Origin of the sequence: Streptomyces sp. NPDC041068, assembly GCF_040647455.1 — a bacterium.
Classification (GTDB): domain Bacteria; phylum Actinomycetota; class Actinomycetes; order Streptomycetales; family Streptomycetaceae; genus Streptomyces.
Genome location: NZ_JBEZCG010000005.1, coordinates 57,672 through 113,361 on the forward strand (window position 1 = coordinate 57,672; position 55,690 = coordinate 113,361).

Below are 55,690 nucleotides of genomic sequence, written 5' to 3' on the forward strand. Positions count from 1 at the left end.
CGAGCCCTTGCCGAACTTGTCCGCGAGGGCGTACGCCGCGTCGCAGCCGGAGGGGAGCATCAGCCCGTACAGGAGCTGGCGGACGGTGACCTTGTCGCCGACGATCAGCCGGGCGGAAGAGGCCCAGTTGTTGGCGACGATGTAGTCGCTGTAGGCCTTCTGGACCGTGACCTTGGAGTCCAGGTTGAGGTTCCGCTGACCGAGCACGACGCGCGCCGTCATTATCTTCGTCGTGGAGCCGGTGGACCGGCGGGTGTCGGCGGCCTTGGTGAAGAGGGTCTTGCCGTTGCCGTTGTTCATGACGAACCCGCCCTTGGCGGTGATCGACGGCTTCGGCGGTGCGGCCGCGTGGGCCGGGGTGGTGAGGGCGCCGCCGGCCAGTATCGCGCTCGCGGTGACGATAACGGCCGATGCGCGGCGTACGCCCTTGATGCCGGTTTTCAAGTTCTGTGCTCCAAATACCCCTGGGCTGCGGCGACATGAGGGTGTCGCTCACTCATTAGACGAGTGAGAGGGGTGAATGGATGTGCCGCTGTTCAGGGAAAGTGCCCGGCATGTGGACGGGAATCCCGTCGCATACCTGTTGTATCTATGCTGTGCGCATGCCAGCCACCGCCACGGCCGCCGTCAAGCGGCCCCCCGCCGCCGAGCGCGTGTACGCGCACGTCAAGCAAGCCGTCCTGGAGCGTCGCTACGAGGGCGGCACGCTCCTCACCGAGGGCGAGCTCGCCGAGGCCGTGGGGGTGTCGCGCACCCCGGTGCGCGAGGCGCTCCTGAAGCTGGAGGTCGAGGGGCTGCTGCGGCTCTACCCGAAGAAGGGCGCCCTCGTACTGCCCGTCTCGGCGCAGGAGATCGCGGATGTCGTCGAGACGCGTCTCCTTGTGGAGACGCACGCGGTGCGCAAGGCCGTGCCCGCGCCTGCCGGGCTGATCCAGCGCCTGGAGGAGCTGCTCGAACAGCAGCGGGCCCAGGCCGCCGCGGGGGATCTCGCGGCGGCCGCGGTCACCGACCGGTGCTTCCACGCCGAGATCGTGCGCAGCGGCCGCAACGACATCCTCTCGCGCCTCTACGACCAGCTGCGGGACCGGCAGTTGAGGATGGGCGTCGCCGTCATGCACTCGCACCCCGACCGGATCGCCAAGACGCTCACGGAGCACGAGGAGATCCTCGCCGCGCTCAGGTCGGGCGACGCGGAGGCGGCGGTCGCCGTCGTCACCCGGCACGTCGGCTGGTTCCAGAACCTGGCGCGGGGCGAGGTCCGATGAGCTCCGCCACCGCCCCCGTCGCCCTGCCCGGTGATCCACCCGGCGGCAAGAAGGCCGTCCTCGTCTGGTCCATAGGCGTCGCGGTCTACTTCGTCGCCGTCATCTTCCGCACCTCGCTCGGCGTGGCCGGGCTCGACGCCGCCGACCGGTTCGACGTCAACGCGTCCGCCCTGTCGACCTTCTCCATACTCCAGCTGCTCGTGTACGCGGGCATGCAGATACCCGTCGGCCTGATGGTCGACCGGCTCGGCACCAAGAAGGTGCTGACCATCGGTGTCGTCCTCTTCACGGTCGGACAGCTGGGCTTCGCGTTCTCGCCCTCGTACGGAATGGCGCTCGCGTCCCGTGCCCTGCTCGGCTGCGGCGACGCGCTGACGTTCATCAGCGTCCTGCGGCTCGGCACCCGCTGGTTCCCGGCCCGGCGCGGACCGCTGGTCGCCCAGCTCGCCGGCCTCGTCGGCATGGCGGGCAACCTCGTCTCCACCCTCGTCCTCGCCCGGCTGCTGCACTCCGTCGGCTGGACCGCGGCCTTCGCGGGCAGCGCGCTGTGCGGTGTCGTCGTCCTCGTCCTGACGACACTGTTCCTGAAGGACCACCCCGAGGGGCACGAGCCGGAGCCGGTGGCGCACACCGGATCGGCCTTCGTGCGCAAGCAGATCGCCCTGTCCTGGCGGGAGCCCGGCACCCGGCTCGGCCTGTGGGTGCACTTCACCACGCAGTTCCCCGCGATGGTGTTCCTGCTGCTGTGGGGGCTGCCGTTCCTCGTCGAGGCGCAGGGCCTCTCGCGGGCCACGGCCGGTGAACTGCTCACGCTCGTCGTGCTGTCCAACATGGTCATCGGCCTGGTGTACGGGCAGATCGTGGCCCGGCACCACGCCGCGCGCCTTCCGCTGGCGCTCGGCACCATCGGGACGACGGCCGCGGCCTGGGGCGCCACGCTCGCCTACCCCGGGGACCACGCCCCGATGTGGCTCCTGGTCGTCCTGTGCACCGTGCTCGGCGCCTGCGGCCCCGCGTCCATGATCGGCTTCGACTTCGCGCGGCCCGCCAATCCGCCGGAGCGCCAGGGCACGGCGTCGGGCATCACCAACATGGGCGGCTTCGTCGCCTCCATGACGACGCTGCTCGCGATCGGCGTGCTGCTCGACGCGACCGGTGACAACTACCGGATCGCCTTCTCGGCCGTCTTCGTCCTGGAGTTGCTGGGGCTCAGCCAGATTCTCCGGCTGCGGACCAGGGCGGTGCGTCGGGAGAAGGAGCAGCTGGTGGCCAGCCGCGTCGAGGCCGTGCACGTGCCCGCGTGAGGCTAGGGCGTCACCGCGAACTCCCGCAGGATCGCGTCCGCGAGGTCGTGGTCGCCCTCGACCTTGACGCGGTCCGCCATGGACGCGTACGTCACGCGGCCGCAGGCCAGCTTGAAGTACGTCTCCCAGTCGAGGGCGATGGTGGCGAGCGGGCCCAGTGAGGGCGCGTTGTCGACGGTGCCGTTGCCCTCGGCGTCGACGCGGACCGTGCGCAGGAACTCCACGGGTCCGCTCACGTCGAAGACGACGGCCGAATTCACGGGCGCGCCCGCCTTCTTGGCGACCACCTTCGGGAGCCCGTGCAGGAGCAGGTCCCGGGTGACGTGGGCACCGGGGGAGTCGAGGTGGCCGGGCTTCTTCAGCGTCGTACGCAGGTCCTGCTCGTGCACCCAGACGTCGAACGCCCTCAGGCGCATGGCCAGTTCGAGGGTCTGCTCGGTGCCGAGGGGGCCGCGGATCTTGGTGTCCGGGTCCCGCGACTCGTTCCGCAGCTGGCGGGAGCGGCGGATGATCGTGTACTCCAGCTCGGAGGTCATCTCCGGCGCGGTGTGGTGGCGGCGCACGTCGACCTGCATCTCCATGTACCGCTGGCCCTCGGTCTGTACGTGGTACAGGTCGCGGGGCAGGGTGTGGATGGGGCGGGGGTCGCCCAGCATCTCGCAGTCCAGGCCTATGACATGGGAGACGATGTCCCGCACCGACCAGCCGGGGCAGGGCGTCGCCCAGTTCCACTCTCCCTCGGCGAGTGGCGACACCAGCTCGGATATCGCTTCCACGGAGTGGGTCCAGGCATCGGCGTAGGTTTGCAGGCTGGGATGGAGACTCACGGGACCCCTCGGCGGTCGTACGCGGGCGGTGGGTGTCTTGAGTGGCTAAGTTACGCTGCCCAAAGGCACCCCGGCAGTGCTTTCGTGTGACGATCGTAGGCCCGTGTTGACGGCTCGAATGCCAGGACGGTGGTAGTGTGCGCGCCTCTCTGATCCAGATCGCCGTAGACGAGGGCGAATCGGTCAATTCCCGTAGGTCACGCGTCTCTTCGCTCGTCGGCGAGGCCGCGGAGCGGGAGGGATCCGGCCTCGTTGTGCTCCCCGAACTGTGGACCACGGGCGCCTTCGCGTACGAGTCCTTCGCGAGCGAGGCGGAGCCGCTGGAAGGTCCGACGTACGAGGCCATGTCGAAGGCCGCGAGCGAGGCGGGCGTCTGGCTGCACGCGGGATCGATCCCCGAGCGCGACCCCGAAGGCCCCCTCTACAACACCTCCCTCGTCTTCTCCCCCGACGGTGAACTCGCCGCCGCCTACCGGAAGATCCACCGCTTCGGCTTCGACAAGGGCGAGGCCGTGATGATGGCGGCGGGCTCCGAGCTGGCGACGGTGCGCACGCCCGACACCACGCTCGGCCTCGCGACCTGCTACGACCTGCGCTTCCCCGAGCTCTTCCGCGGGCTCGTCGACGCGGGCGCCGAGATGTTCGTGGTGCCCGCGGGGTGGCCCGCGCGCCGCCGCGAGCACTGGCTGCTGTTCGCCCGCGCGCGGGCGGTCGAGGACCAGGTGTACGTCCTCGCGTGCGGCACCGGTGGCACGCACGCGGACGTCCCGCAGGCCGGGCACAGCGTCGTCGTCGACCCGTGGGGCGAGGTGCTCGCGGAGGCGGGCGACGGCGAGGAGATCCTCACCGTCGACCTCGACCCCACGAGGGTCTCCGCCACCAGGGAGCAGTTCCCGGCGCTGAAGGACCGACTCCTCGGTACGCCCGCGCCGCGTCGCTGACGCGGGCGGCCAGGCGCCCCATGGCCTCTCCCCGTGCCTCTCACTCGCTTGGGCTTCGCCAATCGCGGCAACCCGGCCCCGGTGTTCTGATGATCGAAAAGATGGTCACTGTGTGCATTCAGATGCCTACGTGACGTAATCACTCAGAGATCTGTGGTCAGGGCGTGGTGCGCCCGAGGAGGCACCCAAATGACAGACATCGGACACAGTCGTGGACGGCGGCCGGGGTGGCTGCCACCCCGGCTGACGGCATCGCTCGGCCTGGCCACCACGGTGGCCATGGGCCTGTCCCTCGTCGCGCCGCAGCCGGCCGCTGCGGGCGAGATCGCCAGTGAGTCGTTCACCGGCTCGTCGGTCGACCCCGACAAGTGGCACAGCTCCACCGCCACCGCCGACGACCCGACGGGATACGCCTGTCTGACCGCGGCCACCGGCGCGAAGGGCCCGCTCAAGGCGTGCCCCGACGCGACCGGTGACGCGGCGGGGCAGGGCGCCCTGCGGCTGACGTCGAACAAGAAGGACCAGAGCGGCTTCGCCGTCGCCAAGACGCCGCTGCCCTCCAAGAGCGGCCTGAAGTTCACCATCGACTTCGCGGCGTACGACCCGTCGACCGGCAACGCCGCCGACGGCATCTCCCTCATGCTGCTCGACGGCTCGGCCCCGCTGCCGAAGGCCGCGGGCAAGTACGGCGGCGGCCTCGGCTACGTCGGCATCCAGGGCGGCTACCTCGGTGTCGGCCTCGACGTCTTCGGCAACTTCACCAAGGAGGGCTACGGCGCGGGCGGCGCCAAGGAGCGCAAGCCCAACTCGATCACCGTGCGCGGCGCGACCAGCGTCGACAACCCCATGGTCGCGACCTACCAGTCGGGCCGGAAGCTCGCCGTGAACGAGGCCAAGACCCGCAGCGCGGCGGTCCGCACGGCCAAGGTCGAGCTGTCCACCGCGGGCGTGCTCGCCGTCTCCATCGACTTCCACGACGGCCGCGGCTACAAGGACGTCATCGAGCCGGTCGACCTCGACGAGATCAAGGGCCAGCCCAAGGTCCCGGACACCTTCCGCATCGGCTTCGCCGGTTCCACCGGCTACAGCACCGAGATCCACGAGCTGTGGAACGGCAAGGTCGAGACGCTCGACCCGAACCTGTCGACGACGGTCACCCCCAAGGGCCCGGTCAACGCGGGCGAGGGCGCCGAGTTCGAGATGGTCACCAGCAACGACAAGCTGGCCGGACCCACCACCGGCGAGGTCGTCACCAAGCAGACGTTCCCCGACGGTGTCACCCCGGTCTCCGCCTCCGGCGACGGCTGGGACTGCAAGGTCGAGGGCCAGACGGTCACCTGCAAGCGTCCCGGCAGCGGTCCCGACGCGCTGAAGCCGGGTGACAAGTACCCGCCGGTCACGGTGAAGACGAAGGTCGACGGCGGCGCCAAGGGCGACAAGACCGTCACCACCGAGACCACCACGCCGGGCGGCCCGAAGAAGTCGCCCGAGACCAGCAAGTTCACAGTCACCCCGGCCAAGGGCCCGGACCTGACGGTCACCACCAAGCCGACAGGGCCCGTCGTGGGCGGCCAGAACGCCGGCTACACGATCGACGTCGCGAACAAGCCCGACGCCGGTCCCACCGACGGCGAGGTGAAGGTCGTCCGCACCTTCCCCAAGGGCATCACCCTGGTCAGCGCGAACGGCGACGGCTGGGACTGCAAGATCGACGGTCAGACCGTCACCTGCAAGCGTCCGGGCACCGGCGCCGATGTGCTCAACCCGGGCAAGAACTACCCGACCATCCACATCGGCACCAAGGTCGACGAGGATGCCAAGGGCGAGCTTGAGGGCAAGACCGAGGTGACCACGCCGGGCGAGCAGACCCCGGGCCCGGTCACGGACAAGACGACGGTCACGCCCGCCCCGGTCAAGGACCCGAACCTCACCACGGTCACCAAGCCCGAGGGCGACGTGATCCAGGGCAAGCCGGCCACGTTCACGATCACGACCAGCAACGACAAGACCGCGGGCCCGACGCGGGGCGAGGTCACCGTCGAGCGCACCTTCCCCAAGGGCGTCACCCCGAAGACCGCTTCGGGCGACGGCTGGAAGTGCACGGTCAACGGCCAGACGGTCACGTGTACGCGGCCGGGCACCGGTGCGGACGTGCTGAAGCCCGGTGACTCCTACCCGCCGGTCAAGGTGGTCACGGACGTCGACAAGGGCGCCGAGGGCCAGCTGGAGGGCACGACGGGTGTGACCTCTGAGGGCAACGGGACGAATGGGTCCACGACCACGGACACGTTCGTGGTCAAGACCGACCCCAGTCAGGACATCAGCTGCGGTGGTTGGATCCGTACGCGCTGCTGATCGCAGGGGCTGAACGGTGAAGGCCCCCGGGAGCGTTGCTCCTGGGGGCCTTCACCGTTCTTGGTCGTCTGCGGGTTCGATCGGGTTGCTCGCGCAGTTCCCCGCGCCCCCTCAGCGGCGGCTTCGGCTGTCCAGGATGTCGATCACGTACGCCACGTCCTTGCCCTTGGGTACGCCCACTCCGCCCTTCGTCATCGTGAACGTCGGGTCCTGGGTCTTCGGGACCGTCAGGAGGAGTCGGGTGCCCGACTTGCGGCCCTTCAGGGCCTCGTACCACCCCGGGGGCACCGCGCCCTTCTTGACGACGAAGCCGTTCGGGCCGCTGCGCAGGTACGTCGAGCCGAACGGGGCCTTCTTGCCCCACTCGCGGCCCGACCACTGCACCACCGCCGTGTCGCCCTCGCCGACCTCGCGGCCCTTGCCCGCCACCAGCGTGCGGACGGTCGCCTTGCGGGGTGCGCTCCCCCACGCCGTGATCTGCGGGTCCTTGCCGGGCTCCGCGCGCACCACGGGATCGCCGCTCTTGCCGTCCGCCTGGGCCGAACTGCCCTCCGGGACCTGTTGCTTGGGGCCGTAGCCGCCGATCACGTCGAAGACGAGGACCATGTGGCTGCCGGGCGGGACCTGTGCCGGTGCCATGCCGTGCGGGCCGAAGCCGTGGGTGGCGGGGGCGACCATGAGGACGCGGCTGCCCGCCTTGCGGCCGAGCAGGGCCTGGTCCCAGGTGCGGGCGACGTGTTCGCCGTCCAGGACGGCGGTGGTGGGCTGTTCCAGGCGGTAGGTGTCCAGGAGCGGCTTGTTCTTCTCCCACAGGCGCATGTCGACGTCGGTCACGACGACCTGGCCCTTGCGTGTGACGGGCCCGTCGCCCTCCTTGAGGACCTTCATCCGCGCCTTGTCGGGCGGCGGCAGATCGGGGATGGTCACGGTGGGCTGCTGCCCGAACTCCCCGCTGACCTTGGGGATGTTCTCGGGCTCCGGTGTGGTGCAGCCGACGGCGAGCGCGGCGAGTGCGCCGATGGCGGCCGTGCGGGCGAGCGCGGTGACGTACATGCGCACCAGCGTCACGCGTCACGGCGGGCCGCGGCGGGCACGGCACGGCGCCGTACGCCACCTGGGCGTACGGCGCCGTTCGGGTCCGGCGGAGGAGGTGCCGGATCACCGGAGGACCACCGGAAGGGTCACCAGCAGGAGGTCTTGCCTGCCGCGTCGTACGTGTTCCGCATCGCGCCGAGGACCTTCGTGGGCGGCGCGTAGGGGGCGCAGAACTTGGACTTGCCCGCGGGCTGCGTCGCCTGCTTCGCCGCCGACTTGGTGGTCTTGGGCGCGAACTTGTCGGTGCGCGCGGGGTCGCGGATGACGGCCGCGTGCCCGACGGTCACGTCGGCGACCTCGGTGCCGAGGACGCTGGCGTGGATCGCGTTGACGTAGCCGCTGCTGGCCTTGGGGTCGAACTTGTAGTGCTTGTCCGGGCCCAGGGTCGCGTTGCCCTTCTGGTCCGTGGTCACCTGCTCGTTGGTGGTGGCCAGGGCGATGGGCGGCTTGGAGTAGTCGTCCGGGATGCGGGCGCCGAAGTTCACGGCCCACAGCGGCGGGATGTCGATGATGCGGGCGCCGGCCACCGAGATGTAGCCGCGGGCCGCGCCGCCGGTGAACTGCACCGCCTTGCCGGGCTGGGAGTACGCGGAGACGGTGATGCCCTCGACGTGCACGCCGAACGGCGAGAGCTGGGTGCCGCCCGCCGGGTTCTGGATGTAGGGGACGCCTACGTCGATGGCGGCGCCGCCCGCGTCCGCGTAGACCTCGCCGCGTGCGGGGACGTCGTTGCTGCCCGCCTCGGTCGAGGGGTGGGCGTGCCCGATGGCGCGGGAGTACAGGGCCGAGGCACGGCCGATGCCGACGCCGCCGGGGGCGAGGTCGATCAGCTTCTCGCCGCCCGCGTGCTGCTTGGGAGCCTTGGGCGTGGTCGGGTAGTGCGACTCGAAGAGCGCGGTGTCGACGACGCTCGCGAGCCCCTTCACGCGGGCCACCCAGGCGTCCGCCTGCAGACAGTCGTCGGTCTTGACGACGGTGCCCCAGTCGTCGACGCCGACCGGCGCGAGCGCCGCCTGGGCCGGGAATGCGGTAGCCGTCACCGCGGTCGCGGCGAGCCCTGCGGTGAGCAGGGCGTACCGCTTTGAAGTACGCCATGAGGCCATGGCCAGCCTCTCTTTCCTTCGTGTCTCGCGTAGCTGGTACGGGGACGTAGCTGGTACGGGAGGGGTCGGTGGGGGTCAGGGCTGTGCGTGGTGCGCGTCGACTTGTCTGACCACCGATGGTTACAGCGTCGACACGGAGAGCTACTACCGCATGCCGGGTCGGCCATCCGGGGGGTGCGGACCGGTCAGCCGACGGGCCGGAGAACGGCGGCGTGACCGATCGTCAAGTCCACCGGTTCCGGGCCCAGGAGCGTCAGGTGCAGGGCGTTCACATAGGCGCCGGGGGCGTTCCTGTCCGCGATGTCGCCGCCGGACGCGGTGACGTTGGGGTGGCCCTGGCCGTCGGTGCTGATCTGTTCGTTGACGGTGAGCAGCAGCCGCGGCGGCAGCTTCGGGTCCTTCGGCACGCGTACGCCGGTGTTGGCGGGGCTCGTGCCGTCGAAGGAGTGGATCCGCTTGCCTGCCAGCGAGAGATAGCCGGAGGCGACGGACGAGGAGAGGGCGGACGGCTTGCCGGGCCAGGCTGCCGCGCCCGCCCCGACGTCCCGCAGCAGCACGCCGAACTCGGACAGCTGGGTGGAGTCGGCACCCGGCTTCGCGGGCGCCTTGTAGGCGGGCAGGCCGAACTCCATCTCCTCGACGGAGACGGACGCCGTCACGGCGCGGCGGTCGCTCGGCGCGGCCCCCGCGGAGGTGCGCACCCCTTGGATGTGGTCGAACCACGGGGCGTCGCCGCCCGGTTCGACCGGGCCGTTCAGTGCGGCCTGGTAGTCGTCGGGCACGCCCGGGTAGGCGGGGTGGTGGCTCTCGCCGATGCGGGCGTCGGACGCGGTGTTCCTGCTGAGGGCCCGCATCGCCCAGGCGGTGGACTGCGCGGGCTCGGACGTGTCGAGGACGGTGCCCCAGTTGTGCGTGGACGCGGCCTGGTGCGGGTCGGGGCCCGGGGCGGGGTGGGCGGCGGCGGGCGCCGCGGCGCAGAGCAGGGCGACCGGCAGCGCGAGGCCGATGCGCAGCGGAACGGACGGGAGACGTCGCATGTCAGGGCTGCTCCTTCGGCGAGGTCGGCGCGGTGCCGGAGGGATCGGAGGCGTCGGAAGGGGATTTCGGGGTGGCGTCGGCCGCGGTGCCGGGGAAGAAGGTGTTCCAGAAGCCCGACGCGATGTCGAAGGCGCCGTGGACCATCCACTCGGCGGCGGCCTTGAACGGCTTGACGATCTCCCAAGTGGTGTCGATCTGCTCGCCCTTGGGCTCCCCCTTCTCGTTCAGCTCGATGCCGCCTGGCGGCGGGAACGGCGGGGGTTCGGCGGCGTGCGCCGCGCCGCCGAGCAGCAGGACGGCGCTCAGTCCCGTGGCGGCCGCGAGGGACGCGGTGCGCCCAAGTCGGTGCTGCGGCATGGTGGTTGACCCTTCTCGGGGACCCTTCTCGGGCTTGTGCTGTGCGGCGGGAAGCGGTGCGCGCCCTCGGCCGTCGGCGCCTCCGAGGCGCCGACGGCCGAGGGCGGAGGGGCCGCTTAGGACTTCTTGGCCGTGAAGTCCGGCATCTTCGGCATCTTCACGTCGCCGAAGTCCGGGAGCTTGGGCAGCTTGTCGACCGGCAGCTTGTCCTTGAGCTTGTCGGTGAGCGACGCGTCGCGGAGCACCGCCGCGTGGCCGACCGTCACGTCCGCGACCTCGGTGCCGAGGATCGAGGCGTGGATGGCGTTGACGTAGCCGCTGGTGGCCTTCTCGTCGTACCGGTAGTGCTTGTCCTCGCCGAGCGTCGGACGGCCCTTGTTGTTCGTGGTCACCTGTTCGTTGGTGGTGGCCAGGGCGAACGCCGGCTTGGAGTAGTCGGCGGGGATGCGGGCGCCGAAGTTCACCGCCCACAGCGGCGGGATGTCGATGATCTTCTGGCCCATCGAGGACAGGGTGGCGCGCGCGGCCCCGCCGGTGAAGTGCACCGGCTTGCCCGGGACGCTCATCGCCGAGACGGTGATGCCCTCGACGTGGATGCCGAGCGGCGAGAGCTGGACGCCGCCCGCCGGGTTCTGGATGTAGGGGATGCCCACGTCGATGGCGGCGCCGCCCGCGTCCGCGTATGCCACGCCCGGCGCGGGTACCGCGGTGTCGCTGGAGGTCGTGGCCGGGAACTTGTTGCCCATCGCGCGGGAGTACAGCGCGGAGCCCTTGCCGATGCCGAAGCCGCCCGGGGCGAGGTCGATCAGCTTCTTGCCGCCGGACTGCTCGGCGGGGGCCTTCGGCGTGGTCGGGTAGTGCGACTCGAAGAGCGCCGTGTCGACGACTCCCTGCAGGCCCTGGACGCGGGCCACCCAGGCGTTGGCCTGGAGGCCGTCGGGGGAGGTGTCGAGGACCGTACCCCAGTCGGCGTTGTCCGGTTCGTGGCCGTCGTAGGCCGGTGCGGACACGGCCGTGGTCGTGACGGTCAGGGCCATTGCGATGCCGAGCCCGGCCGCGAAAGCGGCACGTGTGCCCGTGGTGCGCCATGCAGACATAGCCACCCAATTCCTCTCTCACTGACAGCGGCCGACCCTTCGGCCACTCTCGGTAAGCGGAACATCGCCCTACGTAACCTGCATGCGGTGGGGCGCCGACTGGGGGGTCGGTCCTCGCCCCGCGTCCTTCTCAGTCCTCGCCCCGCTCCTTCTCCGCGAGGCGGATCACGCAGACCGCGACGGCGAGCAGCAGGGCGGGGTCGGCGTCCTCGCGCACGACGTGCAGGCCGTAGGTCTCGCGCACGCGGAACCAGCGGCGCGAGATGTCGGCCAGGAGTTCACCGTCGTACTCGATGGCGAACTCGCGGTCGAGGATCTTGCCGCTGACGTCGAGCTCGGTGCCGTCGACCAACTCCACGCGGTAGTGGTTGCGCAGCAGGGAGAGCCGCTTGCGCTTGACCTTGGCCAGCGGCTCGCCCTCGCGCTCGATCACCATCGTGTCGCGCAGGGCGAGCATCTTGGCGCGGATGTCGATGAGGACCCTGCCCTGCATGTCCTTCAGCTCGAAGGTGTCGCGCAGGCGCATGGCCTTGCCGTCGACGAAGAAGACCTTGCGGCCCTGGTCGTCCTCGATCCAGTAGTCGTCGCCGATGCCGAGCATGCGGTCGCGTACGAGAAGTCTCATGGCGCCATGACTACCCCGAACCGCCGCACATCGGACATGCGTGGGAGGTTCAGTAACCCCGGTGCTCCTGGTCGGGTTCGACGACCGTGGTCTGCGCGACCGGCGGCACGGCCCGCCTGCGCCGCGCGATGCTGGTGAAGACGGCCACCCCGATGATGCCCACCGCCATCATGATGAGCCCGGTGACGGTGAGGTTGATGCCTTCCATCTCCCAGTCGGTGGCGAACGTGAGGATGGCGCCTACGGCGATGAGGATGATGCATCCGCCCAGGCCCATGAGGACCGCCTCCCTGCTGTATCGACTGCGAGAGGCCCGGGTACCCGGGCCTCTCGCAGTCACACAACAAAGCGGTACTCAGCCTTCCAGGAACGCCACCAGCGCGTTGGCCAGCATGTGCGGGTCGTCCGCGCCGCACAGCTCGCGCACGCTGTGCATGGAGAGGATCGCGACGCCGATGTCGACGGTCTTGATGCCGTGCCGCGCCGCGGTGATCGGGCCGATCGTCGTGCCGCACGGCATCGCGTTGTTGGAGACGAACGACTGGAAGGGCACGCCCGCCTTCTCGCACGCGGCGGCGAAGACCGCGCGGCCCGAACCGTCCGTGGCGTAGCGGTTGTTGACGTTCACCTTGAGGATTGGGCCGCCGTTGGCGCGGGGGTGGTGCGTCGGGTCGTGGCGCTCGGCGTAGTTGGGGTGGACGGCGTGGCCGGTGTCGGAGGAGAGACAGACGGTCCCCGCGAACGCCCGCGCCTTGTCCTCGTACGAACCCCCGCGCGCGAACACGGACCGTTCGAGCACGCTGCCGAGGAGCGGGCCGTCGGCGCCGGTGTCGGACTGCGAGCCGTTCTCCTCGTGGTCGAAGGCGGCGAGTACGGGGATGTAGGGGAGGTTCTCCTGGGTGGCGACGGCGGCGAGGGCCGCCGTCGCGGAGTGCACGGACAGGAGGTTGTCCATGCGGGGTCCCGCGACGAGTTCGCGGTCGCGGCCGAGGAAGGCGGGCGCCTCGATCGCGTACGTCATGAGGTCCCAGCCGGTGACGTCGCCCTCGCCCAGACCGCTCTCCTCCTCCAGGAAGCGGATGAGGTCGCCCTCGTGGATGTCGTCGCCCAGGCCCCAGATGGGCTGCATGTGCTTCTGCTTGTCGAGCTTGAGCCCGTCGGTGTGCACGGACCGGTCCATGTGGATGGCCAGTTGGGGCACGCGCAGCAGGGGACGGTCGATGTTCACGAGGCGCGAGGTGCCGTCGCGCAGGGAGAGGCGTCCTGCCAGGCCGAGGTCCCTGTCCAGCCAGGAGTTGAGCAGCGGTCCGCCGTAGATCTCGACGGCGACCTGGCGCCAGCCGTGGGCGCCGGCGTCGGGCTGGGGCTTCACGCGGAGGTTCGGGGAGTCGGTGTGCGCGCCGACGATGCGGAAGGGGGTGTGCGGGGTGGCGCCCTCGGGGACGTACCAGGCGACGATCGCGCCGCCCCGCAGCACGTACTTGCCGCCGGTCGTCCCGTCCCAGGCGTCGGTCTCCTCGACCTGCCGGAAACCGGCCTTCTCGAGGCGCTCGGCGGCGCTTGCCACGGCGTGATACGGCGAAGGGCTCGCCGCCAGGAAGGACATGAGGTCTTCGGTGTGGCCGCGGTCGAAGCGGGAATCGGAGGGGGTGCGCGAAGCGCTCGTTGGAAGGGCGGCGGTGGGAGACGGGTGGGCGCTCATGGAGTCAGCCTAGCCAGAGCGGTCGTTCTGTTGTGGGTGTCCTTTGCCACCGCTGAGCGCAGGCCGCCGGACGCACGGCGGCCCGCCCCCGGGGCGGGGGCGGGCCGGTGTCGTGCGATGTGGGGCGTATCGGTTAGAACGCCGCCTCGTCCAGCTCCATCAGGCCCAGGTCCACGCCCTCCGCCAGCTTCCGCTCGTTCGCGACGCCCGGCAGGACGTTCGTGGCGAAGAACTTGGCCGCGGCGATCTTGCCCTCGTAGAAGGCCTTGTCCTTCGCGGAAGCCGTCTCCAGCTTCTCGGCGGCGACCGCGGCACCGCGCAGCAGCAGGTAGCCGACGACGACGTCGCCCGAAGCCATCAGGAGGCGGGTCGTGTTGAGGCCCACCTTGTAGATGGACTTCACGTCCTGCTCGGTGGCCGCGAGGTCGGTCAGCATGACGCCGACGATGGCCTCCAGCTCGACCGCGGCCTTGGCCAGCTCCTCACGGGCACCGGCGAGTGCCTCGCCGCCCGTGCCGACCGCGAGGAACTTCTTGATCTCCTCGGCCAGGCCGTTCAGCGCCGCGCCCTGGTTGCGGACGATCTTCCGGAAGAAGTAGTCCTGGCCCTGGATCGCCGTCGTGCCCTCGTAGAGGGTGTCGATCTTGGCGTCCCGGATGTACTGCTCGATCGGGTACTCCTGCAGGTACCCGGAGCCACCGAACGTCTGGAGCGACTGCGCCAGCTGTTCGTACGACTTCTCCGAGCCGTAGCCCTTCACGATCGGCAGGAGGAGGTCGTTCAGGGCGATCAGCGCCGACGCGTCCTCGCCCGCCGCCTCCTTGATCTGGATGTCGTCCTGGACCGCCGCGGTGTGCAGCACGAGCGCGCGCATGCCCTCCGCGTACGCCTTCTGCGTCATCAACGAGCGCCGCACGTCCGGGTGGTGAGTGATCGTCACCTTCGGCGCGGTCTTGTCCATGAACTGCGCCAGGTCCGGACCCTGCACACGCTCCTTGGCGTACTCGAGGGCGTTCAGGTAGCCCGTCGAGAGCGTCGCGATCGCCTTCGTGCCGACCATCATGCGCGCGAACTCGATGATCATGAACATCTGGCGGATGCCGTCGTGCTTGTCGCCGATCAGCCAGCCCTTGGCGGGGTGCTGGTCGCCGAACGTCATCTCGCACGTGTTGGAGGCCTTGAGGCCCATCTTGTGCTCGACGTTCGTGGCGTAGACGCCGTTGCGCTCGCCCAGTTCGCCGGTCTCCCAGTCGAACTCGTACTTCGGGACGAGGAAGAGCGAGAGGCCCTTCGTGCCGGGGCCGTGGCCCTCGGGGCGGGCGAGGACGTAGTGGAGGATGTTCTCCGACATGTCGTGCTCACCGGACGTGATGAAGCGCTTCACGCCCTCGATGTGCCAGGAGCCGTCCTCCTGCTGCACGGCCTTGGTGCGGCCCGCGCCCACGTCCGAACCGGCGTCCGGCTCGGTCAGGACCATCGTCGAGCCCCACTGCTTCTCGACGGCGATCTGGGCGATCTTCTTCTGCGCCTCGTTGCCCTCCTCGAAGAGGATGCCGGCGAACGCGGGACCGGACGAGTACATCCAGATCGCCGGGTTCGAGCCGAGCAGGAGCTCCGCGTAGGCCCAGATCAGGGAGCGCGGCGAGGTGGTGCCGCCGATCTCCTCGGGCAGGCCAAGACGCCAGTACTCGGAGTCCATGAAGGCCTGGTAGCTCTTCTTGAACGTCTCGGGAATCGGCGCGGTGTTGGTCTCCGGGTCGAAGACCGGCGGGGTGCGGTCGGCGTCCGCGAAGGACTCGGCCAGCTCGTTCTCGGCGAGCCTGCGCAGCTCGTCGAGGATGCTCTTGGCGGTGTCGACGTCCATCTCCGCGAACGGGCCGGTGCCGTACAGCTTGTCGCGGCCGAGCACCTCGAAGAGGTTGAACTCGATGTCGCGGAGATTCGACTTGTAGTGGCCCATGGCGAAGGCTCCGTAAGCAGGAAAGGGATGAGTACCAGCAAGTGGATACGATGATGCTACCCGTCGGTAATAAGAAGCAACCCCTAATAGGTCATCTGTGACTCAGTACTCTTGCGGGCATGTACGGATACGGCCAGCCCATGGATGGCGGCGCCGCCCAGCAGCAGTACGCACCGCCGGGCGCGCAGCCGCCGCCGCAACAGCAGCAGATGCAGGGCATGCCCGGCGGTGGGTACGGCCAGCAGCCCCCGCTCTACCCCGAGCCCTCGCCGCCGTCCCTCGCGGACGCGGTGCGCGCGTTCACCACGGGATCGATGTCCGCGGAGGACTTCCAGCAGGCCTTCGCGACCTCGAAGGTCTACTGCCCGCGCGGTGACAACCCCGGCTTCCTCGCGCTGCACAACACCCAGCAGCCGGTGATCCCGATGTTCACCTCCCTCAAGGAGCTGCGGCGGTACGCGGGCAAGGACTCCAAGTACTTCGTGATCACCGGGGCGGAGGTCATCGACCTGTTGCCGACGGGGTACGGGTTCGTCCTGGACATGGAGGGCGAGCACCGGATGGTGTTCGACGCGAAGGCGGTCGAGCAGATGGTGGACTTCGCGATGCGGCGCATGTACGGCTGACGCGCCCCGTCAGGGGCGCGGGGCTGTGACGTATGCGGCTCCGCCGCGTGGGCGTGACCAGCCACGACGCACCCGCAGGCGAACGAGCGAACGACCCGTACGGCGCACCCCGCTAGCGACTGGTTGCTCTCCGTGACTTGATCGTGACCATGCGTAGTCTTCTTTCGCGTGGTCTCGCCGTGGTCGTCCTAGCTGCCGCCGGTCTCTCCCTGCCGGTCACCGACGTCCACGCCGACACCTTCATCAACGAGACCTTCGCGGGGTCCGAGGTCGACACCACGGAGTGGTACAGCCGTGCCGCGGGGCCCAAGGACCCCGACGGGTGGGCGTGCCTGACCGGGGACCGCGGGGTGGAGGGCCCGCTGAAGGGCTGTCCGAAGCGGGCCTCGAAGGACGAGGCGGGGCGCGGCGCGCTCCGGCTCACCAGCAACGACCACCGGCAGAGCGGCTTCGCGCTGATCAACCGGGCGCTGCCGTCGAGGGCCGGGATCTCGGCGACCTTCGACCAGTACCAGTACGGGGCCACGACCCCCCGCGGCGCCGACGGCATCAGCTTCTTCTTCCTGGACGGCAAGGCCTCGCCCAAGGACGCGGGCCACTACGGCGGCGCGCTCGGCTACTCCGGCATCGAGGGCGGCTACCTCGGCGTCGGCCTCGACCAGTACGGCAACTTCACCAACTCGCCCCAGGCCAGGGGCGAGGGCGGTCCTGGCCGGGTGCCGAACTCCATCGGCGTACGAGGGGCTTTGGCCACGGGCAACGCCTATGTGCAGCACTACCAGTTGCGGCGGCCGCTCGCCGTGGACGGGGAGCGCGCGAGGGCCAGGGCGAAGCGGACCGTGAAGGTCGAGCTGTCGACGGCCCTCCAACTGGCCGTCTCCATCGACTTCCACGACGGCGCCGGCATGAAGCGGGTGCTCGGTCCGCTGGATCTGGCCAAGGTGAAGGGGCAGCCCGCTGTGCCGGAGACGCTGAAGCTCGGCTTCGCGGCGTCGACGGGCGCCTCGACGGGCTTCCACGAGATCACCAACGTGAAGGTGACGACGCTCGATCCCGATCTGTACGTCACCGAGGAGGTGCGCGGCGAGTTCCGCACCGGCGGCACCGGGCAACTCGCCCTGACCGTCGGCAACCGCAGGCTGGCCGCCCCCACGTCGACGGCCACCACGCTCGTGAAGACGCTGCCGCCGGGGCTGACCCCGAAGGTCGTCTCCGCGCCCGGCTGGGACTGTGAGGTCGAGGAGCAGACGGTCACCTGCACCCGGCCGGACGTCATCCAGCCCGGCACGGAGGCCCCGCCCGTCCTGCTCGACGTGAAGGCGGGCCCCGACGCGGTCGGCGAGGCGCCGAGCGACGCCGTGGTGCGCGGCGAGACGGACAACGACCTCAACCCCCGTGACAACCGCGTCCAGTTGCCGATCGACGTCGTCAACGAAGTGAACCTCCGCATCTCCGAACTCGCCGACCCCGACCCCTACGTCCCCGGCGAGCCCCTCTCCTTCGCGGTCACCGTCACGAACGACGGCCCGGGAGTCGCCAAGGGTGCCCAGGTCATCGCTCAACTCCCGCCCCAGCTCCAGGACTTCACGTGGACCTGTACCGCGAAGGAGGGCGGCGTCTGCCCGGCGAAGACCGGCTCGGGCAGGGTCGACCAACGCGTGACGCTGCCGCCCGGCGGCAAGGTCGTCTACGTGCAGCAGGGCAGGGTGCCGTCGTCGGCGACCGGCGCGCTGACCGCGACGTCCACCGTCGAGCCGCCGGACAACGCCTCCGACCCCGGCTGCGACCCCGTCTGCACGGACCACGCGCAGGTGGCGCCGCGTCCGCACACCGCGCTCTCGGTGGACCAGTCGTACCAGCCGAACCCGTACAAGGCCGGTGACCGGTTGACGCTCAAGGTGATCGCGAAGAACGCGGGCCCCTCGGACGCGATCGGCGTGCGGGTCAGGGACACCCTGCCGGAGTGGCTGAAGGGCTTCAGCTGGATCTGCTCGGCCAAGTCGCCGTCCTCGTGCGGCGAGGGACGCGGGGTCGGCGACCTGGACACCACGGCCGACATCGCGGCGGACGGCGAGGTCACGTACACCTTCGTCGGCATCGTGCCGCCGCGCGTCGCCGGGAACGAGGCGATCGTGCATCCGCCGGACAACTCGGTGGAGCTGACCTGCAGGGGCAGCTGCTCGGCGGCGGCCGAGGTGACGGTGGGCGGCAGCCCGGCGCGCTCGTAGATCACTTCCAGCCACCCGCGGAGCCCGGAGGGAATGCCCTCCGGGCTCCGTTCGTTCAAGTGGCAGAAAGTTCTACGTTCAACTAAAGTGAGCGCACAAGGAGGTACCGACCATGCCTGCAGTGACCGTCGAGAACCCGCTGACCCTGCCCCGAGTGGTGGCGCAGGGCGATGCCACGGCGCGTCCCGTGCTCGCCGTGACCACCGCGCCGAGCGGCTTCGAGGGCGAGGGGTTCCCGGTGCGCCGGGCCTTCGCGGGAATCAACTACAAGCACCTCGACCCGTTCATCATGATGGACCAGATGGGAGAGGTGGAGTACGAGGCGGGAGAGCCCAAGGGCACCCCCTGGCACCCGCACCGCGGCTTCGAGACGGTCACGTACCTGATCGACGGCACCTTCATCCACCAGGACTCCAACGGTGGCGGCGGCACCATCCAGAACGGCGACACCCAGTGGATGACGGCGGGCTCGGGCCTGCTGCACATCGAGGCGCCGCCGGAGTCCCTCGTCCAGTCCGGCGGTCTCTTCCACGGCCTCCAGCTGTGGGTGAACCTGCCCGCCAAGGACAAGATGATGGACCCCCGCTACCAGGACATCCGCGGCGGCCAGGTCCAGCTGCTCACCACCCCCGACGGCGGCGCGCTGCTCCGCGTCATCGCCGGTGAGCTGGACGGGCACGAGGGCCCCGGCATCACGCACACGCCGATCACGATGATCCACGCGACCGTGCGGCCCGGCGCCGAGGTGACGCTGCCCTGGCGCGAGGACTTCAACGGCCTCGCGTACGTCCTCGCGGGCCGCGGCACCGTCGGCACCGAGCGCCGCCCCGTGCACATGGGGCAGACCGCGGTCTTCGGCGCCGGGTCCTCGCTGACCGTCCGCGCGGACGAGCGGCAGGACGCGCACGCCCCCGACCTGGAGGTCGTGCTGCTCGGCGGGCAGCCGATCCGGGAGCCGATGGCGCACTACGGCCCGTTTGTGATGAACACCCGGGACGAACTGCAGCAGGCCTTCGAGGACTTCCAGAAGGGCCTGCTCGGCACGGTCCCCGCCGTGCACGGCATGTGAGCACGCCCGGCCATCAGCCTGGCCGTACCTGACGTGCGGGCCGTCTGACGCCGTGTTCGGGTAGGAGGGTGAGCACCCTCCTGCCCGAGCCCGCGCGCCGCCTCGCCGCCTGGTGCGTCGTCGCCCTCCTCGTCACCGGCGTGGCCGCCGTGGGGATCTGGCTCTGCGTCACCTTCAAGACGGCGGTCACGCCGGTCCTGCTGGCGATCCTCGGCACCGCGCTGCTCGGACCGCTGCACCGGCGGCTCGTCGCGATGAAGCTCAACCGGTCGCTTGCGGCCGGACTCACCTGCGTCGCGGTCGTCGCCGTCGTGGGCGGCGCGACGTACATCGTGGTCAGCGCGCTCATCGAGACCGGCGACCAGATCATCGCCTCGCTCCAGCAGGCCGCGAAGTCGCTCAGCGAGCACTTCGGGGCCGCGGGGACCTCGCTCGACGACCTGGCCTCCAACGCCAAGGACATCCTGAGCAAGTACGGCGGGACCGCCGCGTCCGGCGTGATCAGCGGGCTCAGCGTGGTCGGCGAGATGATCGCCATGGCCGTCCTCGCGCTGCTCCTCGTCTTCTTCTTCCTGCGCGACTCCGACAAGGCCGCCGACGTCCTGAAGTCCCTCGCGCCGCGCTCCACGGGCGACACCGTCGAGGCGATGGGCCGCCGTGCCTTCGAGGCCGTCGAGGGCTTCATGCGGGGCACCACGTTCATCGCGCTCATCGACGCGATCTGCATCACCGTCGGGCTGCTGATCCTGCGGGTTCCCGGCGCCTGGGGCCTGGGCGCGCTGGTGTTCGTCGGCGCCTACATCCCGTACCTGGGGGCGTTCCTGTCCGGTGCCGTCGCCATCCTGGTCGCGCTCGCCGACCGGGGCTTCGCCATCGCGCTGTGGGCCCTCGGCGTGGTCCTGGCCGTCCAGGTCCTGGAAGGCCACATCCTCCAGCCGATGATCCAGAGCCGCACGGTGCAGATGCACCCCGCGGTGGTGATGCTGGCGATCACGGCGGGGGCGTCGGTCGCGGGAATCCTCGGCATGCTCCTGGCCGTGCCGCTGACGGCGGCGGCGTTCGGCATCGTCTCGGAGCTGCGGGGCCGCTACGCGAGTCCGTCGTAAAGGTGCGGGTTGTACGTGGCTGGTCGCGCAGTTCCCCGCGCCCCTTCAGGGCGCATCCCCGCCGGAAGTGTTTTCGTACAGCTCGAACCAGATGCTCTTTCCGTCGCCCCGCGGGTCCACGCCCCACGCCCCGGCCAGCAGTTCCATCAGGACCAACCCCCGCCCTGACGAGGCGAGTTCGCCGGGGTGGCGTTTGTGCGGCAGGTCGTCGCTGCCGTCCGCGGCCTCGGCCCGCAGCCGGCGCGCGCCCGGCTCGCCGGTGACCTCGGCGACCATCAGGGCGTCGCCGTCCGTGTGCACCAGGACGTTCGTGAGCATCTCGGAGACCATCAGGACCGCCGAGTCGACCTGGTCGTCGTCCGCCCAGTCGTGCAGCAGGTCCCGCAGGTGGCGGCGGGCCCCCGCGATGCGCTCCGGTTCGGCCTGGGCGATGGTCAGGACGGTGCGGCGGGCGTCCGTGCGCTGCTCGGGGCGGCGCGTCCTGCTCAGCAGCAGCACCGCTATGTCGTCCTCGCGGCGGTCCGCGAGCGGACCCGTGGTGTGGTGCGAGGAGGGCCCGTGCACGGCCTGCACCAAGGAGTCGGCGAGCTGTTCGAGACCGTCGGGATCGCCCTCGCCCGTGTACTCCTCCAGGATCGCCCTGATCCGCGACCAGCCGCTGTCCAGGTCGTGGCCGCCGGTCTCGATCAGGCCGTCGGTGCAGATCAGCATGGTCTCGCCGGACTCCAGGACGAGACGCGTCGTGGGGTAGTCCGCGTCCGGGTCGATGCCGAGCGGCAGACCGCCCGCGACGGGGCGCAGCAGGACCGTTCCGTCGCTCATGCGTATCGCGGGCTCGGGGTGGCCGGCGCGGGCCATCTCCAGGACGCCGGTCACCGGGTCGGCCTCGACGTAGAGGCAGGTCGCGAAGCGCGGGTCGTAGTCGGTGGCCTCGTCCGTGCCGCTGCCGCTCGAGCCGTAGGTGAGGGATTCCGTGATCCCCGACAGGAAGCGGGTGGCGCGCGAGAGCACCGCGTCCGGGCGGTGCCCCTCGGAGGCGTACGCGCGCAGGGCGATCCGCAGCTGCCCCATCAGGCCCGCCGCGCGCACGTCGTGGCCCTGCACGTCGCCGATGGCGAAGGCGATGCGGCCGCTGGGCAGCGGGATCATGTCGTACCAGTCGCCGCCGACCTGCAGGCCCCCGCCGGTCGGCACATAGCGGGCGGCCACGCTCATCCCCGGGATCTGCGGGCCGAGCATCGGCAGCATCGAGCGCTGCAGGCCCTCCGTCAGCTCCCGCTCGGACTCCGCGACCCCGGCCCGCGACAGGGCCTGCGCCAGCATCCGCGCCACCGTCGTCAGGACCGAGCGCTCGTCCGGCGTGAAGGAGACGGGGTAGGCGAAGGCCGCCATCCACGCGCCCATCGTGCGGCCCGCGACGGTCAGCGGCAGGAACGCCCACGACTGCCGCTCGAAGCGCTGCGCCAGTGGCCAGGCCGCCGGATAGCGGCGGCGGTAGTCCTCGGGTGAGGACAGGTACACGGCCCGGCCGGTGCGCACCACCTCGGCGGCGGGGTAGTCGGTGTCCACCGGCATCGCGGAGAAGGGCCCGTCGTCGCCCGGCTGGTGGCCGTGGTGCCCGATGATCGTCAGGCGGTCGCCCGCCACCCCGAAGACCGCGAGCCCGTCCGGCGAGAACCCCGGCATGGAGAGCCCGGCGGCGACCCGAAGGACCTCCTCCGTGGACCGCGCCTCGGCGAGCGCGCGCCCCGCGTCGAGCAGGAACGCCTCCCGGGAGCGGCGCCAGTCGCCGGTGACGGGCGTGCGGGCCGCGGTGCCCGGCGCGGGCTCGGTGACCTCCTGCAGGGTGCCGATCAGCTCGTACGCCTCCGTGGCGCCGTGCAGGACGGGCTTGGAGCGGCTGCGTACGGTGCGCAGGACCCGGCGCCCGGTGTCGTCCATGATCCGCAGCCGGGCCTCGGCGAGGGTGCCCTCGGCGACGGCGAGCTGGACGGTTCCGTAGATCTCGTTCCAGTCGACGGGGTGGAAGCGGGAGCGCACGCCCGCCTCGGACAGGGTCTGGGCGCGTGCGGGCAGGCCGAGCAGCCGGGCGGCCTCGGCGTCGAGGGTGACGGTCCCGGATGCGTTGTCCCAGCGCCACAGTCCGGTCGCGATGGCGGCCAGGACGTCCCGTACGGGAGGCAGGGAGTCATCCCCCACCTGCAGGAAGGGATCGTCGGTGCGCATTGACCCACTTTAGGAAGATGTAAGGCGAAGTCGCCACCGAGCCCCCCGGTCGGAGGGCCACGGGAGAGTGGCCCCGGGGAATATCAGGAAAGCGATCTTCGCCCGGACGGTAGCCTTGGGGAGGTCTGCTCTCTCCCCTATTCGCGAAGACTGGATGAACGACGATGCATCGGTACAGGTCCCACACCTGCGGCGAGCTCCGCGCCTCTGACGTCGGCACCGACGTCCGGCTGAGCGGCTGGCTGCACAATCGCCGAGACCTGGGCGGCATTCTCTTCATCGATCTCCGCGATCACTACGGCATCACGCAGCTGGTGGCCCGCCCCGGCACCAAGGCCGCCGAGGTCCTGGACAAGCTGTCCAAGGAGACCGTCGTCCGCGTCGACGGCAAGGTCGTCTCGCGCGGCGCCGACAACGTCAACGCCGAGCTGCCCACCGGCGAGGTCGAGATCGAGGCCTCGGACGTCGAGGTGCTCGGCGCGGCCGCCCCGCTGCCCTTCACGATCAACGCCGAGGACGGCGTGAACGAGGAGCGCCGCCTGGAGTACCGCTTCCTGGACCTGCGCCGTGAGCGCATGCACCGCAACATCATGCTGCGCAGCGCCGTGATCGCCGCGATCCGCTCGAAGATGGTGGCCCTCGGCTTCAACGAGATGGCGACGCCGATCCTCACCGCGACCTCCCCCGAGGGCGCCCGCGACTTCGTCGTCCCCTCCCGCCTGAACCCCGGCAAGTTCTACGCCCTGCCGCAGGCCCCGCAGCAGTTCAAGCAGCTGCTGATGATCTCGGGCTTCGACCGGTACTTCCAGATCGCGCCGTGCTTCCGCGACGAGGACGCCCGCGCCGACCGCTCGCCGGGCGAGTTCTACCAGCTCGACGTCGAGATGAGCTTCGTCGAGCAGGAAGACGTCTTCCGGCCCATCGAGAAGCTCATGACCGAGCTCTTCACGGAGTTCGGCGGCGGCCGCGAGGTGACGTCCCCCTTCCCGCGCATCCCGTTCCGCGAGTCGATGCTGAAGTACGGCAACGACAAGCCGGACCTGCGCGCCAAGCTGGAGCTCGTCGACATCACCGACGTCTTCGAGGGCTCGGAGTTCAAGGCCTTCGCCGGCAAGCACGTGCGCGCGCTGCCCGTCCCGGACACCGCCTCGCAGTCCCGCAAGTTCTTCGACGGCCTCGGTGACTACGCCGTCGAGCAGGGCGCCAAGGGCCTCGCCTGGATCCGCGTCGGCGAGGACGGCACCTTCGCGGGCCCGATCGCGAAGTTCCTGACCGAGGAGAACGTCAAGGTCCTCACCGAGCGCCTCGGCCTGGAGGCCGGCCACGCCGTGTTCTTCGGCGCGGGCGGGTTCGACGAGGTCTCGAAGATCATGGGCGCGGTCCGCGTCGAGGCCGCCAAGCGTGCGGGCCACTTCGAGGAGGGCGTCTTCCGCTTCTGCTGGATCGTCGACTTCCCGATGTACGAGAAGGACGAGGAGACCGGCAAGATCGACTTCTCCCACAACCCCTTCTCGATGCCGCAGGGCGGCATGAAGGACCTGGAGGAGAAGGACCCGCTCGACATCCTCGCCTGGCAGTACGACATCGTCTGCAACGGCATCGAGCTCTCCTCCGGCGCCATCCGGAACCACGAGCCGGACGTCATGCTGAAGGCCTTCGAGATCGCGGGCTACGACGCGGAGACGGTGGAGCACGAGTTCGCGGGCATGCTGCGCGCCTTCCGCCTCGGCGCCCCGCCGCACGGTGGCATCGCCCCGGGCGTCGACCGCATCGTGATGCTCCTGGCCGACGAGCCGAACATCCGCGAGACGATCGCCTTCCCGCTCAACGGCAACGCCCAGGACCTGATGATGGGTGCGCCGACCGAGCTGGACGAGAGCCGTCTGCGCGAGCTGAACATCGCGCTGCGCAAGCCTGCGGCGCAGTAGCGGTTGACTCAAAGGCCCCGGAACCTTTGGTTCCGGGGCCTTTTGTTTGTTCGTTGTCTGCTGCGGGTGCGTTGTGGCTCGTCGCGCCCACGCGGCGGAGCCGCATATGTCACGGCCCCGCGCCCCCCAACGGGGCTCGCTCTCAAGCTGCGTGTGTCGGCGAGGAGTTGGCCTCGGCCTCGGCCCATTCGGTGACCAAGCGTTCGTACACACGCCGCTCGTCGGGCCTCAGGCGTCCGCCCGCGCGGAGCCAGAGCGCACGGATCTCCTCGTTGACCTCGTCGGCGGTGCGTCGCCGGTCGGGGGAGGGAGTCGTGGCCATGTGGTGAAGCTTACGTACGGGGATGTGAAGGCGCCGTCAATTTACGCGGCCTCTGCGCATGACTTAGCTCACCGTGATCCATTTCCGGCCGTTCTTCGTCGGTCAGTGAGCGGAATCAGCCCTTCTGGAGTCGCGGGGCAACCGTGTCAGCTCTTCGTGAGCCGCACGGCGAGGCCGTCGAGCACGCGCTGGAGGCCGTAGTCGAAGGTCTCGTCGCGGGCCTGCTCCGGGTTCTCGGTGCGCCGCTCCTGCTGCCCGGCGTCGTGGAGGGTCTCCGCGAACTCCCGCTCGGTCCTGCCGCTGCGGGCGATCAGCGACAGGTACGCGGCCTCGCTGGTCGCCATCCCGATGACGTACGAGATGACGGTGGACAGGGCCTGCTCGACCTCGTCGGCGGGGAAGCCGGCCTCGGTGTACACGGCGGCCATCCGCTCGGACATCTTCGTCACGTTCGGGCCGAGGTGGACCAGGCCGACCTGGCCGAGCACGGAGGCGACCCAGGGGTGGCGCAGGATCATCGCGCGCAGGCTGTAGGCGCTGCGGGCGGCCGCGTCGCGCCACTCGGCGGCGCCGGTGGCCGCGGGCACCTCCAGCTCGCCGTAGACCTCGTCGACGACCAGCTCGATCAGCTCGTCCTTGTTGGCGACGTGCCGGTAGAGGGAGGTGGCGCCCGCGTCGAGGCGGGTGCCGAGCTTGCGCATGCTGAGCGATTCGAGGCCGTCCGCGTCGAGGAGCAGCACGGCCTCGGCGACGATCTGCTCCCGGTTCAGCTGCTCGCGCTGCCGGCGCGGGCGGGTCCACACCGAGGCGATCTCGGGCTTCTGGTCGGCGGGCATGGCGGCCTCCTCGTGTGTTTCTTGCGCGTGTTCCTTGCGCGTGTTCCCTGCGGGACCCCACCACCGTAGCGCACGCCGTTCGCATCTTGCGCACGCTGCCCTTGGTGCGTACAGTGTGCGCAACGAGAGAACGAAGTACGCACCGTCGTCGTCGCATCACCTCGGAGGGGACCCCATGTCGGAGAAGAAGACCGCGTTCGACCTCGCGCACTGGCAGACCAGGCTGGACGAGCTGCGCGCCGCCCACCACGTGCCGGGAGCCACGCTCGCGGTCCTGGTCGAGGGCGAGATCCACGAGCTGGCGAGCGGCGTGCTGAACCGCAGGACCGGCGTGGAGGCGACCACGGACTCGGTGTTCCAGTCCGGTTCGATCGCCAAGATCTACACCTCGACGCTGATCATGCGCCTCGCCGACGCCGGTGAACTCGACCTGGACGCGCCGGTGAAGGAGATCCTGCCGGAGTTCGAGACGGCCGACGAGGAGGCCACGCGCACCATCACCACCCGTCAACTCCTCTCCCACACGGGCGGGTTGACGTGCGACTTCACCTACGACGCCGGACGCGGCGACGACTGCCTCGCGCGGTACGTCGAGGCCGCCAGGGGGGTGGCCCTGGACTGCCGTCCCGGCGCCGCCGTCTCCTACAGCAGCCTCGGGTACAACGTCCTCGGCCGGATCATCGAGGTCCTGACGGGACAGACCTGGGACGCGGCCCTCAAGGACCGCCTCTTCGCCCCGCTCGGCCTGGAGCGCTCCATGACGCTGCCCGAGGAGGCGCTGGCGTTCCGCACCGCGATGAGCCACCTCGGCGAGCCGGGCCAGGATCCCGACCCGGCCCCCGCCTGGGACCTGATGCCGCGCTCGGCGGGTCCGTACGGCCGCGTCCTGGTCTCCGCCGGTGACGTGGCGCGCCTGGCCAAGATGCACCTGGACGGCGGCACGGCCCCCGACGGCACCCGGCTGCTGTCCGCCGCGGCCGTCGACGAGATGCAGCGCCGGGTGGCCGACGTGCCCGACAAGTGGTCGGTCAGCGCGGACGGTTGGGGCCTCGGCTGGACGCTCTACGACTGGAACGGCGTCATGGGATACGGCCACGACGGCGCCGCGATCGGGCAGTACGGCTATCTGCGCATCGTGCCGTCGGCGGGCGTCGCCGTCGTGCTCCTCACCAATGGCGGCGGTGCCCGCGAGCTCTACGCGGGGCTCTTCCGCGAACTGCTCGCCGACCTCGCGGACGTCACGATGCCGGACGCCTTCGAGCCGCCCGCGCAGGCGCCGGAGGTGGACTTCTCGAAGTACGTCGGTACGTACGAGCGGGCGGGTGTCGTCATCACCGTCTCCGAGCGCGACGGCAGGCCCCACCTGGTCTACGAGTTCGTGGACGGCATGAAGGACTTCTCGCCGCCGCTGGACGTCGAGCTGTACGCCGTGACGGAGACCGCCTTCGCGGGGACCGGCGCGGGCCCGTCCTTCAGCGAGGGTTACATGCCGGTGGTGTTCGACACGCTGGCCGACGGCACGCAGTACTGCTACATCGGGATGCGGGTGGCGCCGAAGGTCTCCTGACCCGCGGCGCCCGGCGCCCCCGTCACGCGCCCGCGGGCATCTCCCAGGGCTCCTGGGGTAGCGGACTCCCGGTCTCCAGGAGGGACTTGAGGTTGGAGAGGACCGCGGGCCAGCCGGAGCCGACCGCCTCGCGGTCGGCTTCGCTCGCGAGGTTCTCGTGGGTGACGGTGAGCCGGACGATCCCGCCGTGCGGCTGGATGTCGAAGGTGACGCGGGAGGGCTCGTCGTCGGCGGCGTCGGGCTCGGCCCACGTGGTGACGAGCCGCGAGGGCGGCACGCTCTCCACGACGGTGCCGACGACGTCGTCGATCCCTGAACCGTCCACGCGCCGGTGGGCCCAGCCGGAGCCGGCCTTCCACTCCCCGTCCGAGACGTTGCTGTGCCCCCAGTAGGCGGCGGTCAGCTCGGCGTCGGTGAGGGCGTGCCAGACCTTCTCCGGGGTGCTCTCGATGTAGGTGACGTAGACGTACGAGGGCTTGGTGCTCATGGTGGCGTCCTCCGCCTGTCGCTTGATCGCGCTCAGCGCGCGAAGGCGTGGGCGCTCGAACCGGTCGATCCACCGCTCCTGGATCTCGTGGAGCGGCACGGGATTGAGGTAGTGGAGCTTCTCGCGGCCGCGCCGCACGGTGCTGACCAGGTTGGCGGCCTCCAGGATTCCCAGATGCTGGGTGGCCGACTGCCGCGTCATCGCGACGCGCTCGCACAGCTCTCCCAGTGTCTGTCCGTTGCGCTCGCGCAGCAGGTCGAGCAGGTGGCGCCGGGTGCGGTCGGCGAGGGCCTTGAAGACGGTGTCGATGTCGGGGCCCGCGCCGTCCGCGGTCGTATCGAAGCTCACCTCTCCATCATGCAGGCATTTACCTGCATGTCAATCGGAGCGGCCGATCCGAGGGGTCAGGCTCCCTTGCGCATCAGCTCCACCGCCCGCGAGAAGCTGTCCGCCCCGTGCCCGGCCTCCACCACGCGGCGGAAGACGTCGCGCACCGCCGTCGGGAACGCCGCGTCCACGCCCGCGTCCGACGCGGTGTGGACGACGTGGTCCATGCTGGCCAGGCCCATCGAGGTGCGGTCCACGTCGCCCGCGTGGTTGCCCGCGTCGATGCGGGCGGCGTAGAAGTCGACGAAGTGGCCCATGCCCTCGAAGTTCTCGGTGACGTACGGGGCGATCTCCTGGGCCGTGATGCCGTGCGCGCCCGCCACGGCGACGGCCTGCCAGTAGGCGATCATCGCGGGCCAGAAGATGAACATGTTCAGCTGGTACATCAGGGCGGCAAGGCCCTGGTCCTCGCCCCGGTGGTCGGACTTCCCGGTGATGACCTCAAGGGCCTCGCGGTGCTTGTCGTACGCCTCGCGCGGGCCGCTGTAGAACGTCGACATCTCCGGGGTGCCGATCAGCGGCGGCGGGGACAGGACGCCGCCGGTGAGATGGGTGCCGCCGCGCTCCGTGACCCAGCGGGCCCCGGCGCGTGCCTTTTCCGGGGTGTCCGAGCTGAGGTTCACCACGGTGCGGCCCGCGAGGGCGGCCTCGGCCTGCCCGAGGATCGCGTACATCGCGTCGAAGTCGGTGAGGCTGAGGATCACCAACTCATTGGCGGCCAGGGCCTGTTCGACCGACCCGGCGAGGATCGCGCCGCGCTCCACCAGGGCGTCCGCGCGGGAGGGGGTGCGGTTCCAGAGGGTGACGCGGTAGCCCCGGTCGAGGTAGGCGGCGGCCATGGCCCGGCCCATGGGGCCGAGCCCGATGACGGTGACGGACTGTGCCGAGGAAGGCATGTGTGACTCCAGACGGTTACTAGAACGATCGCTCTATCCAGTGCGTGGGGGAAACGTAGCACGCCTCTAGAACGAACGCTCTAACTAATTGCGGGTAGGGTGGCGGCATGGCCGAGAAGACCGCTCCCAGCACCCGCGACCGGATCGTCGTCGTCGCAGCCCGCCTCATCCAGCGACAGGGCTACGTGGGCACCGGCATCAAGCAGATCGCCAAGGAGGCGGAGGCCACGCTCGGCTCCGTGTACCACTTCTTCCCCGGCGGCAAGGAGGCCGTCGCGGTGGCCGCGATCACGTACAGCGCCGAGGAGTTCGCGCAGGTGCTGAGGGAAGGGCTGGCCGGTGACGGCGACCCGGCGGCGGCGATCGAGGCCTGCGCCGTCGAACTCGCCGCCGGGCTGCGGGAGTCCGGCTGGGTCGACGGCTGCCCCGTCACGGCCGCCGCGCTGGAGACGCTCGGCACGGACTCGGAGATCCAGCGGGTGTGCGCGGACGCGCTGCGCGGCTGGGAGGGGATCGTGGCGGAGCGGCTCGTCGCCTCGGGCTTCGCGGCAGAGGACGCGCGGGAGCTGGCGACGACGGTCATCAGCGCGCTGGAGGGCGCCGAGGTCACGGCCCAAGTCGCGCGCAGCGAGGAGCCGTTGAGGTCGGCGGGACGCCAACTGGCGCGGCTTGTGCGGTCGTACGCCTGAGTCGTACGCCTCAGCCGTACGCCCGAGTCATAGGCCTGAGGGCATGGCGAAGGCCCCGGAACCTGGTCGGTTCCGGGGCCTTCACCCACGTACGGAAGAGCTGAGGCTCACGCCTCCTTCTTCGGCTCCTCCAGGCGCGGGAAGAGCACCGCGCCCTTCGTCACCGTGGCACCGGCGGGCAGCTGCCCCCAGGCGCCGGCGTCCTGGACCTTCTGACCGGCGAGCGCGCCCAGCGAGGCCTCGGCGCCGAGGGAGTCCCAGAGCTTCTGGGAGGTCTCCGGCATGATCGGGTTCAGCAGGACCGCGACCGCGCGCAGTGACTCGGCGGCGGTGTAGAGGATGGTCGCGAGCCGCGCCCGTCCCTCGTCGCTGTCGTCCTTGGCCACCTTCCACGGCTCCTGCTCCGTGATGTAGCCGTTGACCTGCTTGACGAAGGCGAAGATCGACAGGATGCCGGACTGGAAGTCCAGCTCCTCGCCGATCGCGCGGTCGGCGTCGGCGACGGCCTTGGCCAGGCCGTCCTGGATCGCCTTCTCGGCGTCGCCCGCGGCCGTGGCCTCGGGCAGCTCGCCGCCGAAGTACTTGCCGACCATGGCGGCCACGCGGGAGGCGAGGTTGCCGTAGTCGTTCGCCAGCTCGCTGGTGTAGCGGGCGGTGAAGTCCTCCCAGGAGAACGAGCCGTCGCTGCCGAACGCGATGGCGCGCAGGAAGTACCAGCGGTACGCGTCCACGCCGAAGTGCGAGGTCAGGTCCTGCGGCTTGATGCCGGTCAGGTTCGACTTCGACATCTTCTCGCCGCCGACCATCAGCCAGCCGTTGGCCGCGACCTTGCCGGGGACCGGCAGGCCCTGCGCCAGCAGCATCGCGGGCCAGATCACCGCGTGGAAGCGGAGGATGTCCTTGCCGACGAGGTGGACGTTGGCGGGGAAGGTCGCGTCGAACTTCTCCTGGTTGGCGCCGTAGCCCACGGCGGTGGCGTAGTTCAGGAGGGCGTCGACCCAGACGTAGATGACGTGCTTGTCGTCCCAGGGGACCTTCACACCCCAGTCGAACGTCGAGCGCGAGATCGACAGGTCCTGCAGGCCCTGCTTGACGAAGTTCACGACCTCGTTGCGCGCGGACTCCGGCTGGATGAAGCCGGGGTTCGCCTCGTAGAGGGCGAGGAGCTTGTCGCCGTACTCGCTGAGCTTGAAGAAGTAGTTCTCCTCCTTGAGGAGCTCCACGGGCTTCTTGTGGATGGGGCAGAGCTTCTGCCCCGCGAACTCGCCGTCCGGGGCGCCTTCGATGAGGTCGCCGGGGAGCTTGTACTCCTCGCAGCCCACGCAGTACGGGCCTTCGTACCCGCCCTTGTAGATCTCGCCCTTGTCGTAGAGATCCTGGACGAACTCCTGCACGCGGTCGGTGTGACGCTTCTCCGTGGTGCGGATGAAGTCGTCGTTCGCGATGTTCAGGTGCTCCCAGAGGGGCTTCCAGGCCTCGGTGACGAGCTTGTCGCACCACTCCTGGGGGGTGACGTCGTTCGCCTCGGCCGTGCGCATGATCTTCTGACCGTGCTCGTCCGTGCCGGTGAGGTACCACACCTTCTCGCCGCGCTGACGGTGCCAGCGCGTGAGCACGTCCCCTGCAACGGTCGTGTAGGCGTGGCCCAGGTGAGGAGCGTCGTTTACGTAGTAGATGGGGGTCGAGACGTAGAACGCCTTCGCGTTCTCGTCCGCTCCCTGCTTCTCGGATCCAGTGGCCGCCATGGTCGAAATCCTAACGGCCTCGCGAAGATCCACTCACCTCGATTCCAGCGGGCGGACGGAGGCCGTCCGCCCGCTGGGGCCGCCCGGTCCGCCCGCCGGTGAGCGGTTACGGGCGCCAGGCCGCGAGCAGGCCCTCGTACAGCTCCTTGTCCGTGAGCTCGCGGGGGGTCGGGCCCGCGTGGAAGAAGGCGGCGTTCTCGGCCTTGAGCTTGCGGAGGTAGTCGAAGCCCTTCGCCTCGTGGTCGCCGAAGGCGATGAACTGGAAGAAGAGGGGGTGCGCGGACGCTTCCGCGAGGGCCTGGGTGGCGGGGCCCTTGGCGTCGGGGGCGCCGTCGGTCTGGAAGATCACCAGGGCGGGGCTTCCCTTGTGGTCGGACTTCTCGTAGTGGGCGACGACCTCTTCGACGGCGCGGTGGTAGCTGGTGCGGCCCATGCGGCCCGCGGCGGCGTGCAGGGTGTCGATGTGGCCCTCGTGTTCGGCGAGGGTGAGGGTGCCGGTGCCGTCGATGTCGGTGGAGAAGAAGACGACGTGGACGGTGGCTTCGGGGTCGGTGTGGGTGGCGAGGGCGAGGGTCTGTTCGCCGAGGCTTTGGGCTGAGCCGTCCTTGTAGTACGGGCGCATGGAGCCGGAGCGGTCCAGGACGAGGTAGATCGGGGCGCGGACCCCGGTGAGCCCGTTCTTCTTGAGCGCGGCACCGGCGGCCTTGTAGGCGCTGCTGAGCGCGGGGGCCTTGGCTCTGACCTTGGCAGCGCTGAGCGCAGGCTTCCCGGGGGTTACAGCCTCGGGCTCGGCTTCGGCGGCTACGGGCTGAGCCTCCGGCTCGGGGGCAGTGTCAGCCTCACCCTGTTGTGGGCAGGCGTCCCGCACGGCGGGACGGGTGGGCACAACTGCCTCGGCTTCAGGAGTGGCGGCAACGTCAGCCTCGGGCTCGGGGGCGGCCTGCTGAACGTCCCTTTCGACGTCCTCGGCAGCTTCGGGCTGTGCCCACCCGTCCCGCCCAGCGGGACGATTGCCCACAGCGGCGGCGGCAGCGGCGGCGGTAGCGGCAGCGGTCGGGTCTTCGGGTGCGGGCGTGGGAGCGTCAGCGTTCTTGTTCTCGGCCTCGGCCTTGTCCTCGGCCTCCTCGGCCTTCGCAGGCTCGGGGGCCGCCTCGGTCACCGGCTCCGGCTCGGCCGGGGGTTCCGGGGCAGCCTCGGCCACGGGTTCCTGGTCGGGCTTCGGGGCCGGGGACGGTACCGTCACGTCCCGTTCTGCCGAAGGCGAAGGCGAAGGCGACGGTCCCGGAACCGTCACGTTGTCGAACGCCGCCGCCACCAAGTCGTCCACCGCCGACGGAGACGGCTCCCGGCTCGGGGGCGGGACCGAGGCCGCCCTCGGCGTCGGCTCCGACGCGGGGGCCGGCACGGTCACCGCCGCCGACTGCTCAGGCGCCGCCGCAACCTCAGGCTCCCGTGCCTCCGGAACGCCCCCCTTGCGTGACCGTCCGAACGCGTTCCGCAGGCGGTTCAGAATGCCCATGTGCGCAACCCTTCGCGTGAGTTGATTCCCGAAAATCCCTGGCCAGGGCGGACACGTAAGGTTAGCCGCCGCAGAATGCGATCTTGGGCAGGGTCGCCGACCGTCACCCGCCCGAACCACCCTCGTGACAACCCTCGCGGCAACTCCCTCTCATGCGCCACGGATTCACCCTCCGTTCACCCGTAGGCCGCCGCCTTGCCGAAACCCCCACCTAGCCTCACGGCGGAATCAAGCCACGCAAGAGCGCGCCACAACGACGGAGGACCCGTGCCGAAGCTGCTGCCGATCATCACCTCGCATCAGGGGAGCGGCGGCCGTTCCGCCCTGACCTGCCGCTTCCGCTGCGGCGACGCCTGCTTCCAGGAAGTCCCGAACGCCAGCGACAACGACTACGTCGGCGACGTCATCGCCGGTGCGCTCAGCCGCCGTTCGATGATGCGCGCCGCAGCCGTGGTGACCGTCGCCACCGCCGCGGGCAGCGCCGTCATAGGCGGCCCCGGCGCGAGCGAGGCCGTCGCCGCGCCCGCCGCGAACCCCGGCGGCAGGAGCAAGGGCAAGAGCAAGGGCGCGCGCGGCCTCCGGTTCACGCCCGTCGCCCCGAACAAGACCGACGCCGTCACCATCCCCGCCGGGTACGGCCAGAACGTCGTCATCCGCTGGGGCGAGCCCATCCTGCGCGGTGCCCCCGCCTTCGACGCGGACCGGCAGAGCGCCAAGGCGCAGGCCGGGCAGTTCGGGTACAACAACGACTTCCTGAGCCTGCTGCCGCTGCACCGCGAGCACGGCCGCCAGCTCCTCGTCGCCAACCACGAGTACACGGACGAAATCCTGATGTTCAAGGGGTACGACCCCGAGAACCCGACCCGCGAGCAGGTCGAGATCGCCTGGGCGGCTCATGGTCTCTCCGTCGTCGTGGTCGAGGGGGAGAGGAGGAGCGGGAAGCTCCACGCCGTTTCCCGCCACCACCTCAACCGGCGCCTCACCGCCACCAGCCCCTTCCGGCTCTCCGGTCCTGTCCGCGGCAGCGAGCTCGTCCGCACGAAGGCCGACCCGCGCGGCACCACCGTCCTCGGCACGCTCAACAACTGCTCGGGCGGCACCACTCCTTGGGGCACCACGCTGCACGGCGAGGAGAACTTCAACCAGTACTTCGCCAACGCGGAGAAGGTCACCGACCCGACGACCGCCGCCCGCCTGAAGCGGTACGGCGTCGTGGGCGCCGCCTCCGAGCGGAAGTGGGAGAGGTTCGACCGTCGCTTCGACCTCGCGCAGGAGCCCAACGAGGCCAACCGCTTCGGCTGGGTCGTCGAACTCGACCCGTACGACCCCGAGTCGACCCCGCGCAAGCGCACCGCGCTCGGCCGCTTCAAGCACGAGGCCGCGCAGCCGCGCCTGACCCACGACGGCCGGCCGGTCGTCTACATGGGCGACGACGAGAAGTTCGACTACTTCTACAAGTTCGTCAGCAGCAAGCGCGTCGCCAAGGGGAAGTCGCGGGCCGCGCACGAGCACAATCTCTCCCTGCTCGACGAGGGGACCCTGTACGTCGCCAAGCTGACCGGTGACTCCCCGGCCACCGACATCGACGGCAGCGGCAAGCTGCCCGCCGACGGCGAGTTCGACGGCAGCGGCACCTGGATTCCGCTCGCCACCGCCGGTCCTGGCGGCAAGGCCGTCTCGCACGTCGAGGGCATGACCGCCGAGGAGGTGTACGTCTTCACGCGCCTCGCCGGTGACAAGGTCGGCGCCACCAAGATGGACCGGCCCGAGGACATCGAGCCGTCCCCGCACACCGGCAAGGTGTACGTCGCGCTGACGAACAACTCCGACCGCGGCAAGGCGGGCAAGGCCGGTGCCGACGAGGCCAACCCGCGCAACCTCAACAAGCACGGGCAGGTGCTCGAACTCACCGAGCGGCGCAACCGGGCCGAGGCCACCACCTTCGCCTGGTCGCTCTTCCTCGTCGCCGGTGACCCGAACGATCCCTCGACGTACTTCGCGGGCTTCCCCAAGGAGCGGGTCTCCCCGATCTCCTGCCCGGACAACGTCGCCTTCGATCCGCACGGCAACCTGTGGATCTCCACGGACGGCAACCAACTCGGCTCGCACGACGGCCTGTTCGGCGTCGCGACCCGCGGTGACCGACGCGGTGAGCTCAAGCAGTTCCTGACCATGCCGACCGGCGCCGAGACCTGCGGTCCGATCGTGCAGGACCGGCGCGTGCTCGTCTCCGTGCAGCACCCGGGCGAGGTCGACGGGGCCTCGGTCGAGAAGCCCGCGAGCGCCTGGCCCGACGGCCCCGGCAAGATCGTCCGCCCGTCGGTCGTGTCCGTGTGGCGCGAGGACGGCTGCGACATCGGCGTCTGACCGGTACGTACGACGATGGGGCACCCCGCGGCTGCGGGGTGCCCCATTCACGTACGTACTGCTAGCGGTTCACGCTCAGTTGCTGTTCTGCTTGCGGCGGTAGATCGCGAAGCCGAGGCCGGCCGCGCCGACCGCCGCCATGCCGCTGCCCGCGGCGATCAGCGGGGTGTCGTCCGAGGAGCCCGCCCGGACGCCGTCGGCGCCCGCCTTGACGCCGCCCTTCGGGACGACCCGGTTGGAGTCGTTCTTGGTGTGGTGGTCGGTCTTCGGCTTGGTGCCGCCCTCGACCCAGGACTTGATGGTGCCGTCCGGGTTCAGGGTGACGTGCAGGCCGTTGTTCTGGCCCGAGGCGGACTTGCCGTTGGCGTCGAGGGTGTCCAGCTTGACGCCGTTGGCGATGATGTCGGCCTGGTAGTGGTTCGGGCCCAGCTTGTAGATCTTCGCGGTGGAGCCGTCGGCCAGCTTCGCGTCACGGACGAAGACACGCTTGTCGTCCGGCTTCGGCGGGGTCGGCTTGGACTTCATGGTGACGGTGCCGTCGGGCGTCAGCGTGAAGGTGTTGCCGTCGACGGTGGTGGTCGCGGCCTTCTCGTACGCGGTGAGGGAGCCCTTCGCGGCGCCGTTCAGGGAGAGCGTCGCCTTGGCGGTGCGGGCGGAGGCGTTGACGTCGACCTTCGCGGACCAGCCGTTGCCGAGGTTCGTGGTGCCCTTGGACTCCCAGCCGCCGGGGACCGGCTTGTCCTTGTCCTTGTCCTTGTCCGTCTCCCGGTCCTTGGACTTGTCCTGGTCCGTGCCGGTGTCCTTGTCCTTGGACTTGTCCTGGCCGGTCTCGTCCTTGTTGCCGGACTGGTCCTGGTCCTTGCCCGTCTGGTCCTGGCCGGTCTGGCCGGTCTGGTCCGTCTGGTCGTTCGTGCCGCTCCGGTCACCCGCGGCGACCTGCCCCTGCGGGGCCGACGGCGCGTCCGAGGCGAACGCTGCCGTGGTCGGGACGGCGAGGGCGGCGATGGCCCCGGTGGCGATGGCGGCGGTGCGGAAGGTACGGCGGGTGGCGCGCATGGCGGTGACTTCCCTCGTGGCTGTGGTCGAGCTGTGGTCGAACCGTTCGTGTCTGTGCCCCTTTGCGGTGGCGACAGATACGAAGCTACGGGCGCCATGTGTGCGTCATCCGTAGGAAATGTAACAAGCAGCCTCAGGGTGTGACCCAGTACCGTAAATCGGTCAAAATCGCAGGTCAGAGGCGGTTTTGCCGAAGGTCACCGGCTGGCGGGGACCAAGGTCCCGCCGGTGGTTCCGGTTCCGCGGGGATCGCCCGCCCGCAGCAGCCACTCCGTATAGGCGGGGGACTGTCCCGCCGCCTCCCAGTAGGAGGCCTCCAGCTCGCCGTAGACGGCGTTGATCTCGTCCTCCGTGCGCGCGGCCACCATCAGGCGTACGCCGAGGGGGTCGCCGAACAGGGGGCGTACGGCCATGTCGGGCCTGGCCCGTGAGGTCGGCTGGCAGAGGGTGACGACCTCGCCGGTGGCGACGAGGGACGCCGCGGTGAGGTAATCGCCGTGCAGGACACGGGGGTTGAGCCCGGCCGCGGTCAGTACGCGGCGCAGTCCGTCCCACTCGCCGTCGACGGTCGGGTCGACCATCCACCGGTCGTCGGCGAGGTCCGAGAGGCGTACGACCGGGCGGTCCGCCGCGGGGTGGTCCGCGGCGAGGGAGACGAACTGCGGCTCCCGGTCGACGAGCACCCGTCTTCGCAGGGCCTCCGGGAGGCGCAGCGGGCAGCCCTCCACCTCGTGCACGAAGGCGACGTCGAGCTGGCCGGCCGCGACCATGCGCAGCAGCGCGTTCGCGGAGACGTCCATCTGGAGCGATATCTCGGTGCCCGGCAGGCGCACGCGGAGCCTGCGCAGCCAGCCCGGTATGGCGCGGCTCGCGGTGGAGCCGATGCGCAGCTGCGGGCCCTCGGCGGCGCGGGCGGCGGCCGCCTTGGTCTCGCTGACCAGGGCCCGCATCTCCATGACGAGGGGGCGGGCGCGGCTCAGGACGACCCGGCCGAGCTGTGTCGGGCGGCAGCCGGTGCGCTCGCGGGCGAAGAGCTGGCCGCCGAGCGCGTTCTCGATGCGCCGCAGCTGGGTCGTCAACGAGGGCTGGCTCATGCCGAGTTGCCGGGCGGCCTTGTGCAGGCTGCCGGTGTCGGCGATGGCGCACAGCGCGCGGAGGTGCCTGACCTCGAGCTCCATGGTCGATGAGCGTAGAGGCGCTACGGCCGCCGCACCAGACGCCCAAACCCCATGAGAACCAGCCGTTCTGGGCAGGCCGGGACCGGGTGATAGCTCCGTGCTATCGCGAGTTGCCATCATCCCCACGCGTCCCGGGGTCCCCCACACTCACAGCCACCGAACCGTTCACCTTTCATCGACCGCCCCATCGGTCGTCGAACGAGTAGGGAGCCCCCCACACATGAACAAGCGTTACCTGTCTGTCGCGGCCGTCCTCGGTCTCACGGTCGCCGGTCTCGGCGCGACCTCGGCCACGGCATCGACCGCGACATCCACCTCCGGGTCTGCCACGGCCTCGTACGCCTCGTACCAGGGATCGGCAGCGGAGGCCAAGGCCAACAAGGCGTTCTTCGAGGCCGTCGTGAAGGCGGTCGCCGAGAAGCGTGCGGCCAACCCCGGCGCGAAGTCCGTGACCGTGACGTACGACGCGTCCGGTGCGCCCACCTTCGCCCAGCAGATAGCCAACTCGACGTCGATCTGGAACGCCGCGGTCTCCAACGTGAAGCTGCAGGCGGGTTCGTCGGGCGCCAGCTTCGAGTACCGCGAGGGCGATGACCCGCGTGGCTCGTACGCGTCCACGGACGGGCACGGCAACGGGTACATCTTCCTGGACTACGCCCAGAACCAGGAGTACGACTCGACGCGGGTCACCACCCACGAGACCGGGCACGTCCTCGGGCTGCCGGACACGTACGACGGTCCGTGCAGCCAGCTGATGTCGGGCGGTGGGCCCGGCCCGTCCTGCACGAACTCGCAGCCGGATTCCGCGGAGCGGGCGAAGGTGGATCAGCTGTGGGCCAACGGGTTGGCCAAGGCCCTGCACAAGGTCAACGCGGCGCGTTGAGGGCTGTGTTGTCGTAGCGGAGATTGAGGTTGTCGGGGAACTGCGGGCCGGTTGTGGCTGGTCGCGCAGTTCCCCGCGCCCCTTTCAGGGCGGCTGTCGCGCCCGCGCGGCGGAGCCGCAAATGTCACAGCCCCGCGCCCCTTTCAGGGCGGCTGTCGCGCCCGCGCGGCGGAGCCGCAAATGTCACAGACCCGCGCCCCTTTCAGGGGCGCGTTGCGATCGCCCTTGCCGCCGCCACCTCCTGGCGCAAGGGTTCGAGCACACTGCCCTCCGGGCTCACGGTGAACTCGCTGCGGACTTCCTCCAGTGTGTCCGAGGCGCGTAGGCCCTCCGCCAACTCCCTGAGTTCGCGGGCCACTTCGGCCACCTCGTCCGGCTTGGGGGCGTCCGCTCCGTGGCGGATACGGACCCTCGCCGCCGTCGTGGCGTCCAGGATGCGTTCGACGGCGACGACCAGCGGCCACCAGGCCGCGGCCCGCGTGCCCGTCGGCGGCGGCTCGGTCAGGGCCCGCTGGAACTCGGAGCGGATGACGGACAGGTCGCGGTAGAGGCGGCGGCGCATACGGGCGCGGGCGGCGGGTTCGTCCAGGGCGCCGAACGCGCGGTCCACGTACTCGGCGGTGTCCGCGACCGCGTCCGCGAGGCGGTCGCCGATCCGCGTGCCCCAGCTCTCCGGCCAGAGCAGATAGCCCGCGACGAGCGCGATTCCGCAGCCGATCAGGCTGTCGAGGAGGCGCGGCAGGACCAGCCCCAGGCCCTGGTGGTTCAGGATGTCGGAGAGCAGCAGGATCACCGGGGTGATCGCCGCCGTCTGATAGCCGTAGCCCCGCGTCGTGAGCGCCGGGATCAGCGGGGCGAGCAGCATCATCACCGGCACGTCCCACCACCCGTGCGGCACCTCCGCGAGGACGGCCGCCGCGAGGACCAGGCCCGCCGCCGTGCCGAGCGCACGCAGCACGGCGCGCGAGAAGACCGAGCCGAAGTCGGGCTTGAGGACGAACGTGACGGTGAGCGCCACCCAGTACGACCTGGGCACGTCGATCAGCGATACCAGGGCCTGGGCGATGCCGATGCAGAGCGCGAGCCGCAGGCCGTAGCGCCAGGAGGCCCCGGACAGGATGACGTTGCGCCCGGCGCGCCGTGCCCGCACCCGCAGCGCGGCGGGCCGCCCGAGGCGGTCGTCGACGTCCACGAAGGAGAGCGGGTCGGGATTCTCCAGGGTCTCCACGGCATGCCGTACCGCCTGGTCGAGGGCGCGCTCGGCGGTGCCGCGGGGCTCGGGGACGCCAGGGCCCGTACCCGGCAGCGCGGTGCCGCCGTGCTGCACGGCGTCGGCGATGCGACGCACCGCGTCCGGCACCGCAGAGGGCAGCACGCAGCCGGAGTGACGCACCGCCTGGTCGGCGGCGGGCGCGGCCTCGACGATCGGGGTGAGGGCGTTCAACTGGGCGATCAGCCGGACCAGTTCCGGACTGCGGCCGTGGTCGCGGGCCCGCCGGGCGAGGACCAGGTCGTACGACTGGTTCAGCGAGGTGGTCACGGCCGCGCGTGCCTCGTCGTACGTGTCCGTGCCCGCCGCCTCCAGGAGCGCGGCCACGGAGCGATAGGTGCCGGCGACCGCGGCGCGCTCGGGGACGCCGGAGCGCAGCGGCCAGGCGAGCAGGGCGAGGAGCAGGACGAGGAGGCCGCCGCCGGTCATCAGGACCGGGGCGAGCCACCACTGGCCCGGCATGGGCAGGCCCGCGCCGACCACGCAGTTCAGCAGGAGAAGCAGACCGGACACGGAGGCGACGGCACCGATCGTCGACATCATCCCGGAGACGAGCGCGACGAAGGTGACCGCGCCGACGGCGACCCAGCCGTGCCCGAAGACGAGCGAGCCGAGGGTGACGCCGAGGGCGCCGAAGAGCTGCGGCACGGCGATGTTGAGGATCCGCATGCGGTAGGCGTCGGCGGTGTCGCCGATGACTCCGGAGAGCGCGCCCATGGAGGCGAGCGCGCCGTACGCGGGCTGTCCCGCGAGGATGCCGACGGCCAGGGGCAGCGCCATCGCGACGGAGGCGCGGGCCACCGCCGCCCAGGGGATGGGCGCGGACTGCGGTTTGAGGGACCTGACCAGCCAGTCGGGTGGGGCGAGCGGTCTCCGGGAGACCGGACGGGCGGGGCGGGGCTCACGGGGCATGCGCCCATTATCGGCGCTTTATGTGACTTGCTCTGGCCGGAGGATCAACGCCCTGTTTCCTTTTTGTGCACGGTTTTGTGTACGGCTTTGTGCACGGTCTTATGCAAGGTGAGCGTGACGACGAGGGCCCGGTGGTCCGTGTCGCCGATCTCCAGGAAGCGGGCGTCGCGGGCGGAGAAGTCCGGCGTGGCGAGGACGTGGTCGATCTGCGCGCCGAGCGGCGAGGGCACGGCGGTGGGCCAGCTGGGCGAGCGGGACGACCCGTCGAGGCGGGCGGCGTCGCGCAGCCCCGCGTCCAGGATCGAGCGGAAGGCGGCGTGGTCCTGGGTGGCGTTGAAGTCCCCGGCGATGATGGTCGACTTTCCGTCCCCCGCGGCGGCGTAGTCCCGAATGTCCCCGAGCTCCGAGCGCCACAGGCCGACTCCGCGGGGCACCGGCGGCATCGGATGCGCGAGTTGCACCCGTACCGGATGCCCCTTCACGTCGGCGACGGCTCCCGGCATCCCGAGGGTGGCCTCGATGCCGTCCGCGCTCTTCAGGGGGACGTTGGCAAGGATGACGGAACCCTCGGCGCCGGACGCGTCGACGGCCTCGCGGTAGGGGTAGTCGGCGCGGGGCAGCTCCTTGCGCAGGGTCTGCGCGCACCCGAAGTCGCACTCCTCGACGAACAGGAGGTCGGGCTTCTCCTTGCGGACGGCCTTGACCAGCCCGTCCGTGCCGCGCCCGAATTCGACGTTCGAGGTCATCACGCGCAGGTCGGCGAAGGCGGGCCCGTCGGCCTGGTCGGTCTTGCCGTACGGCTCCATGTACCAGGCCACGAGCCCGAGCACGGCCACGCCCCACACCATGCCGATCCGCCACCGGCCGAGCAGGGCCAGCAGCAGTCCCGCTCCGGCGGGGGCCAGCAGCCAGGGCAGGAAGGCGAGGATCTGCGGTACGGGGGTGACGCCGTCGGCGTCGGCGATGCGGAAGCCGAGCACGGTGCTGACCGCCGCGAGGATCAGGGCGGCGGCCCAGGCCGCCGCCCTGCTGCCGCGCCGCCGGTCGCCCTGGTCGGCCTCGCGCTCGGCGTCGCGGGTGAGCGTCGTGCTGTCCAAGGCGTGGGCCTCTCGTCGGCGGGGTCCGGCTTCCCGAATCCTCTCTCAGAGACGGGGCTCGGCCGACGACGGTTGCTCGCTTGTTCGGCCGCGGGCCGGTGGGGGCTTGTCGCGCAGTTCCCCGCGCCCCCTGTGGAGGCGCGGCAGGAGCCAGGCCAGGAGTGCCGCCGACAGGCCTGCCCCCACAACCACCCACCCCGCCGTCCGCAAGGTCGCGGTCAAGGCGTCGTACACAGCCCCTGCCGCGTCCTGCGACACATCCGACGGCAGATCTCCGAGGGTGACGGAGCGCCCGATCGCGACGGCGATCAGCAGTGCCCCGGCGCCCAGCGCCGCCCCGAGGGCCGTCCAGAAGACGGCCCGGCGGCGGCGAGGGGCGAGCCACAGGCCCGCCGCCGCGAGGACCACCGCCGCGACCGGCAGCCAGACGCCCGCCACCTGGAGCGAGTGGAAGCCGTTGCGCAGCCGGCCGAGGTCCTTGGACTCCATGACCGTGATCTCGGTGTGCTTCACGGGCATCTTGGAGGCGAACGGCACCCCGTCGTCGACCAGTTGCTGCTTGATCTGCTCCGTGATGGGCGCGAGGTCGATGGTGACCTCACCGTTGGAGCCGTCGTTCAGGGCCCGCTGCACGGCGTCGTGCGCCGCGCGGTTCGCGGCGTTCCAGGCCGTCTTGAACGCCGAGGTCTCGGTGAACGACTGCACGGCATCGCGTACGAAGGTCTCGACGGTGCCCTGCAGCGGCCCCACGTCGATCTCCTTCATCACGGAGTCGGTCACCGCGTCCGCCACGGCGGTCTGCACCGCGGAGTCGGAGGCGAGCGGCGCCATCGTGGCGACGTAGTTGTCGGTGTCCCCGATCTCGTACTTCGCCCAGGTGGACAGCGCGCCGAGCGGGACGAGCAGGCAGGCGAGAAGGAGCAGGACGACGGACAGCACACCACGAACATTTTTCGGCACGCCTCCCAGGCAAGGCCCCGGTCACGCGGGGCGCGACCGGGGCGACTGCATATGGGGCAAGCGAGGGGTGCGTGCGGGGCAATTCCCGCTACTTGCGGTTGTACAGACGCATCGTCACCGGGCCGAACACCGCCACCAGCAGCAGGGCCCAGCCGAACGTCCACATCAGGGAGCTCGTCGCCGACGAACCCTCCATCAGGGCGCGGACCGCCGATGCCACGTGCGTGACCGGGTTGTTGTTCACGAAGGCCTGGAGCCAGCCCGGCATCGTCTCCGGCTTGACGAAGATGTCGCTCAGGAAGGTCAGTGGGAACAGCACCATCATGCTGACGCCCATCACCGACTTCTCCGTGCGCAGGAGCAGGCCGAACATCGTCCAGACCCAGGAGAACGCGAAGGCGAAGACGAGCAGGACCAGGATGCCGGTTACGACTCCGAGGAAGCCGCCGTGCGGGCGGAAGCCCATGATCAGGCCCACCGTCAGCATGACGACCGAGGCGATGGCGTAGCGCAGGGCGTCGCCCAGGAGGTAGCCGACCATCGTGGAGGGGCGCCAGATCGGCAGGGTGCGGAAGCGGTCGAAGACGCCCTTCTCGATGTCCGTGTTGACCGAGACCCCCGTGTACATGGTGATCATGACGACCGACATCACCAGGATGCCGGGGAGCAGGTACTGGATGTACTCCCGCGGGGAGCCCGCCAGCGCTCCTCCGAAGAGGTACGTGTACATCAGCACCATCATGATCGGGAACGCCGTCACGTCGAAGAGCTGCTCCGGCACGTGCTTGATCTTGAGGATGGCCCGCCAGCCGAAGGTGAGGCAGGCGGAGAGCGCGGTGGGCCTCTGCGGGCGCTCCGTGGCGATGAGGAGTTCGGCGAGGGACTCGGTCCTGACCGGCGCGAGGTCCTGCGTCTCGGTGGTGGCTGCGGTACTCATGCCGTGGCCTCCTTCTGTAGGTCGGCCGCCTGCGGGCCGCTCTCGGGGGTCTGATGGGCGGCGTCCGTGCCGGTGAGGGCCAAGAAGACCTCGTCCAGACTGGGCTGCCCCAGCGCGAAGTTGTCGACGGTGATCCCCGCGCGGGCCAGCTCGGCGAGCGCCCGCGAGGCCTGCTCGGCCGCGCCGCTGCCGTTCCGCTCGCCCTGCGCGGCGACGCGGGCCGTCAGGGCCACCGGGTCCGGCTCCAGCTGGACCTGTGCGTCGAGCACCGCGCCGAGCAGCCGGGCGGCCTCCTCGCGGTGAGCGGCCTCCCGCAGCCGCACATGTACGGAGCCCGCGCCGACCGACGCCTTCAGCTCGCCCTTGGTGCCCTCGGCGATGACCTTGCCCCGGTCGATGACCGCGATGCGCGCCGCCAACTGGTCTGCCTCGTCGAGGTATTGGGTGGTCAGCAGCACCGTCGTGCCGTGCCCGACGACCGCCCGCACGATGTCCCACACCTGGTTGCGGCTGCGCGGGTCCAGGCCCGTCGTCGGCTCGTCGAGGAACAGCAGGTCGGGGGTGTTCAGGATCGACGCCGCGATGTCGATGCGGCGCCGCATGCCGCCCGAGTAGTTCTTCACCTGCCGCGCCGCCGCCTCCGTCAGCCCGAAGGCCTCCAGGAGCTGCGTGGCGCGGGCCCGCGCCGCCTTCTTCTGGTGGCCGGTGAGGCGGGCCAGCAGGATCAGGTTCTCCATGCCGGTCAGGTCCTCGTCGACCGACGCGTACTGCCCGGTCAGGCTGACCCTGCCGCGTACGGCATCGGCCTCGCGCACCACGTCGTGCCCGAAGACGTGCGCCTCGCCGCCGTCCGGCCGCAGCAGCGTGGCCAGCATCTTGACCGCGGTGGTCTTGCCCGCGCCGTTCGGCCCGAGCACGCCGTAGACCGTGCCGGCCGGGACGATGAGGTCGATGCCGTCGACCGCGCGGTTGTCGCCGAAGGTCTTCACCAGACCCGCGGTCTCGATGGCGATGTTGCTCATGTCCGTCCGCCCTCTCGGAAGGAGTCGCTTCGCGGGGGGAAGCGCGCCATGAAGGATCGAAGGTTTCTCGTCATGAGGGCAGACCGGGCCCGCCCCGGAAACTCATCGCTGTTCCCAGTCTGAGCCCGGCTCCGGTGGAGCGGTCGGCCGAACGGGTGTTTCCTGTACGTGGGGAGAGGAGGTCGATCATGCGTATCGTCCCGACCCTCGGAGCCGCGGCGGCCGCTGCCTTGCTGACCTGCGGTTTCGCCGCCCCGGCTACGGCCGCGACCGTCACGGACAACGACGGCGGAGTCATCTGGGGCACCGTCGTCTCCGGCCCCGACCTGAACGTCAGGGACCAGCCGAACACCTCGTCGGCCATCGTCGCGAAGCTGCCGTACGGCAGTCAGGACCGCGTCGAATGCGCCACGTGGGGCACCTCCGTCCACGGCAATCCGTACTGGTACTGGCTCGGCGGCGTCCGCGGCTGGGTGAGCGCGGCCTACGTCGACACCGGAGGCCGCCACGTGCAGAGCTGCTCCTCCGAGGACCCCTGCCCGCAGTGGCGGGACGCCCATCACCACTGAGTCTCCACGGCCTCTACGGAAGGAACCGTCATGGCACACGCCTCACCGGCCGCGACCGGCCCGCGGACCGCGTCCGCCCACTGGGCGGGTCCCGTGCTCCTGGGCCTCGTCTACGGCATCTGGGCCGCCGGCATCCGGCGCGACGCGGGACCGATCACCACCGGCAACGTCCTGTTCGGCGTCGTCACGGGAGCGATCGTCGCCGCCGTGTTCTTCGCCCTGCGCCGGGTGGCACACAGGCTGCCCCGCGAACTGCGCGCCCTGTCGTGGACGGCGTTCGCGGGGGTGTCGTTCGGGTTCCTCTACAGCCTGACCGGTGCCACCGTGCTGCGGTCGGTGGGGATGTCGCTGGTGGTGGCCGCCGGTGTGTTCGTGGCGACCTTCTACCGGTACTACACGACGGAGTGAGTACGCGTACGCCGACCGAGCGCACGCCACGCGAGCAGTGAACCGGCAAGCACCAGCGCGGAGTTGACGAGGACCGCCGTGCCGACTCCGGAGAGCACGGAGGCCGGACCGGTGCCTTTGCCCATCCGGGCCGCCGCCACCGCGCTCATCACCGGGATGCCCAGCGTGATGCCCACCTGCTGGGTCATCGTGGCGAGCCCGGTGGCAAGGCCCTGCTCGGAGTCCGGAAGCCCGGACGTCGCCGTCACCATGAAGCCCACGATCAGGAGCATGTTGCCGACGCCCCCGACGAAGGTGGCCGCGAGCAGCAGGGAGATCCAGCCGCCCGAGGTGCCGAGCGCCACCAGGGACAGGGTGGCGACCGCCTGCACCACGCCCCCGCCCAGGATCGTGGCGCGGCTGCCGAACCGGCTCACCGCGCGCCCGCCCAGCGTCCCGCCGGCGACGGTGCCGATGCCGAGAACTCCGAAGGCGAGCCCGGTGGCGAGCGCCGAGTAGCCGAGGACCTCCTGGAGGTAGAGCGTCAGGAGGAAGACCAGCGAGGTCTCCGTGGCGAAGGCGATCAGGCCCGCCGTGTTGCCCCAGACGACCGTGCGGCGCCGCATGATGCGTACGGGTACCAGGGGCGCCGCCGAGCGCTGCTCGACGAACCAGAAGGCGACGAGCAGGGCGGTTCCGACGGTCAGCGCGCTGAGCGCGAGAGGCTCGCTCCAGCCGTGCTCGCCCGCCCGCGTCAGGCCGTACACGAGGGCGAGGAGGCCGCCCGTGACCGTCACCGCGCCGGGCACGTCCAGGCGGTGCCTGCACACCAGCCGGGAGTCGGTGAGCAGGGACGGGGCGAGGGCGACGACGGCCGCGGCGACCGGCACGTTGATGAAGAACGCCCAGCGCCAGGAGAGCAGTTCGGTCAGGAGGCCGCCGAGGATCGCCCCGGTGGTGAAGCCCGCCGACATCAGCGCGCCGTTGAGCCCGAGCGCCCGGTCCCGCAGCGGACCTTCGCGGAAGGCGGTGGTGAGCAGGGCGAGCCCGGCGGGGGTGACCGCGGCGGTCGCCAGGCCCTGCAACACCCGTGCGGTGAGCAGGACTTCGGGTCCGGTGGCGAGACCGCCCAGCGCGGAGGAGAGCCCGAGGAGAGCCATGCCCCCGATGAAGATCCGCTTGCGGCCGAAGAGATCGGCGATGCGCCCGAAGAGGAGCGTGAAGCCGGCCGCGGCGAGCGCGAAGGCGGTGGCGATCCACTGGAGGTGGGCGAGGGGGAAGCCGAGGCCTTCGCCGACCACGGGGAGTGCGACGTTCAGGATGGAGAAGTCCACGGCGATCATGAACTGGGAGCCGAGGAGCAGGGTCAGGACGAGCTTCTGCCGGGAGCTCATGCGGATGCCGGTCACCTGGCCGGCGGGGGCTTCGAGGGTGCTCATCACAGGACCCCCAGGTCCACCGCGCGGGCCATGGCCCGGTAACCGGCGTCGTTCGGGTGCAGGTGGTCGCCGCTGTCGTACGCGGGGGCGATCCGCTCCGGGTCCTTCGGGTCGGCGAGGGCCTTGTCGAAGTCCACGTACGCGTCGTATTCGCCAGAGGTGCGGACCCAACGGTTGAACTCGTTGCTTACGGCGGCCGCGTGCGGGCCGTAGTGGTCGGAGCCGCCGAGGGGCAGCAGGGTGGCGCCGACGACCTTCATTCCATCGGCGCGGGCCGCGCGGATCAACTTCCGGTGGCCGTCGATGAGTTCGGTCGCGCTGACGACGGGGGCGGGCTTGTAGGTGGGCTTGTCGGTCTCGCTGAAGCCGATGTCGTTGAGGCCTTCGAGTACGACGACGGTGCCGACGCCGGGCAGATCGAGGGCGTCGCGCTCGAACCGGTGGGAGCTCTTCTCCCCGTACCAGGCCGAGTCGTTGAGGACCATGTTGCCGCCGATGCCGGAGTTGAGGACGGGGCGCTGGTCGCCGGACTTGGCGAGGCGCTCGGCGAGGGCGTCGGACCAGCGGCGGTTGAGGTCGGTGGAGGAGGCGAAGCCGTCGGTGATGGAGTCGCCGAAGAGGACGATGCCGTCGCGACGCTTCTGGGGGCGGCCGTCGCCGACGTCCACGCCGGAGAGGTAGTACCAGGACTCGGTCGAATCCCCGAAGGCCCGCCCTCCGGTGTCGGCGGTGTGGTTCCCCTTCGCCCGGTAGCTGGTGGCGAAGGACTGGGCGTGGAAGGTGGCGGGCCCGGTGGTTCCCGAGAGATGGAGGGTGACGGTCACGGACTCGAAGGCGGCCAGCTCCAAGTCGGCCGCATCACTGGAGAGTTGGCCGCGTGCCGGGATCGTGACGGATGGCTTCCCTCCGAAGGTGAGCCGTCTGACCGAGCCCTTCTCCACCGACGCCCCCTTCTTCGTACGGGCGATGGTGGCGGAGGCGATCTTGAGGGGGGAGGTTCCGTAGGCGTTGGAGAGCCGGATACGGGCGTGCTTGCCGCCCTCGGTGACGCGGACGACCTGGCGCAGGGTCTGGCCGTCGAACCCGGCTTCGGACCAGTTGGGCCTGAAGCCGGTGCTGGGCCGCTGCGGGGAGGCGGCCCAGGCGGCGCTCCAGCCCGCCCCCTCCCTCTTCTCATGACGCTCGGGGGAGGCCTGGGCGCCGGTCACGGCAAGCCCGGCGGTGAGGGCGAGGGCGGCGGAGGTGGCGGTGGCGAGGAGGGGCTTGCGGGCACGCGAAATCATCGGAGGCTCCGTGGGGTTGAGAGGTCGGGTGTCCGGTCCGGCGGGTCGCCGTCCTGACTCCTCCAAGATCCGCCGAACGCGATGGCCCATCAATGGCGAACCGTGAAACGATCGCCGCGCTCAGGCTTATCGATGCAGGTCACAGGGGGTATGTGGTGGAACGGCAGGAGCTGGAGACCTTCCTGACGCTGGCCGAGGAACTGCACTTCGGCCGCACGGCGGAGCGGCTCGTGCTGTCGCAGGCGCGGGTCAGCCAGACGGTGAAGAAGCTGGAGCGCAAGATCGGGGCGCCGCTGTTCGAGCGGACCAGCAGGGTGGTGCGGATGTCACCGCTGGGCCGTCAGCTGTACGAGGATCTGGCGCCGCTGAGCCGGGAGATGGACGCGGCGGTGGCGCGGGCGAAGTCCGCGGCACGGGGTGTGGACGGGGAGCTGGACGTGGGCTTCCTGGGGTCGGGCGCGGGCACGCTCACGGCGCCGATCCTGAGGCTGTTCCGGGAGCGGTGCCCAGGGGTGGAGGTGCGCATGAGGGAGACGCAGTTCCATGACCCGCTGGGCGCACTGCGCGGCGGTGAGGTGGACCTGCTCTTCACCTGCCTGCCGGTGGCGGAGCCGGACCTGACGGTGGGCCCGGTGGTGATCAATGAGCCCCGGGCCCTGGCGGTCCCCCTGGGCCACCCACTCGCAGGCCGGACATCGGTCTCGCTGGAGGAGCTGGCGGGGGAGACGTTCTTCGGGGTGGTGAACGGGGCCCCGGCGTACTGGTGGGACTTCCACGTCCCGCCCCGTACGCCCTCCGGCCGGGAGATCAGGCGGGGCCAGGCGGTGGCGTCCTTCCAGGAGCTGATGACGCTGGTGGGGACGGGGCAGGGGATCTCGCCGGTGGTGGCGTCGGTGGAGAAGTACTACGCGCGTCCTGACGTGACGTTCGTTCCGCTGCGGGACGTGGAGCCTGCGGAGGTGGCTCTGATCCACCGGACGGCGGGAGTCACGGCGCGCACGGAGGCGTTCGTCAGGGCGGTAAGGGATGCCGTGGCGGCGAACGGCGGACCGGCTCCGTTCTGAGCAACCGCAACCGCAACCGCCGGTGTCGGCGTCACGAACGCGACGCCGACACCGGCGGAGGCGGAGGCGACTGGTACCTCAGTCCATGGAGGCGATGAGGGCGTCGACGGAGTCCGCGGAGTCCGCGGAGTCCATGGAGTCGATGAGGGCGTCGACAGAGTCCGTGGCGTCCGTGGCGTCCGTGGAGTCGGTGGCGTCCGTGGAGTCGGTGGCGTCCGTGGACCCCACCGACTCGTCCTCGGGCACCGTGTGCGGGCACGCGGTCACGATCTTGCCCGCGGCGGCGACCAGCTGGTTGGCCTGCGCCGGCTTGAGCTTGCCGCCGAGTTTCGCCAGATCCTCCATCACCTTCGGCTGGCCGTAGGTCTCGGCCATCGAGAGCTCGTCGATGGCGTCGTCGATGTCCTGGTTGATGGTGTCCTGGGTCTCGCTGTCCACGCCCGCGGCGAAGTTCGGAAAGGAATCACGCAGGGATTCCAGGGCCTTCTGGCAGTCCTCGACGCTCGCCGCGGAGGCCGGTCGTGCCGCCGCCGTGGGCATGGCGGAGGCCGTGGCCGTAGCGGTACCGGACACGATGGCGACGGTCGCCAGCATGGCCAGAGAGCGGGTGATGCTTCGCATGGGGAGTCCTTCCTGGGCCCGGCGATATTACGTTGGGTGCACAGCACGTAACCATATGTAATGCCCCCTAGCGACTTGACTCGCTTGTCGCCGCGCCCGTCGTCGCCCGCGTGCACCCAGTGGGGGCTCACCCCGCCCGCGAGCCGTCGGGGCGGTCGTTGCACAGCGCCCAGATCACGAAGACGCCGATCGCGATCGAGATGAGCGCCCAGATCGGCGTGTACGGCAGCCACAGGAACTGCGCGACGATCGCGATCGAGGCCAGCGCGACGCCCGCCGCCTTGCCCCAGTCGGCGCCCTTCAGGATTCCGTAGCCCGTGATGGCCACGAGGATGCCGAGGGCCAGGTGGATCCATCCCCACGTGGTGAGGTTGAACTTGTAGACGTAGTCGCCGATCCGTTCGTAGACGTCGTCCTTGGCGATGCCCGCGATGCCTTCGAGGATTCCGAGGACGCCGTTCACCAGCATCAGGACGCCGGCGAACATGGTGCCGCCCGCGGCCCAGGCGCCGCGGCTCCCGCTGTCGTCACGCGTCGGTTCATTGGGCGCAGTCGCGCTGCTCATGGCCACCCCTTGTTTCTTTACGGTGAGGGATTCACAGCGTGTGACGGCCCCTCGGGTGCGGCGACCGGGCCTAGTCCGAATGGGTGGGGGTGGCGGGCCCCGGCCCCTTGGCGTCGCACTCGAACCAGGCCGTCTTGCCGCGGCCGTCCCGCAGCGGGGCGAAGCCGAAGCGGTCGGTGACGGCGGCGACGATGAGCAACCCGCGCCCGCCCTCGGCCAGTTCCCCTGCCGCGCTCCCCGTCGGCAGCCGGGGGCATCGGTCGCCGACCTCCACCCGCAGGCCCTGCGGGCGGCGCAGGATGAGGAGTTCGCAGCGCCGGTCCGGTACGTGGCGCACGACGTTCGTGACGAGCTCGGTCAGGGCCAGCTCGGCGCAGTCCCCGAGCTCCTCCATGCCCCAACTGCCCAGATACGTACGGAGAATGAACCGCAGATGCCGGGCCGAGTGCTCACCAAGGGTGAGGCTCAGGCGGCACATCCCTCGAATGGGCAGCGGGGGATGGGGAGTTACGTGATTCATGTCACCAGAGTGGATTCGGCCGATTACGCTGGGCTACGACATGAACCGCACGCCGCCAGGCGTTGCGTTGGTTCTTTGGGGGGGGGCCGCACATGGTCAACGTCCGCGACCTCGACCCCAGCGCGTCTCCGCTGGACTACTACGGCTCGGAACTGCGGCGCCTGCGGGAGGCCGCGGGCCTGAAGCAGGGGCAGTTGGGCGGCTGCATCTTCGTGACGGCGTCCTTGATCGGCCAGATCGAGACGGCGAAGAAGGTGCCGACGAGGGATTTCTCCGAGCGGGTGGATGCGGCGCTGGGGACGGATGGGTTCTTTTCGCGGTTGGTGGGGCTGGTGTTGCGGAGCCAGTTGCCTACGTGGTTTCAGGCGTACGCGGAGTTGGAGGCCAGGGCGTCATACATCTCCGCGTTCCAGGCCCAGTTGGTCTACGGACTTCTTCAGACTGAGGAGTACGCACGTGCCGTACTGGGCGTCAGGACTTACGACAACCTCGATGCCCGCACGGCCGCACGGATGGAGCGGCAGCGGATCCTGGAGCGGGACAATCCACCGCTGATGTGGGTGGTGCTCAGTGAGGCGGTGCTGCACCAGGAGATCGGTGGACGAGAGGTCATGCGTAACCAACTCGCGCACCTGTTGGACCTGCCGAAACGGCAGGACTGGGTGCGGGTGCAAGTGCTTCCATTCAATGCGGGTGCGCATGCCGGGCTGCCAGGTACTTTCACGCTCCTGCGCTTCGATGACGACCCGGATCTCGTCTACACGGAGGACTTCGTCCAAGGGCACATGACGGCCAACCAGCAAGCGCTCAAGGAGGGTTCGCTCCGATACGATCATTTGCGAGCCGCCGCGCTCTCCGTGGAGTCCTCGGCGGTGCTGATCGCCCAGGTCATGGAGGAGCGTTATGGGGACCAGCCAGAAGTTGACGGGCGTCGCGTGGCGTAAGTCGTCGTACAGCTCGGATACCGGCGGCGAGTGCATTGAATGCGCCCCCCTCGACGGAGCAACGTGGCGTAAGTCGACGCGAAGCGGAAGCGGTGGCGGCGACTGCATCGAGATCGCCCAAGCCCAGTGCAACGGAAACGGAACCGTCGCCATACGCGACAGCAAGAACCCCGAAGGCCCCGTCTTCACCCTCACCCAGGCCGCCTTCACCCGCTTCGTCCAGGCGGCAGCCACCGGCTCGCTAGGTCGCTGACCTGCACTGAGCCGTTGGGGTGGTTGTCAAATCTGACAGGGAATCAGGGTTTCCGGCAGGCCGCGCGCCCCGTTAGCCGGGGGACAGCGGAAGCCCCGGGCGCACAGCAAGGCGTCCGGGCGGCGCGACGGTCGTGGCCGTGTACAGGCTCCCTGTCAGAGAGGGAAGTGAAGTGAAGTACACGAAGGCCGCCGCGGTCGTTACCGGTTCCGTGATGGCCCTGGGCGTGGCCTCCCCCGCCTTCGCCGACGACGTCGACAACGCCCCGTCGGCGAAGGCCCAGGGTGAAGTCCTGGTCGACAGCAGTACGGTCTCGAAGAACGACGTCAAGAACCCGCTCAAGGACTTCGACGTCAAGGTGATCACCGACGCCACGAGCAAGCTGGCCGACAAGCTGGCCACCAAGAACGACCTGGCCTCGAAGACGAACGCCCTGGCGGGCGCCTCGACCCGTGCCGTCGACGGCGCCCCGGGCTCGGGTCTGATCGGCGGCATGCCGATCGGCGGCTGATCTCCACCCGCCGCCTCTGCCGCTTACTGGAGCGGCAGTGCGCACAGCATCCCGCTGGAGGCCCCGCGCCGGATGGATCCGCGCGGGGCCTCCAGCTGCCCGCACCTCGTCCCGACCCGCACCTCGCCCCGGCCCGCTCCGTCGGCCTAGCGCGCTTCGGCGACCGCCTGGGTGATCGCCGCCGCCATCCGCCGGATGCCCGGTGAACGCACCGGGCAAGGCCGGGACTTGGCCGTGGTCGGGGCAAGGCAAAAGTGCAGGTAGTCCTTGCTGCGATGGAGGGCGGTGCGGCCGCTGGCCGGCTCCGTGCAGTACTCCGGGTGCTTCGTCTCGTACGCCGTGCACGGCAGCTTCTCGACCCACGTGTAGCGGCCGGACTGCGGTGCGACGGCGCGCCCCGCGTCGGCGACCATCCCGCCGGAGGCCTTGGCCTGCGCCTCGTAGATCTCGTTCACGCGCCGCACGCGGTCGGGCGTGATGGGATCGGGCCCTTGCAGCACCCACACGACGCGCGGCGCGTCCGCCCCGCCCGCGGCCCTGATCTGCGAGGCCAACTCCCGTGCGTCGGCGGCGTACCGGTCGAAGTACTTCTCCCGCTGTTTGTCGTACGTGATGCCGTCCATGCACGGCGTGTAGCCCCACGCGTTGCCCCAGAACTGCAGCACCACATAGTCGGGGCGCTGCTCGCGCACCAGGGTGGCGGCCTTGTCCCTGTCGGGGACGAGGGAGTCCTTGCCGGTGCCGGTGAGGTAGTCGCAGAGGGTGGTGCCGGAGTAGGGCGCGCTGCGATAACGGGCGCCGAGGGAGGCCCGCATCTGCGCGCCGAGGACGTTCTGGTTCTCCATGGCGAGGGAGTCCCCCAGGTACAGGACCGTGGGGGACTTGGACTTCGCTCGGGGGTCGGCGGCGGCGCGCTGCCGGGTGGTGGAGGTCGGCGCAGGGTCCTTCTTCCGGTCGGGGGACGGGGAGGACGACGGGGCGTCCGCGTCCCGCCCGGCCTCCGGAACCGCCGCCGGAGGCGCGCTTCCCTCGCCTCCGGACCCCGGGTCCCCGCACCCGCCGAGCACCAGCACAGCAGCCAACGCCCCCGCGCTCCACAGCTTCCGCATGCGGCAACTCCCGCCCCAGACAGCCGAAATGGCCACCAGGCAAGCACACGGGGGATGGCGGCGGAAGGCATCCGCGTGCCAAGAATCAGCGGCGGGCGGCCCGTTCGAAGTGGCGGGCCAGGGCTTCGAAGGACTGCTTCGGCTCCCAGTGCCAGGGTGACTCCGGGTCGCCGGGCCGCTGCCGGATCGTCTTGGTGAGGCTGTAGCTGGCGATGTCGAGGTCGTGGACCGGGTCGTCGGGGAGGTGGGGCATCTCGGGGGAGCAGAAGTCGTAGACCAGGGCGCCGTGCAGGTTCATCGACTCGAAGACGTCGAAGACCTCCAGGAGATAGGCGGCCTGCGCGCGCTCACTGCGCTTGAGCCCGGGGGCGATCTCCGGCGGCTCCTTGGTGTAGTCGACGGCTTCGTGCCAGCCCATGCCGCCGTCCTGCGGAGCGCCTTCGTAGGTGCAGGACCCGCACTCGGTGATCGCGACGGGCTTGCCCCAACACTGGTACGGGGCAAGCTCCTTGACGTAGGCGGCTTTGTCCTTGTGGTACGCGTAATAGTTGACGCCGACGATGTCGAAGAGGGACCAGTCGACCTCGTCCTCGTGCGCGGCGCCGTAGGTGAGGGGCCCGTGGAAGACGGAGCGGCCGGTCCTGGCCGCGCGCCCGATGAAGTCCCGCAGCCGCAGGGCCATTTTCTGCGGGTCGTAGTTGCCCTTGAGCATGTTCTCGACCCGCTCCACGGCGTTGTCGCCGGGCACGATTCCAGGGACGTACAGCACGAACTCGCACCCCACGCCGAGGTGCACCTTCGCGCCCTGCCGCCGCAGCCGCTCGGCGTGCCGACCGGTCTCGGCGAGGTGGTCGAGGATGTCCCGCTTCGGTACGTCGCCCAGACGCGGCTGCAGCCACACGTGCAGTCCGCGCTCGGCGGCCTCGGACGCGGTGGCGGAGAGCCGCTCGACTCCGTCTCCGAAGACGGAGACGGAGTTGGCGTGCAGCCGGTGGCGGAGGGCCCGCATGTCGTGCCGCATCCGCTCGGCGTTCCACGCGGTGGCGGCGGACTCCCCGTCTCCGACCTCGTAACAGACCCCGCGATAGGTCAGCCCCCGCCGGACCCCCGTCCCTGCGGCGGCCGACCCCGCGGTGGTCGGCCCGCCGACGGCGGCCGCAACCCCCACGGCGCCGGCCCCCGCGAGGAATCGGGCTCTGCTGATGCCTTCGTGCCGCATGCTGTCTCCCGTCGTCGGACTGGGCTTCAGCATGGGAGGGGAAGGGGCGGCGGGTCTTCGGTCTTTGGTCCAGGGCGCGGCGACGGAGGTGGCAACGGCATTGCGCACAAGCCGACTTAGGACCTACGCCTCAGTAGCACAGCACTCCGTCGCCGTCGCTTTCGCCAGGGCTATCGCGCGACGAACTGGGTGAGGATCGCCTGCACCTCGTAGATGTTCACGCC

General features: G+C 70.4%; 52 protein-coding genes (2 of these 52 only partly in view). 19 read left to right on the plus strand and 33 right to left on the minus strand.

Features of this window, described 5'->3' with window-relative positions:
- Positions 1-444, minus strand: partial view of a D-alanyl-D-alanine carboxypeptidase gene (locus tag AB0B50_RS12690; RefSeq protein ID WP_362329313.1) — the beginning only. 453 nt of this gene lie to the left of the window's left edge; only the first 444 of its 897 coding nucleotides appear in the window; its start codon is at positions 442-444; its stop codon lies beyond the left edge, outside the window.
- Positions 445-602: 158 nt separating this feature from the next.
- On the opposite strand from AB0B50_RS12690, the gene AB0B50_RS12695 reads away from it, so the two are divergent.
- Both AB0B50_RS12695 and AB0B50_RS12700 read left to right on the plus strand, forming a co-directional pair.
- On the plus strand, positions 603-1,265 hold the full coding sequence (locus AB0B50_RS12695) for a GntR family transcriptional regulator (protein WP_362329316.1): 663 nt from the start codon (positions 603-605) through the stop codon (positions 1,263-1,265).
- Positions 1,262-2,569 carry an MFS transporter gene (locus AB0B50_RS12700; protein WP_362329319.1) on the plus strand — a complete coding sequence of 436 codons (1,308 nt, stop codon included), beginning with the start codon at positions 1,262-1,264 and terminating at the stop codon, positions 2,567-2,569. Before AB0B50_RS12695 ends, AB0B50_RS12700 begins: the two co-directional genes overlap by 4 nt.
- A 2-nt stretch (positions 2,570-2,571) precedes the next feature.
- Here AB0B50_RS12700 and AB0B50_RS12705 read toward each other — a convergent pair whose 3' ends face one another.
- The gene (locus AB0B50_RS12705) at positions 2,572-3,396 is read right to left on the minus strand and encodes a maleylpyruvate isomerase family mycothiol-dependent enzyme (RefSeq protein ID WP_362329322.1); all 825 of its coding nucleotides are present in this window, start codon (positions 3,394-3,396) and stop codon (positions 2,572-2,574) included.
- A gap of 137 nt (positions 3,397-3,533) precedes the next feature.
- On the opposite strand from AB0B50_RS12705, the gene AB0B50_RS12710 reads away from it, so the two are divergent.
- Positions 3,534-4,337 (plus strand): carbon-nitrogen family hydrolase, encoded by an 804-nt coding sequence (locus AB0B50_RS12710; RefSeq protein ID WP_362329325.1) that lies wholly within the window; start codon positions 3,534-3,536, stop codon positions 4,335-4,337.
- Positions 4,338-4,526: 189 nt separating this feature from the next.
- Positions 4,527-6,692, plus strand: a complete 2,166-nt coding sequence (locus tag AB0B50_RS12715) for a hypothetical protein (protein WP_362329327.1) — start codon at positions 4,527-4,529, stop codon at positions 6,690-6,692.
- Between the two features lie 111 nt (positions 6,693-6,803).
- Here AB0B50_RS12715 and AB0B50_RS12720 read toward each other — a convergent pair whose 3' ends face one another.
- From AB0B50_RS12720 to AB0B50_RS12760, 9 genes are all read right to left on the minus strand, one after another.
- Positions 6,804-7,745: an FKBP-type peptidyl-prolyl cis-trans isomerase gene (locus tag AB0B50_RS12720; RefSeq protein ID WP_362329330.1), complete on the minus strand. Its 942-nt coding sequence runs from the start codon at positions 7,743-7,745 to the stop codon at positions 6,804-6,806.
- A gap of 128 nt (positions 7,746-7,873) precedes the next feature.
- Positions 7,874-8,890 carry a hypothetical protein gene (locus AB0B50_RS12725; RefSeq protein ID WP_362329333.1) on the minus strand — a complete coding sequence of 339 codons (1,017 nt, stop codon included), beginning with the start codon at positions 8,888-8,890 and terminating at the stop codon, positions 7,874-7,876.
- 185 nt (positions 8,891-9,075) lie between these two features.
- The gene (locus AB0B50_RS12730) at positions 9,076-9,927 is read right to left on the minus strand and encodes a hypothetical protein (RefSeq protein WP_362329335.1); all 852 of its coding nucleotides are present in this window, start codon (positions 9,925-9,927) and stop codon (positions 9,076-9,078) included.
- A 1-nt stretch (position 9,928) separates the two neighbouring features.
- Positions 9,929-10,285, minus strand: a complete 357-nt coding sequence (locus AB0B50_RS12735) for a hypothetical protein (protein ID WP_362329337.1) — start codon at positions 10,283-10,285, stop codon at positions 9,929-9,931.
- A gap of 116 nt (positions 10,286-10,401) precedes the next feature.
- Positions 10,402-11,382 (minus strand): hypothetical protein, encoded by a 981-nt coding sequence (locus AB0B50_RS12740; RefSeq protein WP_362329340.1) that lies wholly within the window; start codon positions 11,380-11,382, stop codon positions 10,402-10,404.
- A 130-nt stretch (positions 11,383-11,512) separates the two neighbouring features.
- Positions 11,513-12,007, minus strand: a complete 495-nt coding sequence (locus AB0B50_RS12745; protein ID WP_362329342.1) for an LURP-one-related family protein — start codon at positions 12,005-12,007, stop codon at positions 11,513-11,515.
- 49 nt (positions 12,008-12,056) lie between these two features.
- Positions 12,057-12,284, minus strand: coding sequence for a DUF6458 family protein (locus tag AB0B50_RS12750; protein WP_362329345.1), 228 nt, complete (start codon positions 12,282-12,284; stop codon positions 12,057-12,059).
- Positions 12,285-12,362: 78 nt separating this feature from the next.
- The gene (locus tag AB0B50_RS12755) at positions 12,363-13,709 is read right to left on the minus strand and encodes a M18 family aminopeptidase (protein WP_362329348.1); all 1,347 of its coding nucleotides are present in this window, start codon (positions 13,707-13,709) and stop codon (positions 12,363-12,365) included.
- Positions 13,710-13,842: 133 nt separating this feature from the next.
- The gene (locus AB0B50_RS12760; protein WP_362329351.1) at positions 13,843-15,669 is read right to left on the minus strand and encodes an acyl-CoA dehydrogenase; all 1,827 of its coding nucleotides are present in this window, start codon (positions 15,667-15,669) and stop codon (positions 13,843-13,845) included.
- Between the two features lie 119 nt (positions 15,670-15,788).
- On the opposite strand from AB0B50_RS12760, the gene AB0B50_RS12765 reads away from it, so the two are divergent.
- The 4 genes from AB0B50_RS12765 (at position 15,789) to AB0B50_RS12780 (ending at position 20,698) form a co-directional block, all read left to right on the plus strand.
- Positions 15,789-16,295, plus strand: coding sequence for an SseB family protein (locus AB0B50_RS12765; protein WP_362329354.1), 507 nt, complete (start codon positions 15,789-15,791; stop codon positions 16,293-16,295).
- A gap of 149 nt (positions 16,296-16,444) precedes the next feature.
- On the plus strand, positions 16,445-18,523 hold the full coding sequence (locus AB0B50_RS12770) for a hypothetical protein (RefSeq protein ID WP_362329357.1): 2,079 nt from the start codon (positions 16,445-16,447) through the stop codon (positions 18,521-18,523).
- A 112-nt stretch (positions 18,524-18,635) separates the two neighbouring features.
- A complete protein-coding gene (locus AB0B50_RS12775) occupies positions 18,636-19,592 on the plus strand; it encodes a pirin family protein (protein ID WP_362329360.1) in 957 nt (318 codons plus the stop codon).
- Positions 19,593-19,660: 68 nt separating this feature from the next.
- Complete coding sequence (locus tag AB0B50_RS12780; protein ID WP_362329363.1) at positions 19,661-20,698, plus strand: AI-2E family transporter; 1,038 nt, start codon at positions 19,661-19,663, stop codon at positions 20,696-20,698.
- 45 nt (positions 20,699-20,743) lie between these two features.
- On the opposite strand, the gene AB0B50_RS12785 is transcribed toward AB0B50_RS12780, so the two are convergent.
- Complete coding sequence (locus tag AB0B50_RS12785) at positions 20,744-22,924, minus strand: SpoIIE family protein phosphatase (protein WP_362329366.1); 2,181 nt, start codon at positions 22,922-22,924, stop codon at positions 20,744-20,746.
- Between the two features lie 164 nt (positions 22,925-23,088).
- Here AB0B50_RS12785 and aspS point away from each other — a divergent pair, with 164 nt between their 5' ends.
- Positions 23,089-24,852, plus strand: coding sequence for an aspartate--tRNA ligase (gene aspS / locus AB0B50_RS12790; protein WP_362329369.1), 1,764 nt, complete (start codon positions 23,089-23,091; stop codon positions 24,850-24,852).
- Positions 24,853-24,994: 142 nt separating this feature from the next.
- Here the strand turns inward: aspS and AB0B50_RS12795 are convergent, their stop codons facing one another.
- Both AB0B50_RS12795 and AB0B50_RS12800 read right to left on the minus strand, forming a co-directional pair.
- Complete coding sequence (locus AB0B50_RS12795) at positions 24,995-25,174, minus strand: hypothetical protein (protein WP_362329372.1); 180 nt, start codon at positions 25,172-25,174, stop codon at positions 24,995-24,997.
- A gap of 146 nt (positions 25,175-25,320) precedes the next feature.
- Positions 25,321-26,010 carry a TetR/AcrR family transcriptional regulator C-terminal domain-containing protein gene (locus AB0B50_RS12800; protein ID WP_362329375.1) on the minus strand — a complete coding sequence of 230 codons (690 nt, stop codon included), beginning with the start codon at positions 26,008-26,010 and terminating at the stop codon, positions 25,321-25,323.
- A 175-nt stretch (positions 26,011-26,185) separates the two neighbouring features.
- Between AB0B50_RS12800 and AB0B50_RS12805 the strand changes: the two genes are divergently transcribed.
- The gene (locus tag AB0B50_RS12805) at positions 26,186-27,577 is read left to right on the plus strand and encodes a serine hydrolase domain-containing protein (protein ID WP_362329378.1); all 1,392 of its coding nucleotides are present in this window, start codon (positions 26,186-26,188) and stop codon (positions 27,575-27,577) included.
- Between the two features lie 22 nt (positions 27,578-27,599).
- Here AB0B50_RS12805 and AB0B50_RS12810 read toward each other — a convergent pair whose 3' ends face one another.
- On the minus strand, positions 27,600-28,373 hold the full coding sequence (locus AB0B50_RS12810; protein ID WP_362330389.1) for a metalloregulator ArsR/SmtB family transcription factor: 774 nt from the start codon (positions 28,371-28,373) through the stop codon (positions 27,600-27,602).
- Positions 28,374-28,468: 95 nt separating this feature from the next.
- Positions 28,469-29,347: an NAD(P)-binding domain-containing protein gene (locus AB0B50_RS12815; RefSeq protein ID WP_362329381.1), complete on the minus strand. Its 879-nt coding sequence runs from the start codon at positions 29,345-29,347 to the stop codon at positions 28,469-28,471.
- 107 nt (positions 29,348-29,454) lie between these two features.
- On the opposite strand from AB0B50_RS12815, the gene AB0B50_RS12820 reads away from it, so the two are divergent.
- Positions 29,455-30,036: a TetR/AcrR family transcriptional regulator gene (locus AB0B50_RS12820; RefSeq protein WP_362329384.1), complete on the plus strand. Its 582-nt coding sequence runs from the start codon at positions 29,455-29,457 to the stop codon at positions 30,034-30,036.
- A gap of 107 nt (positions 30,037-30,143) precedes the next feature.
- Here the strand turns inward: AB0B50_RS12820 and metG are convergent, their stop codons facing one another.
- Both metG and AB0B50_RS12830 read right to left on the minus strand, forming a co-directional pair.
- Positions 30,144-31,781 (minus strand): methionine--tRNA ligase, encoded by a 1,638-nt coding sequence (metG, locus tag AB0B50_RS12825; protein WP_362329387.1) that lies wholly within the window; start codon positions 31,779-31,781, stop codon positions 30,144-30,146.
- A 106-nt stretch (positions 31,782-31,887) separates the two neighbouring features.
- Complete coding sequence (locus AB0B50_RS12830) at positions 31,888-33,024, minus strand: VWA domain-containing protein (protein ID WP_362329390.1); 1,137 nt, start codon at positions 33,022-33,024, stop codon at positions 31,888-31,890.
- Between the two features lie 543 nt (positions 33,025-33,567).
- On the opposite strand from AB0B50_RS12830, the gene AB0B50_RS12835 reads away from it, so the two are divergent.
- On the plus strand, positions 33,568-35,667 hold the full coding sequence (locus tag AB0B50_RS12835; RefSeq protein WP_362329392.1) for a PhoX family protein: 2,100 nt from the start codon (positions 33,568-33,570) through the stop codon (positions 35,665-35,667).
- 75 nt (positions 35,668-35,742) lie between these two features.
- Here AB0B50_RS12835 and AB0B50_RS12840 read toward each other — a convergent pair whose 3' ends face one another.
- Both AB0B50_RS12840 and AB0B50_RS12845 read right to left on the minus strand, forming a co-directional pair.
- A complete protein-coding gene (locus AB0B50_RS12840; protein ID WP_362329395.1) occupies positions 35,743-36,723 on the minus strand; it encodes a hypothetical protein in 981 nt (326 codons plus the stop codon).
- A 197-nt stretch (positions 36,724-36,920) separates the two neighbouring features.
- Entirely contained in the window at positions 36,921-37,901 is a 981-nt protein-coding gene (locus AB0B50_RS12845) for a LysR family transcriptional regulator (protein WP_362329398.1), read from the minus strand.
- Between the two features lie 220 nt (positions 37,902-38,121).
- Here AB0B50_RS12845 and snpA point away from each other — a divergent pair, with 220 nt between their 5' ends.
- Entirely contained in the window at positions 38,122-38,784 is a 663-nt protein-coding gene (snpA, locus tag AB0B50_RS12850) for a snapalysin (RefSeq protein ID WP_362329401.1), read from the plus strand.
- Positions 38,785-38,986: 202 nt separating this feature from the next.
- Here the strand turns inward: snpA and AB0B50_RS12855 are convergent, their stop codons facing one another.
- From AB0B50_RS12855 to AB0B50_RS12875, 5 genes are all read right to left on the minus strand, one after another.
- The gene (locus AB0B50_RS12855) at positions 38,987-40,966 is read right to left on the minus strand and encodes an FUSC family protein (protein ID WP_362329404.1); all 1,980 of its coding nucleotides are present in this window, start codon (positions 40,964-40,966) and stop codon (positions 38,987-38,989) included.
- 44 nt (positions 40,967-41,010) lie between these two features.
- Positions 41,011-42,063: an endonuclease/exonuclease/phosphatase family protein gene (locus AB0B50_RS12860; protein WP_362329407.1), complete on the minus strand. Its 1,053-nt coding sequence runs from the start codon at positions 42,061-42,063 to the stop codon at positions 41,011-41,013.
- A 45-nt stretch (positions 42,064-42,108) separates the two neighbouring features.
- Positions 42,109-43,002, minus strand: a complete 894-nt coding sequence (locus AB0B50_RS12865) for a hypothetical protein (protein ID WP_362329410.1) — start codon at positions 43,000-43,002, stop codon at positions 42,109-42,111.
- 109 nt (positions 43,003-43,111) lie between these two features.
- Positions 43,112-43,960, minus strand: coding sequence for an ABC transporter permease (locus AB0B50_RS12870; RefSeq protein ID WP_362329413.1), 849 nt, complete (start codon positions 43,958-43,960; stop codon positions 43,112-43,114).
- Complete coding sequence (locus tag AB0B50_RS12875; RefSeq protein WP_362329416.1) at positions 43,957-44,982, minus strand: ATP-binding cassette domain-containing protein; 1,026 nt, start codon at positions 44,980-44,982, stop codon at positions 43,957-43,959. The genes AB0B50_RS12870 and AB0B50_RS12875 overlap by 4 nt, the downstream gene beginning before the upstream one ends.
- 188 nt (positions 44,983-45,170) lie before the next feature.
- Between AB0B50_RS12875 and AB0B50_RS12880 the strand changes: the two genes are divergently transcribed.
- Both AB0B50_RS12880 and AB0B50_RS12885 read left to right on the plus strand, forming a co-directional pair.
- A complete protein-coding gene (locus AB0B50_RS12880; protein ID WP_362329419.1) occupies positions 45,171-45,551 on the plus strand; it encodes an SH3 domain-containing protein in 381 nt (126 codons plus the stop codon).
- Positions 45,552-45,581: 30 nt separating this feature from the next.
- The gene (locus tag AB0B50_RS12885) at positions 45,582-45,959 is read left to right on the plus strand and encodes a hypothetical protein (protein WP_362329422.1); all 378 of its coding nucleotides are present in this window, start codon (positions 45,582-45,584) and stop codon (positions 45,957-45,959) included.
- Here AB0B50_RS12885 and AB0B50_RS12890 read toward each other — a convergent pair.
- Together AB0B50_RS12890 and AB0B50_RS12895 are read right to left on the minus strand one after the other, a co-directional pair.
- Complete coding sequence (locus AB0B50_RS12890; RefSeq protein ID WP_362329425.1) at positions 45,944-47,377, minus strand: MFS transporter; 1,434 nt, start codon at positions 47,375-47,377, stop codon at positions 45,944-45,946. The two genes, AB0B50_RS12885 and AB0B50_RS12890, sit on opposite strands and share 16 nt — an antisense overlap.
- The gene (locus AB0B50_RS12895; protein WP_362329427.1) at positions 47,377-48,660 is read right to left on the minus strand and encodes an SGNH/GDSL hydrolase family protein; all 1,284 of its coding nucleotides are present in this window, start codon (positions 48,658-48,660) and stop codon (positions 47,377-47,379) included. The genes AB0B50_RS12890 and AB0B50_RS12895 overlap by 1 nt, the downstream gene beginning before the upstream one ends.
- Positions 48,661-48,815: 155 nt before the next feature.
- Here AB0B50_RS12895 and AB0B50_RS12900 point away from each other — a divergent pair, with 155 nt between their 5' ends.
- Entirely contained in the window at positions 48,816-49,724 is a 909-nt protein-coding gene (locus AB0B50_RS12900) for a LysR family transcriptional regulator (protein ID WP_362329430.1), read from the plus strand.
- A 78-nt stretch (positions 49,725-49,802) separates the two neighbouring features.
- On the opposite strand, the gene AB0B50_RS12905 is transcribed toward AB0B50_RS12900, so the two are convergent.
- The 3 genes from AB0B50_RS12905 to AB0B50_RS12915 form a co-directional block, all read right to left on the minus strand.
- Complete coding sequence (locus AB0B50_RS12905; RefSeq protein ID WP_362329433.1) at positions 49,803-50,345, minus strand: hypothetical protein; 543 nt, start codon at positions 50,343-50,345, stop codon at positions 49,803-49,805.
- Between the two features lie 127 nt (positions 50,346-50,472).
- Entirely contained in the window at positions 50,473-50,910 is a 438-nt protein-coding gene (locus AB0B50_RS12910) for a hypothetical protein (protein ID WP_362329436.1), read from the minus strand.
- A gap of 70 nt (positions 50,911-50,980) precedes the next feature.
- On the minus strand, positions 50,981-51,430 hold the full coding sequence (locus AB0B50_RS12915; RefSeq protein ID WP_362329438.1) for an ATP-binding protein: 450 nt from the start codon (positions 51,428-51,430) through the stop codon (positions 50,981-50,983).
- A 92-nt stretch (positions 51,431-51,522) separates the two neighbouring features.
- Here AB0B50_RS12915 and AB0B50_RS12920 point away from each other — a divergent pair, with 92 nt between their 5' ends.
- The 3 genes from AB0B50_RS12920 (at position 51,523) to AB0B50_RS12930 (ending at position 53,138) form a co-directional block, all read left to right on the plus strand.
- Positions 51,523-52,374: a helix-turn-helix transcriptional regulator gene (locus tag AB0B50_RS12920; RefSeq protein ID WP_362329441.1), complete on the plus strand. Its 852-nt coding sequence runs from the start codon at positions 51,523-51,525 to the stop codon at positions 52,372-52,374.
- Positions 52,334-52,627, plus strand: coding sequence for a DUF397 domain-containing protein (locus AB0B50_RS12925; protein ID WP_362329443.1), 294 nt, complete (start codon positions 52,334-52,336; stop codon positions 52,625-52,627). Before AB0B50_RS12920 ends, AB0B50_RS12925 begins: the two co-directional genes overlap by 41 nt.
- Before the next feature lie 172 nt (positions 52,628-52,799).
- Positions 52,800-53,138, plus strand: a complete 339-nt coding sequence (locus tag AB0B50_RS12930; RefSeq protein ID WP_362329446.1) for a hypothetical protein — start codon at positions 52,800-52,802, stop codon at positions 53,136-53,138.
- Positions 53,139-53,284: 146 nt separating this feature from the next.
- Here AB0B50_RS12930 and AB0B50_RS12935 read toward each other — a convergent pair whose 3' ends face one another.
- From AB0B50_RS12935 to AB0B50_RS12945, 3 genes are all read right to left on the minus strand, one after another.
- Positions 53,285-54,247, minus strand: a complete 963-nt coding sequence (locus AB0B50_RS12935; protein ID WP_362329449.1) for an SGNH/GDSL hydrolase family protein — start codon at positions 54,245-54,247, stop codon at positions 53,285-53,287.
- An 85-nt stretch (positions 54,248-54,332) separates the two neighbouring features.
- Entirely contained in the window at positions 54,333-55,466 is a 1,134-nt protein-coding gene (locus tag AB0B50_RS12940) for an abortive phage infection protein (RefSeq protein WP_362329451.1), read from the minus strand.
- Positions 55,467-55,636: 170 nt separating this feature from the next.
- On the minus strand, positions 55,637-55,690 hold the final stretch of the coding sequence (locus AB0B50_RS12945; RefSeq protein WP_362329454.1) for a PH domain-containing protein. 312 nt of this gene lie beyond the right edge of the window; only the last 54 of its 366 coding nucleotides appear in the window; its start codon lies off the right edge, out of view; the stop codon is at positions 55,637-55,639.

What these genes read in the sequence shown, in the direction of transcription:
- AB0B50_RS12695 (WP_362329316.1), top strand. Translation starts at nt 603, where the DNA reads ATGCCAGCCACCGCCACGGCCGCCGTCAAGCGGCCCCCCGCCGCCGAG.
- AB0B50_RS12700 (WP_362329319.1), top strand. Translation starts at nt 1,262, where the DNA reads ATGAGCTCCGCCACCGCCCCCGTCGCCCTGCCCGGTGATCCACCCGGC.
- AB0B50_RS12715 (WP_362329327.1), top strand. Translation starts at nt 4,527, where the DNA reads ATGACAGACATCGGACACAGTCGTGGACGGCGGCCGGGGTGGCTGCCA.
- AB0B50_RS12720 (WP_362329330.1), bottom strand. Translation starts at nt 7,745, where the DNA reads ATGTACGTCACCGCGCTCGCCCGCACGGCCGCCATCGGCGCACTCGCC.
- AB0B50_RS12725 (WP_362329333.1), bottom strand. Translation starts at nt 8,890, where the DNA reads ATGGCCTCATGGCGTACTTCAAAGCGGTACGCCCTGCTCACCGCAGGG.
- AB0B50_RS12730 (WP_362329335.1), bottom strand. Translation starts at nt 9,927, where the DNA reads ATGCGACGTCTCCCGTCCGTTCCGCTGCGCATCGGCCTCGCGCTGCCG.
- AB0B50_RS12735 (WP_362329337.1), bottom strand. Translation starts at nt 10,285, where the DNA reads ATGCCGCAGCACCGACTTGGGCGCACCGCGTCCCTCGCGGCCGCCACG.
- AB0B50_RS12740 (WP_362329340.1), bottom strand. Translation starts at nt 11,382, where the DNA reads ATGTCTGCATGGCGCACCACGGGCACACGTGCCGCTTTCGCGGCCGGG.
- AB0B50_RS12745 (WP_362329342.1), bottom strand. Translation starts at nt 12,007, where the DNA reads ATGAGACTTCTCGTACGCGACCGCATGCTCGGCATCGGCGACGACTAC.
- AB0B50_RS12750 (WP_362329345.1), bottom strand. Translation starts at nt 12,284, where the DNA reads ATGGGCCTGGGCGGATGCATCATCCTCATCGCCGTAGGCGCCATCCTC.
- AB0B50_RS12755 (WP_362329348.1), bottom strand. Translation starts at nt 13,709, where the DNA reads ATGAGCGCCCACCCGTCTCCCACCGCCGCCCTTCCAACGAGCGCTTCG.
- AB0B50_RS12760 (WP_362329351.1), bottom strand. Translation starts at nt 15,669, where the DNA reads ATGGGCCACTACAAGTCGAATCTCCGCGACATCGAGTTCAACCTCTTC.
- AB0B50_RS12765 (WP_362329354.1), top strand. Translation starts at nt 15,789, where the DNA reads ATGTACGGATACGGCCAGCCCATGGATGGCGGCGCCGCCCAGCAGCAG.
- AB0B50_RS12770 (WP_362329357.1), top strand. Translation starts at nt 16,445, where the DNA reads ATGCGTAGTCTTCTTTCGCGTGGTCTCGCCGTGGTCGTCCTAGCTGCC.
- AB0B50_RS12775 (WP_362329360.1), top strand. Translation starts at nt 18,636, where the DNA reads ATGCCTGCAGTGACCGTCGAGAACCCGCTGACCCTGCCCCGAGTGGTG.
- AB0B50_RS12785 (WP_362329366.1), bottom strand. Translation starts at nt 22,924, where the DNA reads ATGCGCACCGACGATCCCTTCCTGCAGGTGGGGGATGACTCCCTGCCT.
- aspS (WP_362329369.1), top strand. Translation starts at nt 23,089, where the DNA reads ATGCATCGGTACAGGTCCCACACCTGCGGCGAGCTCCGCGCCTCTGAC.
- AB0B50_RS12795 (WP_362329372.1), bottom strand. Translation starts at nt 25,174, where the DNA reads ATGGCCACGACTCCCTCCCCCGACCGGCGACGCACCGCCGACGAGGTC.
- AB0B50_RS12800 (WP_362329375.1), bottom strand. Translation starts at nt 26,010, where the DNA reads ATGCCCGCCGACCAGAAGCCCGAGATCGCCTCGGTGTGGACCCGCCCG.
- AB0B50_RS12805 (WP_362329378.1), top strand. Translation starts at nt 26,186, where the DNA reads ATGTCGGAGAAGAAGACCGCGTTCGACCTCGCGCACTGGCAGACCAGG.
- AB0B50_RS12815 (WP_362329381.1), bottom strand. Translation starts at nt 29,347, where the DNA reads ATGCCTTCCTCGGCACAGTCCGTCACCGTCATCGGGCTCGGCCCCATG.
- AB0B50_RS12820 (WP_362329384.1), top strand. Translation starts at nt 29,455, where the DNA reads ATGGCCGAGAAGACCGCTCCCAGCACCCGCGACCGGATCGTCGTCGTC.
- metG (WP_362329387.1), bottom strand. Translation starts at nt 31,781, where the DNA reads ATGGCGGCCACTGGATCCGAGAAGCAGGGAGCGGACGAGAACGCGAAG.
- AB0B50_RS12840 (WP_362329395.1), bottom strand. Translation starts at nt 36,723, where the DNA reads ATGCGCGCCACCCGCCGTACCTTCCGCACCGCCGCCATCGCCACCGGG.
- AB0B50_RS12845 (WP_362329398.1), bottom strand. Translation starts at nt 37,901, where the DNA reads ATGGAGCTCGAGGTCAGGCACCTCCGCGCGCTGTGCGCCATCGCCGAC.
- snpA (WP_362329401.1), top strand. Translation starts at nt 38,122, where the DNA reads ATGAACAAGCGTTACCTGTCTGTCGCGGCCGTCCTCGGTCTCACGGTC.
- AB0B50_RS12855 (WP_362329404.1), bottom strand. Translation starts at nt 40,966, where the DNA reads ATGCCCCGTGAGCCCCGCCCCGCCCGTCCGGTCTCCCGGAGACCGCTC.
- AB0B50_RS12870 (WP_362329413.1), bottom strand. Translation starts at nt 43,960, where the DNA reads ATGAGTACCGCAGCCACCACCGAGACGCAGGACCTCGCGCCGGTCAGG.
- AB0B50_RS12875 (WP_362329416.1), bottom strand. Translation starts at nt 44,982, where the DNA reads ATGAGCAACATCGCCATCGAGACCGCGGGTCTGGTGAAGACCTTCGGC.
- AB0B50_RS12880 (WP_362329419.1), top strand. Translation starts at nt 45,171, where the DNA reads ATGCGTATCGTCCCGACCCTCGGAGCCGCGGCGGCCGCTGCCTTGCTG.
- AB0B50_RS12885 (WP_362329422.1), top strand. Translation starts at nt 45,582, where the DNA reads ATGGCACACGCCTCACCGGCCGCGACCGGCCCGCGGACCGCGTCCGCC.
- AB0B50_RS12890 (WP_362329425.1), bottom strand. Translation starts at nt 47,377, where the DNA reads ATGAGCACCCTCGAAGCCCCCGCCGGCCAGGTGACCGGCATCCGCATG.
- AB0B50_RS12895 (WP_362329427.1), bottom strand. Translation starts at nt 48,660, where the DNA reads ATGATTTCGCGTGCCCGCAAGCCCCTCCTCGCCACCGCCACCTCCGCC.
- AB0B50_RS12905 (WP_362329433.1), bottom strand. Translation starts at nt 50,345, where the DNA reads ATGCGAAGCATCACCCGCTCTCTGGCCATGCTGGCGACCGTCGCCATC.
- AB0B50_RS12910 (WP_362329436.1), bottom strand. Translation starts at nt 50,910, where the DNA reads ATGAGCAGCGCGACTGCGCCCAATGAACCGACGCGTGACGACAGCGGG.
- AB0B50_RS12915 (WP_362329438.1), bottom strand. Translation starts at nt 51,430, where the DNA reads ATGAATCACGTAACTCCCCATCCCCCGCTGCCCATTCGAGGGATGTGC.
- AB0B50_RS12920 (WP_362329441.1), top strand. Translation starts at nt 51,523, where the DNA reads ATGGTCAACGTCCGCGACCTCGACCCCAGCGCGTCTCCGCTGGACTAC.
- AB0B50_RS12925 (WP_362329443.1), top strand. Translation starts at nt 52,334, where the DNA reads ATGGGGACCAGCCAGAAGTTGACGGGCGTCGCGTGGCGTAAGTCGTCG.
- AB0B50_RS12935 (WP_362329449.1), bottom strand. Translation starts at nt 54,247, where the DNA reads ATGCGGAAGCTGTGGAGCGCGGGGGCGTTGGCTGCTGTGCTGGTGCTC.
- AB0B50_RS12940 (WP_362329451.1), bottom strand. Translation starts at nt 55,466, where the DNA reads ATGCGGCACGAAGGCATCAGCAGAGCCCGATTCCTCGCGGGGGCCGGC.